Below are 57,671 nucleotides of genomic sequence, written 5' to 3'. Positions count from 1 at the left end.
GCCTGAAACTCGCCCCGGACTTTGTTGACATCGGTAGGAAGTGTAATGCCGGTACCATTGAGAATGAGCGAGTTACCCGACTGGCTGAAAACGCTGTAAACGTAACCGAGCAGACTTGGTTCGATGCGTACGCCATTCATAATGAATTCCGTGCCCACCCTGGCACCGATGCGTCCGCGAGTAGCGTCGCCATCATTGAGGGCAATGGTAGTCGGAGAGAACGCGGTCGTACCGCCGAACGTCGTGCGAACATATTCCAGCCCGGCCGTCGGCTCGATGTAGTACTTGTTAGGCAGATCGAACTTGTAGCCGATATTCGCGGTGACATCGTAGTTCGTGACGTTGGCATTCTGACTGATCCCGCCGCCATTGATGCTCAAGCCAAGGAAGTCAGTCTTGAACATCAGATCGGTGAACCAGTTCCCCCGAAGATACGTCGCATAAGCGCCGACGCTGCCGCCATCGTAATTCTGTGAGGCCGCGGAGGCCTTCAGATCGACATGCGAGTTCGTATAGCCGAGCAAGGCGCCCAGAAGGAAGGCGTCACCAGCAGAGGTGACGTTCTTTATGAGCGCATCGGCCCCCGCTAACACACCCCCGCTTCGTTGCCGATAGCCAAGATCTTGGGGCGACGTTACCCCGCCGAAGTTGATGGTGGTCGTACCGTTGCGATCTTCATAGTCTCCCCAGCCCTTGATCCAGACCGCCGGACGAACTGTCGTAACGGCAGCCGGAGGCGGCGGTGCTTTAAAAGCCGCGAACGCATCTGTTGGTTTGCGCGTTTGAGCATATCCTAGAGCCTCATCAGAATAGCCCTGTGCCTGCCCCTGAGAAGAGTTATTGAGCGAATTCCGCACATCCCAGATGTGGTCCGAGACCACACTCGAAGACTCAAACGCGATAGTCTGTGCCGCATTCAACGTAATGCCGCTTGAGAGCCCGCCTACGGACGGTATGGATCCGAGGGCGAGCGTAGCGCCCCCATTTTGCGGCAGAAGAACCAAACTCGTGGTCCCGAAGTTTTGTGCATTCGCAAGCGTAAACGTGCCGGGAGCAATCGATCCGGCTTGGATCAGCGTAGCTCCCGTCGTGAATGGCGCGGAAGGTGTCAAATTGAGCACAGAAACCGCTGTCGAACCGGAAGCATTTCCCGTGATGAAAACCTGGTCGCCTTTGGCAGTCTGCGAACTGAAGTCGAGCAGAATTCGACTACCGGGCGATCCCACATAGTTTCCGCCTATGGTGAGCCTATCGCCCGCCGCGTTGTTTTGCAGGTTGATCGTTCCTGCGTTGGCGAGGGTACCTGCACCGAGCCCTATCGTCGAATTTCCCGAAGCGTTGATGAAGCCTCCATTATTCAGCGCGGACAGGCCGGTGAACGATTGGCTCGGTACGCTTAATGTCGCTCCCGCGCTATTTGTGAAGTTGCCGTTGCCGGTCAGCGCGCCAGTAACAGTGAACGCGCCCTGATTCAGGATTGCACCATTGATTGTGCCCTGAGCATTCAAGGTCGCGGAATTCGTCAAACCGCCTGCGATGGTCCCGGTGGTTGTAAGCGTTCCGCCCGAGACGTTAACGCCGCCGTTGAGTTGACCTGCATTGCTTGCCGTGCCGGCTGTATTGGAAAACGCCCCAGCGACTACGCCGGTTGCATTGTTAACGAACGTGCCAGCATTCGCGATGCTGCCGTTCCATAGCAGATTGTTGGTGATCGTGCCGGTATTGGCCACCACGTTGCCAATCCAGGTCCCGTTGTTGGTGATAGCATTGGTGTTGTTGAGGATGTTGCCGGTCCAGGTCCCAGTGGCGCCGTTGGTGATCGTGCCCGTGTTGGTGGCAACGTTAGCAACGTAGCTGCCATTGTTGGTGATCGTGCCTGCATTGTTCAGGTCGTCCCTCACGGTGCCGCCAACGGCAACCATGATCGCACCGCCCGCGAGGTTGGTGATGCCGCCGATTGTTGCGATCAATTGCCCGTCGCTCAGGACCGTGACCACGCCGCTGTTTGTGAGCAACCCACCCAATGTCGCGGAGCCCGCAACACTAAACGTGCCGAGGTTATTCATCACGCCAGGCGAATTTAGAGTCCCAGCCACGGTCAATGTCCCGCCGTTGCTGACCAACGAGGTGCCCGTGACGCTGGCACCAGCAGCAATGGTTAGTCCACCGGCGGCAACCGTCGTTGCTCCAGTATAAGTATTGGCAGCCGTTAGCGTTGTGACCCCAGTACCGAGTTGTTGGAAGCCACCGCTGCCGGAGATGGCGCCATCGAAGGTGTAAGCATTGGAGCGGTTGATGGCGAGGATGCCGTTGTTCGCGACGTTTTTGACAATCGATCCTGTTGTGCCACCATTGCCGAGCTGAAGCGTGCCGGCGTTGATGTTAGTTCCGTTGGAATAGGTATTGGCGGCCGTAAGCACCAAGGTGCCGCTCCCAACTTTAGTGAGCGTTCCTGGAATTGGCGAACTACCAAATTCGCCGCTCGACGGTGTATCAGCTAGAACGCCCGAAAGTCTAAGCGTATTAGCCTGCGTGTCGATTGTGCTCGACGACGAAAGAAAAAATGAATTTGAGAACGTAAGGTTGTTCACGCCCGCCTGGAATGTACCACCATTCAACGTCACGGCACCAGAACCAACTGAGCTATTGTTGGTGACCTGCAGTGTGCCGGCATTGATAAGAGTACCTCCGGAATAAACATTAGCGTTTGTAAGAACCAGGGTACCGCTACCAAACTTGCTCAAGGATCCCGCGGATGAAGAAACAGCGTTGCTGATTACCCCCGTGAGCGTCAGCGTATTGGTTTGCGTGTCCACTGCATTTGTGACCCCGCCACCACTTAGATTGAAGGAATTTGAGAAACTGAGGTTATCCGCGACCGCTTGAAAGGTGCCGCCTAAGTTTGTATTCGCAACAAACGTATCATTAAACAGCTGGCCGCCCCCAAGGCCAAGCGTGACCGCCCCAGTTCCGACGGATTGATTGGTCGCAACTTGGATTGTTCCGCCGTTGATTTGGGTCCCTCCGGAATAAGTGTTTTGCCCAGAGAGAAGAGTCGTGCCGGCATTTTGCACGACCACACCTGTTCCGCTAATGGAGGGCGCAAACGTACTGAATCCGTTATAATTAAATATCAAGCCGGTATTGCTGCCCAGAAGTACGCTCGAAGCATTAAGGGTCCCAGCGGCGCCTGACTGACCGAATGCAACTCCGATTTGGAGGGATGACTGCATACCCAAGGATCCAGCCAAGGTTATCTGGCCGGCTCCGTTGGCGATTGCCAAACTGCCACCGTTATTTATCAGAATGCTCGAAATTCGGTTTGAATCAGATGCGTTTTGAATAATTACACTCTGAGCCACGGCAGACGACCCAGCTATCACAGCGAGACATCCGTTCCCGGGTATTGCTAAAGCTTCAGAAGCGCAGCCATTGGCGACGGTGACATTGTCGCTGGGGGTCGGTATGGCAAGCCCCGACCAGTTTCCAGCAGTGAACCAGCTGGTAGAGACGTTACCAGTGAAGCTTTCATCGGCGAGGGCGGGCGCAATAATCGAACCGAAAGAGGCAATCGCAGTACTGGCAAGGAGGATTCGCCGGGAACCGGGCATCCGTTTAAATTGAAAAATCATTGGACCCCCAAAAAACACTCCGCAATTCACACCAACAATTGTGTCACGTCCGAGTGCAACTGCCAGCAGGGTCAGCACAATTTAGCTCGGGTGTGTCCTCCATGCTACACTTAGGTTTGAACAATTTTCTCGCCGCGGCGGCGCTCCAAATCTCCCGCCCTTTTTGCCTACGGCTGCGGGCTCGTCGGCAGAGCACATTGCGGTCTGCCGGGAGGCAGGACTGGATCACAGCGCGGCACCGCGCGGACAACGACTGCAGCGCCGGCTCATATTGGTCGAAGGCCAAGCTATCAAGGGTGAACTGCCCTGCCCCCTCGAGCCAGTTCTGTTTGCTCGCTGGCGCCGTCTTCCCTTGCGCGTTGGTGTCCTGCCGAATGAGGAACCGAGGGGGACTCGCCTTCGCCGACGATCCGCCTCTTCTGGGCCAGGCTCAAGCGCACTTCCCTTTTGGGCCTAGCACGGCCACGATCCGTTGTGCGCCTCGATCCGGCCGGGAAGCCTGAGCCGTTGCGGCTTTGTAACCCATTGATCTGGAATGTGCTCTTGAGCTAGAATGCGAATGTTCTTTATTTTCTTGATATTTGCTTTGGGAGGCGAGCGTGGCGTCCCTCTTCCATTTTCTTCATACGCCGGCAATTCTGTTCCTAGGCTGCTTGTTTTGGATCTCTGCTTCCTCTGCTTCGGAGTGGTCCGATTGCAGCTCCGGCGACCCGGCAAAGGCCGTTCAAGGTTGCTCGGCCATCCTCAAGAATGGCAGCGCGACGCCGCCAAAGCAACGCGCGGTGGCGTTGGTCAACCGGGGCATCGCATTTTATGACCGCGGCGATCTCGACAAGGCCCGAGCCGATTACACCGCAGCTATTCAGCTCGATCCGACTAACGCCGACGCCTTTCACAATCGCGCGGATTTAATGCTGCGCAATGGAGCGCTCGAAGCCGCAATCGCCGATTATTCCCAAGCCGTTGGCCTCAACGGAAAATTTTCAAGCGCTTACAATGGCCGCGGCAATGCGCTGCGCGAAAGGGGGCAGGTGGACGAGGCGATTGCCGATTTCAACAAGGCGATCGAGCTCGATCCGAAATCGCCCTTTGCCTACAACGGTCGCGCCAATGCCTTGAGAGACAAGGGCGAATCCGAGAAAGCCATTAAGGACTACGCACAGGCCATCAGCATCGATCCGAAGTACGCGACAGCCTATATTGGCCGCGCCAACGCCTATAGCGACCAGAGCAATTGGGCAGCCGCTCTCGCCGATTACGACGCCGCCATCGCAATAGATTCGCGCGATCCAACCGGCTTCAACAACCGTGGTACGGCGTATCAGAACAAGGGCGAGCTAGACAAAGCCATTGCCGATTACAGCCAAGCCATTGCTCTCGATTCAAAGCGAGCAGCGTTTTATTTCAACCGCGCGCTTGCCTATCATTTGAAGGAGGACTTGGATCGCGCGGCAGCCGATTATTCGAGCGCGATTAGGATCGATTCAAACTACGCCTTTGCCTACCACAATCGTGGATTGATCTTGCAACGAAAGGGTGATCTCGATCGCGCCATCGCCGATTTCTCCAAGGCGATCGAAATCAATCCTCAGTACGCGCAGAACTACTCCTCGCGCGGAATTGCTTTGCTGAGAAAGGGCGATGCGCGAAAGGCGATTGTCGATCTCCAAAAAAGTGCCGGGCTGGATAACCGCCAGCCCGCCGTAATGGTTGGACTCGGAGAGGCGTACGCCAAATTGCAAATGTACCGAGAGGCCAGGGCATCGCTAGACAAGGCCCTCGAGCTTGATCCGCTTTCATCCGAAGCCTACCTGCAGCGTGGCCGGCTGATGGAAACGATGGGCGATAATGCCCAAGCCTCAAAGGATTACAGCACTGCGCTTTCCTTTGATCCCGAACTGAAAGGCGCTCAGGAGGCGCTCAAAAAGGCGAGCGAGCGGATCAAGGCTGCAAAGGTCGAACCCAGCGTCGTCCCCACCACCGGTCGCCTGAACCGGGTCGCGTTGGTGATCGGGAACGGCGATTATGTGCGGGTTCAAGGTCTGCCAAATGCCATCCACGATGCAAAGCTTGTCGCCGAAACTTTCCAAAAGATCGGCTTCCGACAGGTGATTACGGTTGAAAACCAAAACCGGGAAGGCCTGCTTGTTGCATTGCGAAAATTCCGCGATTTGGCCGATTCCGCGGAGTGGGCGGTCATTTATTACGCCGGCCACGGCATCGAGATTGACGGAACGAACTATGTAGTGCCGACGGACGCGCGCCTGCTGACCGACAGAGACGTTCCCGACGAAGCGATCTCTCTGGGCCGGTTCCTTGATGCGATTGACCGTGCAAAGGAAATGAAGCTCGTGATTCTTGATGCGTGTAGGGAAAATCCGTTCCTCAATACGATGAAGATGTCGAGCGCCTCCAGGACGATTGGACGAGGGCTTGCGAGAGTCGAGCCGGATGGTGGCACGCTCGTTGCGTACTCGGCGAAGCACGGACAAATCGCGATGGACGGCAAGGGCAGTAACAGCCCCTTTGCCAGCGCGCTAGTAAATCGCATGCTTACTCCCGAAATTGAGATCAGAAAGCTTTTTGGTCTCGTGCGAGACGATGTCTTGAGTGCGACGGACCGTAAGCAAGAACCATTTATCTATGGCACATTGGGCGGCGAAGACCACTTCCTGAACCCGCGCAATTAACTTTCGAAGGATCGAGGTCGAGCGGCAGGAACGAGTTTGAAGATGTTTGAGCCACGCGTCATAGCAATGTGCCTCATTGCGAGTTTAGTTCTGCCTGCGACTACTTGCTCGCGGTCCCATGCGCAGGACCTGGCGCGCGCCGCACTCCTGCTAGCCTCTCGCTATGAGGGGACCAAAACCGCTCTTGAAATCGCTCCTGTAGGAAAGCCCGTACTGGTGTCCAGGTTTGACACCGAGGCTTCAGTGACCCGAGTTCGCTCGGTGGAGATCCTGAAGGACTCCGGCGAACCGCCGCCGTCTACGCCAAACGCTGATCCTGCATTCAAGGCCGTCTTTCTGACGCCACGTGGCTCGACTGGCCGTCCGGTGCCAATTCAGATGGCCACGCTAGCGCAACCGGCAGAGGAGGCCGAAAGCGCAGACAAGGCCCATAAGCCGACCGCGCCTGCGCCGAGTTCGGCCGCGATCATTTCTCAGGAGAAGGTCGTAACAAAACCTACGCCAGGCCCGTCTTCGTCACGTTCCGCATCGGTCCCGAAATCGGATGGTCTTAGACCGAGCAGGACTCGTTCGGCGGAAGCAAAGGCTGCGCCGCCGCGCCCGCGGGTCGCAAGCCCGGAACGATCCAGCTACGGAGCGGCAGAAATCGGCGCATCCCGTGCCTTTACAAGATTTTGAGAAGGAATCTGTTCAAGCTACCGAGGCGCAAGTTGCGCCAGCGTACTCTCCTCTTCGTGTCATCCTAAGGTCGACAGGCGTGGATACGGTTCTTCGCGAAGGAACAGATTGATGAGCATTCCTATTATGATGATCACCTATCAATCTCACCCTAACATCTCGGATAACATATTCGACGCTCAGATGGACGGCGCGCCGAAAGTCCTGACTTATGACGGCACGAACCCGATGCTACGCAGGGCTGCCATGAGGTTCAATGATGGCGAGCATTTTGGGAAGGTGCCGATCGTCAAGCCGACCTCGGCATTTTTTGGAGGTGCCAAGACTGATCGCGACGAATACCCTTTCGCTTGCACCCTCGAAGGTGGCTCCGCAAGCAGAATTGCCCATGTCCCTTATAGCGAAAACCGTTCGGCTGGATCGTTGATGTTGGCGTTCTTCAAGAGGCACAACCTGCATAGAGGCTCCCATTTCCGAGTCCAGGTCGTCGGCCACAGACGAGGTGAAGTCACGCGGCCCTGTCGCGTGAAATGCAATGGATGCGCTTCCTTGTGCCGTTAGCTTCGAAGCTGTAACTGTTTGATATAGGCGCGCGACTGCGCTCTAGGTGGTGTGGACACTGATCGCATCCATAGGACTGAGGCCGCGAGGGTGATGACGGAGAGGTAGTTTCGTGCGGGCTTTTCGAAGCGGGTTGCGACGCGGCGGGATTGCTTGAGCTTTGAGAAGCAGCATTCGATGAGATGGCGCTGGGCATACACTCGGCCGTATCGGGAAGTGAAGCCGCAGTGGAAGCACCCGGACGCGACCGGGTATGTCCGCAGATTCAACACCGTGCCGCAGAACGATCCGCACATCGCAATTCTTCAGGATCACCGACAAAGGCGCTGCTGTCGTCGCGCAGGAATGGGGCGAATTGCGACCGTTCTCGTCCGTCGTTCTCCGATTGAGCGCCCATCGTAGATTCTACTTGTCATGAAAAGTTGCTGGAGCTGTCTTCTGTGCGTGAGGATTAACATCAATGCAAAGTTCGGGGAGCCGCAGTCAACAGCGACGTGCATCGCCGACCTCGGACACTAAGATCGATCAGATTCGTCATGCGATTACGCTACTGCGCCGTGAACCCCAGCAATGATTAACAAGGCGGCGACCGCAGATACTAGGCTGAGAGAGACGGCTCGTAGCATCCATCATTCCCGGTGAGGCGCGTTGGAGTTACACAATGCGCAACAACGAAGACACTTCAATGGGTGCGAAAATCGTGCAGATCAGCTGCGGCTATTTCGGCCCATGCGACCGCTGCTAGATCAAGCTGTGGCAAGCTTGGAGACCTGTGGCGAAACAGTACAATAAAATGCGAGCTGCTATGGGTGAGGTAAGTCCGGAGAATAACAGCGGTTGCGCAGCTTACACCGATCACTCGTTTTTCAGCAGTTTCCAAGGTTCAACGCCGAGCCCCTCAGCAATTCGGGCAATATTGTCGATCGAGACATTTCGCTCGGAACGCTCTACTCCGCTGAGATAAGTCCGGTTCAGTCCGCTCTCATACGCAAGCGCTTCCTGGCTCAACCCACGTGCAGCCCGAAGGCGGCGCATGTTCTTCGCCAGCGTGTCGCGCAGAGGGCCTTTGTGCGTCCGTTTCACAGAGACACATGGGCCAAACTGACGCCTTTAAGGCGACCGCTTTTAAGTTACAATCGGCAAGGGAAGTTGCTATAGTCACTGGAAGAAAATAGACGGCAGCGGCCAGGCATGGACTTTGAGACCGGTTCAGTAGAGGCGTTTTTGGATCTGGGATGTGGTGATGACACCCCGCTCGGCTCGCCGTCGTGCCGCGCCGGCTACCGGCTCATCGAATCCGGCGAAGTGATCTGCACTGTTAAGCTGCCCATTTCAATAGCCGAAGCGGCAATCCTCAGGCGGTCGGAGATCTCGATCATCCTGACCCCGGATGGGCGTGTCGAAGTGTCGTCATGCGGTTCGGCAGCAAACGAACAGATTGATGAGCTTGTCGCGCGGGCGGTCACCCAGGCAAATCTTCGCATGGAGGAAGCGACCGCCTCGGACTTGGAATCTCTTCTGCATCGGCTTGAACGTTCAATCGGCCTCGTGAAGGAGGCAATCGCGCGGGCACCAGCGGCCCCCTAAAGGCTTCTGCTTGGCCAGGTGGATCCATTCACCTATCGAGGCGAGGAGCATGTTCTGGTACGCTCTGTTGGGCAATGCCTACCTCAAAGCCCGGTATCTTGCGTGCTCGCTAACGACTCGGAGGCAGACCGTCGCTGCCCTGTGAGTTACGGGCAGAAAGCTCACAAGCCGACTCCAGCATCCAGCCTGCCCGTCCGGAACGAGCTTGATTGCCTATCCATCGTTCGCTGGGCACGAGTCCTATCGACCCGCGCAACCAGTGGTTCAGAACAGCGAGGTGCAGCATGCCTTGGAAGTCAAATACACTTCTCGAGGCCCGCAGCGAATTCGTGCAACTGGCGCTCGCCCCAAATGCCAACATTCAGAGCCTCTGTCGGCGCTTCCATATCAGCCGACAGACGGGCTATCGAACGCTGAAACGATATCGGATTGCCGGCGCGAAAGGTCTGGAGAGCCAGTCACGCCGACCGCACCACTCGCCTCACCGCTGTCCGGGCCCCACCGAAGCGACCGTTCTAACCGTGCGCGCCGACCACCCAACGTGGGGCGGACGAAAAATAGCGCTCCACCTTCGATCGATGGGCTGCGCCGGAGTGCCCGCGGCATCAACCATTACCGCGATTTTGACCCGCCACAACCAATTGAAAGGCCCTCCCGACGCGGGCAGGTTTTTGGGCCTGCTCGGACAGTTGCACAACCTGCGAAGTGAACAGGATCTGCCGGCTTCTCTTGAAAGTCATCCCGACCTCAAGATCCTACTCGAGAAGCTCGAAAACGGCCGGCCCGTTGAGCGGCGCCGCGCGCTCGCAATAGTCACGTCACACAGTGGGCTGCGGACAAGCGTGGCTTGCCGCATTCTCAAGCAGAGCCGATCAAGCTACGCACGTTCGGTTCGTCTGTTCCAGGTGTGTGGGGCCGAACGGCTGTTCGCCCCTCGCACTAACTCCCATCGCAAGTTCGACAGCGAGCAAGTCAAACAGGCTTTGTTCAGCATCCTGCACCAGCCGCCAGCCGATTTCGGTATCAATCGTACAACCTGGAAGATGGCTGATCTGGTGCGCGCGATGCACGAGAAAGGACAACCAGCCTGCGAAGATGTAATCCGCACGATCGTGAAAGGTGCCGGCTACCGCTGGCGCAAGGCAAGAATCGTTCTGACCTCCAACGATCGAGACTTCTCGCCAAAGCTCCAACGTATCCGTTCTATTCTCGCCGATCTCAAGGCCGAGGAAGCCTTCTTCTCGATCGACGAATTCGGACCCTTTGCGGTCAAGGCACAACCCGGACGCATGCTAATTGGCCCCGGCGAACAACATTTTGTAGCGCAATGGCAGCAATCGAAGGGCTCAATCATCGTCACCGCCGCCATTGAGTTGTCATCCAACCAAGTCACCCATTTCTACAGCCGGAAGAAGAACACCGACGAAATGATCCGCATGCTGGAGGCACTCGTTGCCGAGTACCGCGATCGCACGAAGCTTTATCTTTCTTGGGATGCCGCCTCCTGGCACGTTTCTAAGAGGCTGTTTGAATATATCGATGTCCATAACGCCAGTATTGGGAGCAGCGGCCCACAGATTGACACGGCACCGCTTCCAGCCCGCGCTCAGTTTCTCAATGTGATCGAGTCGGTCTTCAGCGGCATGGCTCGGGCCATCATTCATAACAGCAACTATGGATCGATTGACGAGGCTAAGGCGGCTATCGACCGATACTTTTGCGAACGCAACGCTCACTTCAAGGGCAATTCACGGCGCGCAGGCGGCAAGCTCTGGGGCAAGGAACGAGAGCCGGCCGAGTTCTCTCCTGCAAGCAACTGCAAAGACCCTCGGTTTGGATAAACGGTGGCGGTCTCCCTTGGCCAAGGCGCAACCGCAATTTACGAAAGTTCCACCTCGGTGAAACGGAGGGCAGCCTCTGTACCGACGACATGATCACGATTGGCCCTTAGCGTGGGCCTCCGTCATGGCCGTTCCACGATGCATACCCCACCGTGTCTTCGAAGGCTCGGGAGATTCATCCTGCACATCAACGCGCAACAACGACGCCGTGCGACTTCTCTCGGCCAAACGGAAGGTTCGGGGACGGGCGGAGCAACTTGGGTTTCCGGCCATCAACGTGTTCGATAGAAAACCATGGCCTGCTTTTGAACCGGCGGCGATGCCTGCGAGCAGCACGAAATTTCTCGGCAAGATCTCGCCGCTCCTTCCGACGCGCTCGCAACGCTTAGAACCTGCCGAGATCCGATGCAGACGTTATTCTTAAGCGGGACAAGGCGTTTAGCAATTTGTAGCGACAACATGCTTACCGCTAGCGATAAATCTTGGATGTGCAGACAACCACTTGGCCGCCCTTCGGCGCCAATGCTTTTATCTTGCCCTCCCAATCGCTCGCTATTGCGCTTCACCTCACCCCTTCTCCCTTCCTCTCTCTGCCATAGCGGGTTTCCAGGAGCGGCCTGAAATACAGCCCTTTCGCTCAACAAACGGACGGCAATTCGAACTCTGAGAGCACGCGCGGAGACATCATTCCTGCCTGCGAGACGAAGGAAATACCACGCCTCTAGATCGAAAATCAGAGCCCGATCCGCCGCGATTTTTCGTGAGATTCCCGGCAAAACGCGTCCCAAATTCCACCCCATCGATCGCGTTGTCATCGGCTGCGAAGCCCCATGTCTCAGCACAAAATGCCTCCCGCTTCCTCCCAAAGCGGCGCGAGAAACGCAAAAAGCCCCGCCTCCGAGGAGGCGGGGCGGAAGACTCCGAGGGATCAATCGCCGCTGCGCCGCGACCAGATCAGGCTGAAACCTTCCTCGCCTTCGACCTTGACCAGCGAGGCGTAGATCGGGGCCGGGAAGCTCGGATCGTCGAGCTTGACCGAGAGATATTCGCGCTCGCTGTCGCGGACGGTCTTCTTCCAGGCCGCGCCGAACTCGGTCGCGCCGGCGAAGATGCGGTAGTCGGGAGCCTTGTCGTTGTCCTTTTCGGCCGCGACGAGCTTGGCCTTGATGTTGAGCGTCAGCGTCTTGATCGAGCCGGTGTAGCCGGTGTCGGAAGCGGTGAAAGTGCCGATGGTCGCCATGATGATCTCCGTCTGGTTTGCTCGGGCCGCGCCCATCGCAGCCTCGATGGCGATCCCTTGCCCCGGGAGCGATCGGCCCGCAGCCTTAAGGCCCGCAGCGCCAGCGCAGGACGGCGAAAGCCTGCTTTTTTGTCTTCCAGCGAGGAATGCCGCCGCTTCGCGGCAGGGGAAAAAAAGCAGGCGCAGCCGTTGCGGGAAGGCGATCGAGGCCCTTGCCGCCCCCCGGGCTTGATCAGCCAATCGTGACTGCGTTGGACGCGAGCCCACCAAAGAACTGACGGAGATTTTCATGACGAGCGCCCTTGGCACCGCGCCTCAACGACGCCCAAACGGCCATAGGAATAGCCGATGACCGTGCATCAATTGCAATGAGGACGCGTCCGGATCACGCGAGGAAGCCGGGCCACATGTCTTCACAGGACACCGGTCGCACCGCCGGAATTAGCTGCCCGGATGCGCGCTGGATGCGCGCGTTTAAGACCAAGATCCGCACTTCCCGGCCGCGCTCTATACCTCGCTGGTGAAGGTCGAAGGAGGCGCGATACAGCCGCCTTGGCTGCGGCAATCGGCGTAGATCGGACGGTCGTCCGCCCCAATCGGAGGGAGCCTTTGCGTGGGAGTCGCCGCTTTACACTAATGAATCGGCCGCGCACCGTCAGGTGCGCGGCCAAAATTTTTGAGCCCACCGGGGCCGCCTAAGCGGCCGCGGCGCCGATTTCACTCCGCAGCTTCCGCTCCGAGTTCGTTGCCTTGCGCCTCGCCTTGGAGAGCGCCTTGCCCCTGCGGGACGGCCGTCCGTAGTAGCGACGGCAGCCAGCCGGTCGCCGCCAACAGCTGCTCCGCGGCTTGCGCCATGTCGGCCTTCTTCAGCGCCGTCAAGCGCTCGGCCGCCTCCCCGCCGACGCCTTCGCGGACAGCTTCCAGGATGTTTGCCTTGGTGACGCGGCCGAGATAACTGCGCACCGTTGGACGCCAGTAAGCGGTCATATCGAGGCCCACGGCCTCGGCCAAACGGCGGCCCGCCGCCAGCGCACGCGGCCTCCGGTCGAACGGCAATTTGACCGCATTGACCGTCAGGGAGACGCAATGAGCGAACAGCGCCATGCGGCTGTCGTGGTCGAGCTCGGCCACGAATTCCCACAGTCCGGCGACGTCCTTGGGCATCTGCCGTGCCCAGTTGGCATGCCGATCCGACCACATCTTGCCGGCTGGCGTGTCCTCGATCCCGTCCGCGTGCGCAGCCAGATCGGTCCTCACCGGCTGGATGCCGACCACGTGCGCGTTCGCTCCGAGATAGAAGATTTGCGCGGCGAGCGCATGGGTCACCGCCACGATGGCAACGTCAGGCTGCTCACTCAAATTGAGGCGCAGCCCCAAGGTTCGGTGCGCGGTGAGGTCGCGAACGAGGGCGTCAGACAGCTTCTGGTCCTCGTCCTCCTCGTCGCTCGTACCCTCGTCGTCCTCGCCATCCGGCGCGCCCTCCTCGCCTCCCCGGTCCTCCTCATCCCGCGCCTCGGCGTCACTTTCCGGGCCGGTTTCAGCCTCGGGTTTCTCGTCTTGGGGACGGATAAAACCGCGTTCGATCCTTAACGTGCCATCGTGATTGAGGATCACGAAAGCCCCGCCGCGTGCAACGTCCTCGGCATCATAGGCGGTCCGCATTGCTTCCAGCCGGTCGATCTCAGCCTCCAATTCGCCGAACCGCGCGTCCACGTCGTCGGGCAGTTCCTCGGCCGTCTGATGCTGCTCGGTCAGTCGGTCGAACTCCGCGTGAGCCCCCGCAAGGCTCGCCTCGTCTTCCAACGACAGCACCACCGCATGCGGGTAGACGCGGCGCATGCCGTGGGCATGCGGGAAGTCGAGATGGGGTTCCGTCCACTTCCATCCCTCGGCCGCAAGCAAGGAATCCGCCTCGCGGCCAAGCTTCGCCGTCACCAGCAAATCGAGCAGCGCCACGTCCTCCAGATAGCCGCCGCGATCCTCAGTGAAGAGGTCGCGCAGCACCGTGCCGCCCGCCTCCGTATAGGCCTCGAGCCCAACAAAACGCACGCGGCGATCCGTGGCGGGAACGTGGGTTTCTGTGAGCAGACGGCGGATGGTGCTGGCATCCCGGTCGAAGGGCAGGCGCTCATAGAGGGCTTCCTGCCGGGCATGATCATCGGTGATGGCAAAGGCCATCAGCTGCTCAAGGGTCAGATCGCCGTCGCGATAAAGCTGCACCAATCTGGGCGACACAGCGCCGAGCCGCAGGCGCTGCCGCACCACATGTGCGGTGACGCCGAAGCGCGCCGCGATCTCCTCCGCACCGAGACCGCGCTCGTCCGCAAGCTTCCGGAACGCCTCGAATTCGTCGGCCGGATGCATCTTCTCCCGGGTGACGTTCTCGTCCAGGCTGATCTCGTGCGGATCGTTCGCGGTGTCGACGATGCAGCGGATCGGCTCGTTTTTCCTGATCTCCTTGCGCTTGACCCGCAGCAGCTGGGCCAGCCGCCTGCCCTCGCCGATGGTCACGCAGAAGAACCCGGTGGCCGCCCCTTCGCCATCGACCTCCGGCTCAACCACCAGATTCTGCAGGATGCCCTTGGCCGCGATGCTCGCCGCCAACGCCTCGATCGCCGCCTCGCTGTGCGGCGTCTTGCGCGCATTCTTTGGCGACCTCTTGAGCTTGCTGAGGGGAATGCGAACCTCTGTTCCATCAGGTATTCCAACTGATTTGGCCGACATGATCATTCTTCCTTTTGCTTCCATGGGTGCAAGGCGCACTCCGCGCCTGCACCCCTGCCCGTCGGCGAGACCGGGGGTAGCAAGGGCCAGCGCGACCCGAGCGGAGGGGGATCTCCCGCCGGAAGGGCCGCTTCGCCAGAAGCGGGTCTGCACAAGCGTGCATGCCATGTCGTCCCAACTCGTCAGAGTGAGAACAGCGCGGAAGACCGGGGAGACCGCTCGGGTCGGCGCCGGCGAAAGCCGGCGCGCTACCCTGGCGCGCGCGAGGGGCAGCGCCCCTGAGCCTTCGACGATGAGAACGCTGGCGACCTGGAAGACGTGAAATCAAGCGACGAGTGACGAAATCAAAAAAGGGCAGCCGCCGACAGGGCAGTGATAGCGACGCGGGCATGCAATGCCCCGCGGGCACCGAGGCGACTGCAGTCGCGAGACCGGTTAACAAGGCACCCGAGCGCGGGACAGCGATAGCGACGCGGCATGCAATGACGGCGGGGCCCGCGGGCGAGTGCCTCCGGCGAGTGACACATTATTATCTTCTCTCTATTCTCGTCTCTTTGCGCGAGGGATCGCAGCCGGGATGGCCGAGACGCTACGTGGTTCGGTTCACAAGAGCCCAGTGCGGTCATTGCCGCACGCGCACCATCACACCTCAAGACAAAGTGAGCCGCCTGATCGAGCATGATCAGCCTAGCGCGGCGCTGTACCGGCAAGGCGGTAACTTGATCTCGAGGCCGCTGCTTGCAGCTACGCAGGCTGGCTCTTATTCAAACCTCATGATTGTATCGCCGATACATGGCGGGCAACTCACCTAAAACCCGTCGCATCCAAGTGCACACTCGTCCAACTCGTCATTCGGACTATGGTTGCATGGATTTGATGAAGTCCGATCGAAGAAGCAACGTCGAACACTTCACATCACGTCTGCAGCTGCAGATCAGCGCCTTAAGCGACACTGACGAGACGCGACGGATGCAACAGGTGGAGGCATGAGCAGCAACTGTGGAAAGCTTCGGATCGAAGCACCAGGGTCAACTAGCACTCGAGACGTGGCCGGTCCCACGAAGCGCCCCCGCAAGAGCCGTGGCATGCCGCCGCCTGCGACGTTTGATATAGATTCGCTGCCAGGTAGCTCCAACTTGACGGCATTGGAGACGGCCGCAGTCGTACGACGCACCCCCGGAGCGCTGGAGCAGTGGCGGCGCGATCCGAACCACCCGCTGAAATGGCGCTACGTCGATGGTCGCCCGCTCTATCGGGTAGATGCAGTGCGCGAATATCTGGCCTACAACATCGAGCGACACAACTAGCGGAAGGTCGGTAGAAAAGACAGCCCGCGCCCCACTGCGACGACGAATCTCGCAGCGGCGACACCAGTATCGCATGAGAGCGGCATGCCATCCCTACAATTTTTCGTTGAATAAGATCTCTATCCGAACGAGCCACGCGCGGACCTCGGCGCGTGTCGCGACGTTATCGATGGTCAGGCCGCCGCGTTCGCTGACGCGTTCCGAGCAGGTCCTCGGAGAGGCTCGATTGCTGCGGCCGACGCAGCGACTATTTGGCCAAGTCCTCAGTCCGCTCCAGCTGCATAATGTTCGCGGAGACGGCCGAGCAGCTCGGCCTTGATCGGGTCAAGCGGATTCGTCCGCTGCAGGCGCACGATTTTGCCGACCCGTTTCGCGCCGACCAACTCCGCAATGTAGTCGTGAGCCGCCTCGAACGCCATCTTGCGAATGATCCACTGCTCGTCGTGATTGTAGACCTGATCGATTCCGCTTGGCTTTTGGCCGACGCACAGCCGCTGGATTTCGTTGTCGTAGCCACAGCGTGACATGATGGTACGCAAGCTGCGCCTTAAGTCATGCATAGTGAACTTGGCGACGCTCGCTTCCTTGACCAGGCGGTTGACCATCTTGGTGAAGCCGGACATCTGGCCGCCGGTCTTTGGTGAGGGGAAGACGAAATCAGACGTGGCGCGCTGGAAATGTTTCGCGGCCGCGAGCACCTCATCAACGAGGGGGGTGCGCGGCACATCGTGGTGAAGGCCCATCTTGGTCCAGGCCGCATCGAAGGTGATGCGGTCATCCATGATGTGCTTTTGCCACTCGATCATGGTGGGCTCACTCCGGCGCGGGCCGCCGAGTAGGCACATCCTCGTCAGGAGCCCAAAGGTGCCGAGCTTGCCGGAAGCGTGCCAGACCTTGATGATTTCTTCATCGGTGAGTGCACGGCCCTTCGTTCGGCGTCCGACCCTTTGCGCCCGGGTTTCCTTGGGCTCGCGATAGCCAGCCAGCACATTGTGGTCGACATAGCCTTCGCCAACGCACCATTCGAGGAACGTGTGGGTGTGCTTGCGTAGATCCCTGGCCGCACCACGCTTGCCGGTTTTGGCGACCCGGTCGACCGCCGCCATGATTTGCCGTCGCGTCAGGTCCCCCACGCCGCTTTCGGCGTGCTCCTTGAGCCCGCGCCGCAACGCCGACATTGCCGGCTTCCAATTGACGACCTGACGTCCGGTCAAGGACGCCTGGTAGGGACCATCTTCGACGATGAGATCCGCCAGTGCGGTCCGCTGCTGTTCGGCGGCCTGTTGTCGTCTCGCCTCGCGTTTCGCATCGTTGGGGTCCATGCCCTTGACGACCTCGCCTGCGGCGATGGTGGCGGCCTTGCGCGCGGCCTTCTCATTATACTTGGGCCAGGGGCCGAGGGTCTTGCGTTGGGTTCCCCTCACCCCCGGCTTGGTGAAGAGGTAGACCCAGGTCCGGCCTCCGGTGTCGCGCATGCGTAGGGCGAGGCCGGGCAGCTTATCGTCGTGGAGATAATGCTGCGCCTTGCCGGGCGGCAACGTGGCGCTGCGGATCACCGCGTCGGTGAGTGTCAGTTGGTTGCTCGACTCCGGCATGGTCCCTCCGCTCCTTGTCGCAGTGTGCCCCGCAGTCGCCCGGATCATCCAAGCGACGGGAAAGTAGCATTGGCTTTCCATCGCTTTTCCCGCCTCGGGGCACACCAGCGTGGAAGGACGGCCCCTTCGAGAACAGAGGAGGCGCAGACCCTCCCCGATTTGTGTGCCCCAAGGGAAAGTCTGCAGCGGGCACAACGGGGGCACACAAAATGCAGTATGGCCACTTAGGGGCCTTGAGGCTAAAGAGACCATAAGCCGCTGTAGCAAAATGAATTATTTCGACAACACTATGGCTGCGCGTGGTCGGCTTGGATCTACGGATTGTGGTTCACACGGGAGAGGTCCAAGGTTCGATCCCTTGTGCGTCCACCATCTAACCTGCTGAAATCATTGCGTTGTTGGAGCCAATCGAGGTTAGTCCATTCGGCAATTATCGGCTGAAATGGGCAGAACCAAGTAGCAACGCCCGCGGAAAATCCGTGGAATATGTTCGCTTCCCGTTCGCTGAGCGCGCCACGCGCTGGCGCTGTATTTCGTTTGGTACAATTTCATTAAGCCGCACAAGTCACTTAAGGGGCCCCTACAAGAAGCGCCTAGAGGCCGCCAACTGAGGCGGCCTCCGTTTCCTACATCAATAGGGCGATAGCCATGATTGCGATGGGGCTCAGCCCGAGCGCCACGATGAGCGCGCTAAAAGGTAGGTCACCTCTCATGACACAACCCCTGCGTTTGGGGTTGGGACCCTATTCCTCATGCTGGGCGACCGCTAGTGCGATTTGTGCCACGGCACGGCCGGCCAAGCTCTTACAGGAACAAGGCCGCAGTCGCCACCATCGCGAGCGCGATCGAAATCAAGCAAGCAATGGAAATCCAGTCGTAGCGTTCGGTCATGTCGATACGCTCACCCGACGCGACCGCCTCGTCTTGATCAAGGTCAACCATATTCAGGTCATCTGATCTCTTAGGACCGGTATTCGCGATGCTTGCCCCGGCGGGGACCCCGCCTTGGCGGCCTTGTCGTAGTGCTCTAAAGCGAGAACCCGCAGGGCGGTGGCTTTGGCTGGGTCGGATTCAGTTAGAGCTAGCCGGGAGGCCAACTCTGCTTGGCGTAGATGATATTCAGCAGACCTCACGTCGTGTTCCCCGTACTCCTTTCGGTGACGGGATTCATGACGCTGAAAAAGGCAGACCGTTCCAAAGATTCTGTCCACAACAGCAGACAGGCTTTTTGTTCCACGGCTGACCCGGCCTCACAGCACGCGCTGGTATGCCTCAGTTTGAATTTGAACTACTTCCTCGGCTCTAACCGACCGACGCGCCTGCTACCGCACCAGACCTCGACGACGTGTTCATGGAGATACTTGCGCGCAGCCGACAAAGCCTCGTCGTCAGTGAGGCATCTGACGTTGATTGACGGCGCGTCTATGTGCCCGTCATCGTCAAGAATGTAGATGCGGTACTCTTTCACGGCAGTCCACCCAAGCGGCAAAAGCATGCGCCGGGAACTCGCCGGAGTCTATATACACAGGATAATCATAATCCCGCGTCACTTTGCGAACGAACGATTGCACGAGGCCGCCTCAGACTGGCGGCCTCGCATAGCTCCATTCCTGCAATGGGACAATTTCCCGTAGCATTCCGGTGCAAGCTTCGCGCAACGATTGCTATCTCTGGCGCATGCCGAGCACCTTCAACCATAGAGGCGTCACGTTCGCCGTGAAACGCGTATACGACGATCAATTCGAGATCATCATTGAGATCGATGGAGAAACGACCAGCCACACGGTGCGCACACGCCTTGCAGAACTTGCGAAGCGCCGCGCGGAGATACTGATCAATCGTAAGCTGCTGAAAAGGAAAATCAGACCCGTGTAAGGCCGCCTCAGTTGGTGGCCTCGTTCATTTGGACATCCCGCAGAAAAGAAACGGCCCCAGCGAGGGCACACGCTGAGGCCAAGGACGTCCGTCATGCAGAGAAAAGACGATCAATCGCCCAGAAAGGCAACGCAACCAAGAACGAGCACAATGAAGGTTGCCGCAACCAGCACGATGTAGCTGTACTCAACGTCATCGGCGTGATCGATCTCGGTCATGACGGCCACCTTAGCGCTCGGATCGCTAGTTTGCATTACTTATGCGCGTCAGAAATGATGCCCTAATTCAAAGAACGGCCCCGGCGCTCCACCGGGGCTGGCTGGCAACGCGCCAGAGCCGTCCCCACAAGGCGCTCCGGCGGGGGAGCGCCGACTTCATCGTACCGGGAGAATGCGTCAATCCAGGCTGCTCACCCGGATTACTCCTGCGCGATAGCCGATTTGGTACATGAACCTTGGCATACGGTGTGCAGACTTACTCTTGTCAGGATTTTGCACTCCTTCCTGGGGCTAGGGCCAACGCCGTCCGCGTGTATTCCGATCGGACGGCGTTGTGCTGTCTGCCCAATAAGAAGCCCCCCGGCGTGGAGGCCGGAGGCCTAAATCCGGCGTTCTCCGTGGGTGAACAGAATTCCTCGCCGCGCGCTTCGGAAGCTGGCTCTCCGGCTGAGCCTAGGAACGAACTCCGCGCCTCTGCTGTTGCCCGCCGTGACGGCCGATGGAGGCGTTAGTGGCGCGCTACTTCTTCGACATCAGGGACGTGACCGGGCTCTACCCCGACGAAGAGGGCATGGAGTTCCCAGATCAGAAGGCGGCGGAGGTTGAAGCCGCACGCACCTTGGCAGAGATAGCCAAAGACGCGGCTCCGATGGATGAGCGGACCGACGTGATAATCGAAGTGCGAACGGGGGCCGGCCCCATTTTCAAGGCCGCATTTATTTTTGAAACACGCGCCCCTAAACAGTAAGGCCGCTCAGTGGGCGGCCTCTTCCATTCAAATACGCCTTCCTTCAGCGCTTGACGTTAGGCGGTTCATCATCCTCCCACTCCAGCTCGCAGACAATCCGAGCTTCCACGCTCGTTTCAACGGTGAAATATTTCGCGTGCTCGGCGAGAAGTCGTTGTGCCGCCTCCTCAGCTCATTCAATCACTTACGGACTGAATAAAACGCGGCTGATCACCAGCCGCGGCCCTGATGTCATTCGGCTCCCGATCGCACCGGGCGCGAGAAGTGCAGCACGACTGAAGCAATCGCGGCAAACGACCCAAAGCGGCTGCGATCATCATCTGGTAGGATCTGTCGTGAGCTGGATGCAGCTCTGCGACACGCTCAAAGATCACCCGTGCGAGACCATTCCCTTCGGCTGCCGTCAGGGCTCGGTCGGATCTTGAGCTCGCCGCGCCGACTACGGCGTGATCCGTGCGCGCATACGCATAGCGCGCCGTACGCCGACGCCTGATCTACGGGTCCAAAAGAAGGAGCTTCGAGATGACTGAGGCGCTCGCACGACCGGTCGTTCCATCCGCCGAGGCGCGGGCCCGGCTCAAGGAGGGCGTACACATCGAACGCAGCCCTCGCCGGGTGCGGACGTATTTTGGCGGCAAGCTGATCGCCGACAGCGAGGACGTTCTCCTCGTCTATGAAACGAAGCGGCCGCCGGCCTACTGGTTTCCGATTGCGGATGTCCGGATGGAGCACCTGGAGCAGTCACAGCAAGGGGCGGACACCATTCGCTGGCGCCTGGTCGTGGGGGATCGCATCGCCCCCAACGCGGCCCGCGCTTACGTCAAGCCGACCGATGATCGAGCCGCACTCGAGGGCCACCTTACCTTTTTCTGGAATGAGATGGACGCGTGGTTCGAGGAGGATGAGCAGGTCTTCGTGCATCCCCGAGATCCGTACACACGGGTCGACACCGTCCACAGTTCGCGGCACGTCCGCGTGGAGATTGACGGCATGACGCTGGGTGAAACGCGCCGACCCATCCTGCTGTTCGAGACCGGGCTGCCGACCCGCTATTACATCCCGAAGCTCGACGTGCGAATGGATCTGCTCGAATCGACGGACTCGGTGACGCGATGCCCGTACAAGGGTGCCGCGCGCTACTGGTCCGCCCGGGTCGGCGACAAGCTCGTCAAGGACATCGTGTGGAGTTATCCGGCGCCAATTCCCGAGTGTCCGAAGATCGAAAATCTGCTCTGCTTCTACAATGAGCATGTCGACCTGTACGTCGACGGGGTGCTGCAGGATCGACCGATCACGCCGTTCTCTTGAACGTCGAGATCCCGCTCAAATCACCTTTCCGACCGGCCTCGCGCGTTGCTCACCGGCACGGCGCGCGGCCGGGGCGATGACGGCTGCTCCGGGCGGCGGTGGAGCTCGCCGAGCAGGTCGCGGACGGCGCCGTCGAACTCGTCGGTCCGCGGGTGGCGATCGGCCGGCTGCGCGGCGCTCGGCCGTTGCCGGCGGCGGCCGGAGACATCGTCATTGGCGGCAACGAGCAGGCCCTCGAGATTGATGGCCTCGTCCCGGCCGGCGGCGGCCGCCGCGGGCTTGCGCTGCTGCGGACGACCCTCACCGCGCGCAGCCCGGCGCCGGCGCCGGGCGACGATCCCGCGCACGACGAATCCGGCGCCGTAGCCGAGGCCGAAGGTGAGAAGAATGATCAGAAGTCCCATCATCATGGTGTCGTCCCTCGATCACCCTGCCGCAGCGCAATAAGCGCGACAATGCGGCAGGGGCTTGACCACCGCGGGGTTCCCCGGTGCGGCCAATGGTGCGATGGCCGATCCCGGCCAGGCGCACCCCACGGACTCCTACGGACTTTTTTTTACAGGCCTGCTCGGATAGCTTCCCGGAACTTCGCGGGGGCGGGGAAATCTTGATGCGTAAGAGCAATGACTACATTCTGAGCCTGCGGCAGTGGTCGTGGTCGACGTTCGTGGTGGCCCTGCTGGCCGTGGCCCTTGCCGCCGCGATGCAGAAGATCTTCGCAAGCTTCGGCTTGCAGCTCTATTTCGCCGGCTTCGTGCCGGCGATTTTGATTGCCGGTCTGCTCGGCGGCGCGCCCGCCGGGGCGTTTGCCACCATCATCACGGTTCCGATCGTCTGGTGGATGTTCATGCCGCCCTATTTCGATTTCAGCTGGCCCACCGCGGCCGACTATGACCGGCTTTCGACGTTCCTGCTGTCGAGCGCGCTGCTGGTCTGTTTCTCGCAGCTCTATCGCGAAGCGCTGGTCATCCTGCGGAAGTAAGCCCGGATCACGCCCGGCGACCCCCGTCCCGCACCGTCAGCGATGATGCCGACAACGGCTGCCGGCCGCCGCCGTTCACACACACTTCACGGACTGCTGATCCGTGTAGTGGAACCCTGCGACATTCCGTCTCGTTGACGCCTGCCGGAAACCAAACGGGAGACCTATCCGATGCGAACTCTGATCCTCGCCGCCACCGCGCTTGCCTTCGTCTCGTCCACCGCACTAGCGCAAGACAAGGCCGGCAGCCCCGCGCCAGCGGCGCAGAGCGGTGACACCATGTCCAAGGGCGAGGCGAGCAAGATGGCGCCGAAGAAGGCGAAGAAAACCGCCAAGAACACCGCCAAGAAATCCGGCGCCAAATCCGGCGAGGATGCCACCAAGCAATAACAATCGCGCGTCCGCACGCACAGAAAAGGCCGCCTTACGGGCGGCCTTTTCACTGTGCGGATTGCGATCGAGCGACGGCTCGGATCGGCGAATTGAAGTGCGGCAGGGGGAGCGAATGAAGTTACAGAACCGGCAATCCGCACCGCCATCGGATCGTACTGAAAAACGACCGCCAGCCCCAGAAATTGCTCCACCTGCCGCAACTCTGTTCTGACGCGACAGCACCAGCCGCGCATGATCCAAACGGGCTATCACAGCAAAACACCGTAATGATCCGGCAATACGCTTAATGCTGCGCGCCGTGGTCACGCCTCGCCGCAAGCGAGTTCGCACGCAGTTGCTCGGCAAACCACAGCGATACCACGCGCTCGTTCACGCCACCGACATAGACCTCGGAAGAGCTCACGCCGTCACGCGCGAGCGTCAGCAGCAGGCCGGTCGCATAGGCGAACCAGACATTTGGATCGGTCAAAGCCTGCAGCTTGTGCTGATCGTGCTCGATCGGCTGGTGATTGCTGTCCTTGCGCAGCTCGATCGCGAGCAGATTGTTGGGAATGTCGCGCTGATGCACGACAATGTCCGGATAAATCGACTTGCCGAGATGGTCGTCGGTCGAGACGATCGAGCCGCGCGGCAGCCGCAGCGTGCGTTCGCCGAGCCGATCGTAGTTGCAATCGACCTGCCAGCCGGAAAATTGCCGCTCGACGTAAACCGCAAGGCGGTGAGTGAGTGTCCGCTCGCCGAGATCGCGCTCCAGCAGGAAATGCTCCTGCGCGTAAAACTCGGCGAGCGCGGCGATCACCTTGTTCAGCTCGGTCTGCATGACGCCTCCGACCAAACCAGACCGCCGCCGCGGCCGATTTCATTGCGCATCCGTTCGAAAACCGGTCTCCATTCTTTCGGATCGTGCGCTGGATGAGAAGCCCTACATCTGCACTTCGATCAGCCGCGGCCCCGGTTCCGCGACGGCGTCCGCCAGCGCCTTGTTGAACTCGTCGGCGGTGGTGACCGCAACGCCCGGCACGCCCATGCCCCTGGCGAGATCGACGAAGCCGAGCGTCGGCCGGTCGATCTTGAGCATGTCCTGTGCCCGCTTGCCCGGCTCGCCGGCGCCGACGCCGTCGAACTCGCCGCGCAGGATTTGATAGATGCGGTTGGCGAACACGATGGTGACGACGTTGAGGCCCTCGCGCGCCTGCGTCCACAGCGACTGGATGGTGTACATCGCGCTGCCGTCGCCGACCATGCAGATCACCTTGCGGTCCGGACAGGCCACCGCCGCGCCGGTCGCGACCGGCGTCGAGAAGCCGATCGAGCCGCCCATGTTCTGCAGCCAGTCGTGCGGCCTGGCGGCCGCGGTCGGCGGGAAGAAGCCGCGTCCGGTGGTGACGGATTCATCGACCATGATGGCGTTGTCGGGGATCGCACAGGCGATCGCCTGGGCGATCGTGGTGTGATTGAGCGCGCCGGTCGGCTTGACCAGTTCCTGCAATGCCTGCGGCTTGACGTCGGCCGCGGTGGCATGCAGCGCCGTCGCGAGCGCCTCGAGCGCGGCGACCGAGTTCTCGCCCCACGACGTCATGCGATGCACCTCGCAGCCCTCGGGCTTCAACATGCTCGGCTTGTTCGGGTAGGCGAAGAACGCCACGGGATCGTTGGCCTCGACCAGCACGATGTGGCGAAACTTCTGCAGGATCGGCAGCGCCTGTTCGATCACATAGGGGATCCGATTGATCGAGAAGCGGCCGCGGCCGCGCGCCATGCGCGGATGATAGGTCTGGCCCATTACGGTGCAGCCGGTCTTGCCGGCGATGCGCTCGGCCAGCGCCAGCCCCTGCGCGGTCAACGCACTGCCGGTGACGAGCAGCAGCGTCTGCGCGGCATCGCCGTGCAGGACCCGCGCGGCGGTCTCGACCGCCTGCGGCGAATAGCTCGGGCGCTGGGTGTCGGCCGGTACCTCGGCGACGCTGTCGGCCTCGTTCCATGCGGTATCGGCGGGCAGGATCAGGGTTGCGATCTGCGGCGGCGCGCTCTTGGCGGCGGCGATCGCGGCGGCGCCGTCGGATGCCACCGACTTCGCATCCGGCGAGGTGCGCACCCAGGACGACATCGGCCGCGCCAGGCCCTCGATGTCCGAGGTCAGCGGCGCGTTGTAGCCGATGTGATAGGTCGCGTGCTGGCCGACGATGTTGACGATGCCGGAATGCGCCTTCTTGGCGTTGTGCAGATTGGCAAGGCCGTTGGCGAGCCCGGGCCCGAGATGCAGCAGTGTCGAGGCCGGCGTGCCCTTCATGCGGAAATAGCCGTCGGCAGCCCCCGTCACCACGCCCTCGAACAGGCCGAGCACGCAGCGCATGCCGGGCACCTTGTCGAGCGCGGCGACGAAATGCATCTCCGAGGTGCCCGGATTGGTGAAGCAGACGTCGACGCCGCCCGCAACCAATGTCCGCACCAGGCTTTCCGCACCGTTCATGGCCTCGCTCCCGCTTCGAGATGTTCTTCTGACCGGTCCAGATCAACCATTGTTCATTCGCTTCGTCAAAGGTTTGGCCGGGCAATGCAGCCATCGCTTCCGATGTGTTGCCTTTTTAAACCGTGTTGCCGGAAAGTAGTGCGGCTCACGGCTTCGTCGCTTGCGCGAGGCCGTCGATTATGGCCTTTCTGGCCTGATATTTGATTGTTCGCGAGGACGATGACGATGCGCCCGATTGCCCTGATGTTTGCCGCGCTCACGGTGCTGGCAGGCACCGGCCAGGCTCTGGCCGAGAGTACCGATTTCCGCGACTTCTTCGGTGGCGGTTCGACCTATTACGGCAGCGGGGCAAGTTCGATCCCGCGCACCACCGTCAACTATCCGACCAATTACGCGCCCGGCACCATCGTGGTGAATACCGCCGAGCGCCGGCTCTATCTGGTGCTGCCGGGCGGCGAGGCGCTGCGCTACGGCATCGGCGTCGGCCGCGACGGTTTCCGCTGGAGCGGAACCCACCGCATCAGCGCGAAGAAGGAATGGCCGTCGTGGACGCCGCCGTCGCAGATGCTGCGCCGCCGCCCCGATCTGCCGCGCCACATGAACGGCGGCGTCGAGAACCCGCTCGGCGCGCGGGCGATGTATCTCGGCTCGACGCTGTACCGTATCCACGGCTCGAACGAGCCGGAGACGATCGGCCAGGCGGTCTCCTCGGGCTGCTTCCGCATGACCAATGACGACGTCGTCGACCTCTACAATCGGGTCTCGGTCGGCACCACCGTGGTGGTGAAGAACTGATCGCGTCGAGTTCAAAGGAACCCGGCACGGCCATGCGGCATGACCGCTGATCGCGCCTTGCGCTGCCGCACGCGTTGCGGCAGCGTCGTCAGAATGCGCCAATCCCGCCCTTCGATCCTGCTCCTCGTCGCCGCTTCGCTCGCGGCACTGTGCACTGATGCCATCGTGCCGGCGGCCGCCGGCGAGGTGCCAGCCGTTGTCGCACGCCAGCGCAACGAGAAGAAGGTGTTCACCGACACCGAGATCGTCGAAGGATTCCTGAAGACCGCGTTCGGCGCCGAATATCACCTCGCCGGCCGGGTCGATCGCATCAGAAAATACGACAGCCCGGTGCGGGTGTTCGCCGACGGCAGCTTCGCCAACCGCAAGGCCCAACTCGCCAAGGTGGTCGCCGATATCCGCGCCAAGGTCCAGCATCTCGACATCGCGATGACCGAGGACAGCGAGGCCGCCAACGTCGTGGTCAAGCTGGTGCGCGACCGTGACCTCTACCGCACCATCACGACCTTCTACGGCCGCGAGCGCGCCAAGGAGATCCGCTCCTCGCTCGACCCGCAGTGCCTGTCCGGCTTCCGCAAGAACGAGAACTACGAGATCGAGCATTCCGACGTGATCCTCACCGTCGACAATGGCGACTTCGTCTTCCTCGACTGCGCCTATGAGGAGCTGCTGCAGTCGCTCGGCCCGATCAACGACACCGCGACGGTGCCGTGGACCATGTTCAACGACAGCGTCTCGATGGGCTATTTCGACGTCTACGACCAATACCTGCTCAACCTGCTCTACGACCCCCGCATCAAGCCCGGCATGACCGTGCAGGAGGTCCGCGCCCTGCTCCCCGACGTGCTCACCGACGTGCGTGCCTGGGTGAAGAAGGTGAACCATCTGGAGTGAGGAGTTTGTTGGACGTCGTCGCTTGCCAAACAACGCGGTGTCATCACCCGCGTAGGCGGGTGATCCAGTATTCCAGAGGCTGCGGTAATTGAGCCGATGGGCCGCGGCGTACTGGATCGCCCGGTCGAGCCGGGCGATGACAGCGTGGGTTGGAGACGCAGCTTCGCATTCATTCACCACCACGACCTACGCCCGCGGAGGTGCGGACACCAACCCCTGCCGCTCGGCCATGTAGCGGCCGGGCGAGGTGCCGAGCGCCTTCCTGAACATGGTGACAAAACTGCCGGCGTTTTCGTAGCCGAGGTCGATCGCGACCTGCTGCACGGTGGCGCCGTCGGCGAGCCAGCGCAGCGCGAGCATGATGTCGAGCTGCTGGCGCCAGCGACCGAAGGTCATGCCGGTTTGCTGCACGATCATGCGCGCCAGCGTCCGCTCGCTCATGCCGGCGCGGCGGGCCCAGATCTCCATCGTGCCGTGATCACGCGGATTGTCCATCATCATGCCGGCGATCTTGCGCAGGCGGCTATCGGCCGGCATCGGCAGATGCAACTCGCCGACGCTTGCGGCGGCGACCTCGTCGAGCAGCAGCGTGACGAGATGGCTTTCCGGGCCGCCCTCGGGATAGACGAGCGGAAAGCTCGCCGAGCGGATCATCAGCTCGCGCAGCAGCGGCGTCACCGAGATCGTGCAGCAGTTCGCCGGCAGGTTCGGCGCCACCGCCGGCTCGATGAAGGCATTGTATCCCTCCAGCGAGCCGGCCGCCCTGACGCTGTGCGTCACGCCGCCGGGGATCCAGATTGCGCATCGCGGCGGCACGATCCACAGCCCGCCTGCGAGCTCGCAGGTCAGGACGCCGCGCATCAGCAGAATGAGCTGCGCCTTGCGGTGCCGGTGAAAGTCGAGCTCGATCTCGCCCGTGACCACCGTCGCGCCGATCGTCACCACCGGCGCCGCCAGCGTGTCCGGATCGGTGAACGGCTTGTTGAAGTCCGTGATCATCGGCATGGCGGGCTCGGCCAAGTTTAGAGAGGTTCAATCGCGCTGGCAGGATATCGCAATATTCTGTCAGAACTTCCCAATGGCGCCAATGCCATCGCGGCTTACCTACCGGTGAGATCTCAAGCCGTCGCCCTCGCCCACGCGAAGAGGAGCCCTGCCTTGTCGCTCACCGAATCCACCGACCATCAGCCGCGCCCGCAACCGCAGGACGGCAAACTGACGCGTCTGTTGAAGCGCTGGTTTCTGCGCCCGGGACGCGTGTCCTTCATCCACACCTTCTCGCGGCACTTCCGCCTGATCGAGTTCGAGGGCGATGCGCTGAAAGCCGCCGCCTGGATACCGGGCCAGCAGATCCAGCTCGGCATCGGCGCCGGCATGACCAACCGCACCTACACGCCGATCTCGTGGAATGTGCAGGACGGCACGACACGGATCCTGGTCTATCTGCACGGCGATGCGCCGGGCAGCCGATGGATGCGCGCGCTGCGGCCGCAGCAGGCGTTCGATTTCCTCGGCCCGCGCCATTCGATCGACCTGTCCGACATCCCAGAACCCTGCGTGCTGTTCGGCGACGAAACCTGCTTCGGCCTTGCCAAGGCGTTGCAGGACACGCTCGGTGGTCGGCGCACGAGATTCATCTTTGAGGTGAGCGATCTTGCCGAGTCGCGCCTGGTGCTGCAGATCGTCGAACTGGGCGAGGCCGTGCTGATCGAACGCACCGCCGGCGATGCCCACCTCGCCGACATCGAATCCCACCTGCGGCCGCTCGCCTCCGATGGCGCGCAGTACATTCTGGCCGGCAAGGCGACATCGATCCAGCGCGCCCGGCAGGCGCTGAAGGCAAAAGGCGTCGCATCGTCACGCATCCGGGCCAAGGCCTACTGGGCGCCGGGCAAGAGCGGGCTGGATTAGGGCAGCCTCTCGGCATTCGTCATTCCGGGGCTCGCGAAGCGAGAGCCCAGAATGACGAGGGGAAAGTGAGGTGAGCACACTCTCAGCCTCCCCCTCCCCCGCTTGACCTTGCCCCTGCGGCCGCCTGCATAAGGGATGCGGTCACGAGGCGAGGTGATTCGAATGAAGACTGCAGTCCGTTTCCTGTCTCCGTCCGAAGCTGCGCGACAGCTCGGCATCTCGGCGAAGGCGCTGCGGCTCTATGAGGAGCGCGGCCTGATCGCGCCGCGGCGCACGCCGGCGGGGTGGCGCGCCTATGGTCCACCCGAAATTGCGCGCTGTGCCGAGATCGTCGCGCTGCGCAAGCTCGGCCTCAGCCTCAATGAGGTAGCGCGGATCCTCGACGGCGACGCCGCCGTGCTCGCGCGCGTGCTGGCGGCGCATGAGGCCGCGCTCGCGGCGCGTATCCGCCAGTCCGGCGACAGCATTTCAAAACTGCGGCGGCTGCGCGCCGAGCTCGGGAGCGGAAAGGTGCCGGCGGCGCGCGATGTCATCGGCGCGGTGCGGCCGCAACTCGGCGTCGCGTTCGATCTGCCCTGGCCCTGGGGCGGCGAGCGCTTCGAGCTGCGCGAGATCAGGGCGCTGACCTACATCGTCGGCCCGCTCGGCAGTGGCAAGACACGGTTCGCGCAGCGGCTCGCCGACGCGCTGCCGGACGCCGTCTTCATCGGGCTGGAGCGCGCGGCGGACGACGGGGCGGAGCTGCGCACGCGCCTCGATGCCGATCCGGCGCTGAAGGCAAGGGTCGACGCCGGCCTTGCCGCGCTCACCACCGACGGCGGCGCGGCGTCGCCCGCATTGACCGCGCTGCTCGCGGCGCTCGAGGCCGACAGCCCTGCGGTCGCCGTGATCGACATGCTGGAACAGGGGCTCGATGCGGCGACCCAGGAAGCCCTGATCGCGCATCTGCGCCGCCGCGCGCCGCCGGCACGGCCGCTGTTCTTCCTTACCCGCTCCAGCGCGATCCTGGACCTCGATGCCGTCGGCAGCGACGAGGCGATCATCCTTTGCCCGGCCAATCACAGCCCGCCGGTTGCCGTCACGTCGGTTCCCGGCGCGCCCGGCTATGAGGCGGTCGCGACCTGCCTGGCCTCGCCCGAGGTTCGCGCCCGCACCTCTGGCGTGATCGCGTGGCGGCCGGCCTGACAGCCCGAGGTTGCAGCCGCGCGGCGGCGTGACCTCTACGCACGGTTCCGGTCGGATATACCGGCGAAACTGTGCTATAAGCGCCGCAAATGAGCGAGCTCCCCCGCACCCAGGCCTTGCGCTGCTTCATCACCGTCGCCCGCGAAGGCACGGTGTCACGGGCGGCAACGGTGCTGGGGCTGACCCAGCCGGCGGTCAGCCTGCAACTGAAGGCGCTGGAGGAAAGCACCGGGCTGCAGCTGTTCAACCGCACGCCGAACGGCTTTGCGCTGACCGAAGCCGGCGCCGCGCTGCTGCCGCTGGCCCACAAGGCGGTGGCGGCGGCGTCCGATTTCAGGACCACCGCGGAGCAGCTGAAGGAAGCGCAGCGCGGCACGTTGCGCGTCGGCACTATCCTCGATCCCGAATTCACCAGGCTCGGACCGTTCGTGCGCAGCCTCGCCACCTCGCCGCAACGCACCGAGGTGTTCTTGCGCCACGGCGTCAGCGACGACGTGCTGGCGCAGATCGGCCGCGGCGAGCTCGATGTCGGCTACTATGTCGATGCCACGCCGGCGGACCAGCTTGCCCATCACAGCTTTGCCGAGCGCAGCATCGGCGATGGCCGCTACCAGCTGGCGCCGCTGCTCTGCTACGACTACCGCGTCATCGCGCCGATCGGCTGGAGCGACCGGGTGATGGGCAAGGGCTGGGCCGAGCTCGCCGACCTGCCCTGGATCGCGACCCCGACGCATTCCGGCCATCGGCGGCTGCTCGACGACATCTTCGCGCCGCTCGGGGCGTTGCCGAAACGCGTCGCCTATACCGATCAGGAAGAGTCGATGGTCGACTTCGTCGAGTCCGGCATCTGCCTCAGCTTGGCGCGCGACAACGTGCTGGCGCCGCGGCTGTCGCGGCCGCATCATTTCGTGGTCGCCGACAAGGTGAAGGTCACCTGCGACCTCTCCTTCGCCTGCCTCGTCGCGCGCCGCCACGAAACCGCGATCGCACAGGCCTTCGCGGCGGTGCGGGCGGCGTGGGGCTTCAAGCCCGCGGTGACCGGCGCCGGACCGACGCGCACACGGAAGGTAGCGAAGAACGTCTGATGCGCGTGCCCGGCGCCCCCGTAAGAACGGGGAGAGGGAGAATAACGGCGCCTTGCCGCAAGCAGCGCGGTTCGCCGGGACGACTTAGTGAGCCAAACATCGTCACATCCTGGACTGCGGGTCCGGCGCAGTCGTGAGGCTCAACCGCGGCCCAGATGGCCGGTGATATCGCGGTCCTGTCAAGTGACGGCTGCTGCCGTTCAGTCGAGGCTGTGCAGAAACGCGATGACCGCGCGGCTGACCTCGGCGGGACGTTCCTGCTGGGTCCAGTGGCCGCAGCCCGGCAGCATCTGGACGTCGCGCAGTTGCGGCACGAGCTGCTTCATGTTGGCAATCTGCTCGGCGGCGCCGGGAAATGCCACCACCATGTCGTGGTCGCCCGCGATGTACAGCGCCGGCACCGTGACCTTGACGCCGTCGAAGGCCGCCGTCAGCTCCCAATTGCGATCGATGTTGCGGTAGTAGTTGAGCGGACCGCGAAAGCCGCTGCGGGCGAATTCGCCGGCATAGACCTCGAGCTCGGCGTCGCTGAGCCATGACGGCAATGGCGGGGCGCTCGGCGGCAGCCAGCCGCCGCTGCGCGGCACCATGCCGACGCCGGCCGGTCGGCCACTGGCGGCCCCCATCGCACGGATCGCGGCGACGCCTTCGCCGGATCCTCCGTACAGCATCGCCCCCAGGGTCAATCGGGGGTCCTTCTCGAACTCAGCCTCGGCGACGCCGGGCTCCTGGAAATAGAGCTGATAGAACTGCGCGTCGGCGGTCTGCGGCATCAGGCTGGTCGGGCGCGCCGGGCTGCGCGGCCGGTACGGCACGCTGAGATTGACCATCGCGCGAAAACGATCCGGACGCAGGCGCGCGGCCTGCCAGACCACACCTGCGCCCCAGTCATGGCCGACCAGGACGGCGGTGGAAGCCTCGAGCCCATCCAATAGCCCGACGAGATCACCGACGAGATGGAGGATCGTGTACTGGTCGATCGCCTCTGGCTTGTCGCTCTTGCCGTAGCCGCGCATATCGGGGGCGACCGCATGGAAGCCGGCGGCGGCCAGCGCCTCGATCTGGTGACGCCAGGAGTAGCTGCTTTCCGGAAAGCCGTGACAGAGCACGACCAGCGGGCCCTCGCCCTGCTCGACGATATTGAGGTTGATGCCGTTGCTCTTGATGATCCGCTCGGCCGGTTTGCCCATGGTCGCCTCCGCAGGATTTTGCGCGTCGCGCGCGTGCGGAACGCGACATCGCCCGCAAGAGACTAGCGCGAACTGGCCGCGCTGTCAGGTCGCATGCGTGCACGGTGTCGCTTGGTAAGCCGATACTTGTCAAACCAGCGTCACATCGCCTCCCGATGTCCCCAATCCGTGGGACAGACGGCATCAGCCAAATCAATATAATGCGCAGCTGACGACCCGTCGGCTATCATCGGCCGCACACGACACAAAAGACTGCCGGGGAGGAATTGCAATGAAGCTGGCCATGGCCGGACTTATCTTCGCGAGCGCGGTGCTCGCCGCGTCCAGCGCGCATGCCGACATCAAGGTCGGCGTCGTGGTGTCCGGCTCCGGACCGGGCTCGGCGCTCGGCCAGCCGCAGATGCGCGCGATCGCCGCGCTGCCCAAGGAAATCGGCGGCGAGAAGGTCACCTACATTGCGCTCGACGACGAATCCGATCCGACCAAGGGCACGCAGAACGCGCGCCGCCTGGTGATCCAGGACGGCGTCGACATCCTGATCGGCTCCTCGCTGACGCCGGTGACGATGCCGATGCTCGACGTCGCCTATGAGGCCAAGACGCCGATCATCTCGCTCGCGGCGGCCACCGCGATCGTGCAGCCGATCGACGACAAGCGACGCTGGGCGTTCAAGGTGGTGCCGAACGACGACCTGATGGCGTCGGCGATCCTGAAATACATCGCCAAGTCCGGCATCAAGACGCTGGGCTATATCGGCGTCTCCGACGGCTATGGCGAGGGCTACTACAAGGAGGTCTCAAAACTCGCGCCCGGGCTCGGCATCACCGTGACCACCCACGAGGTCTATGCGCGCGCCGACACCAGCGCGATGGGCCAGGCGCTGAAGGTGATCGCCACCAATCCGGAGGCGGTGTTCATCGCCTCCGCCGGCACGCCGGCGGTGCTGCCGCAGGAGGCGCTGCGCGAGCGCGGCTACCAGGGCAAGATTTTCCAGACCCACGGCATCGCCTCCGAGGAATTCATCAAGCTCGGCGGCGCCAATGTCGAGGGCGCGATCTTCACCGGCGAGGCCTTCACCATCGCCGACGATCTGGCGGAGAACGATCCGTTCCGGCAGGCGCGCGATGAACTGGTGTCGGCCTATGAGAAGGTCAATGGCGCGAAGCCGAACATTTTTGCCGCGCATCTGTGGGACGCGGTGACCTTGTTCAGGCGGGCGGTGCCGAACGCGCTGAAGGTGGCAAAACCCGGCACGGCGGAATTCCGCGCCGCGCTGCGCGACGAACTGGAGCGCGGCAAGGACATCTATCTGAACAACGGCCTGTCGACGATGAGCCCGACCGACCACAACGGCTATGACGAGCGCTCCGCGTTCCTGATCAAGGTGGAGAAGGGCAAGTTCCGCCTGCTGAAATAGCGCGCGTCGCCAATATGGCGAAAACAACCCCATGCAAAGTAGCCGGCGGCTGCCGGCGCTTTGGCGAGGCCGCTGTGGCGAGGCCGCTTGACACGTCGGGCAAGTCAGGGTTACTCTTCCAATATTCCGAAATCGCGCCCCTCACCCACCCGATAGCGGGCTCTAATTAAGTTGAATCGGTTTGACCGCGGATTCGGTCCACCTCTCCCCGACGGGGAGAGGTCGATTTGCGCAGCAAATCGGGTGAGGGGCTGCGGCTCCAACGAGAGACCGTAACCCCTCACCCGGCGCTGCGCGCCGACCTCTCCCAAGGGAGAGGTAAATCCTCCGCCGCCGCTCCAACTCAGCCCAATCTCATCGCCCTAAATTAGTCGCCGCCCCAGCGCCAGCGCGGCGGCTCGCCCTTCCACCAGCAGATACCGGTGAACAGGACGGTCAGTAACACCGCATAGCCAATGAAGCCGGCCGGCGAATGCCGCAGCATCGTCGCGGCCCCGACGACGAGCAAAATCGAAAAGCCCGCGATGACGGCCCAGCCCTGCCAGCAGACCGGAGGCCCCCAGCCCCAGCCGTATCGCTTGGCCGGAAACCAGTAATTGCTGTCACGCGGCATCGGCGCGCTCCCGTGCGGCGACCTCGAACGCTTTGCCTCACCCCTTGCCGCAGATGCCCTTCAGCGCCTGCCATTCGGCCGCCGACAGCAGCGGCGGGCCATTCAGCGTGGCACCGGCGTCGGCCTTGCTCATGCGCGCGAGGCGGTCCTCGGTCAGCGGATGGCTGGAGACGATCGACAGCCCCTTGCCGGCTTCCTTGCCGGTGACGCGGAACATCAGTTCGCCCATCGGCTTGGCCGGACGGCCGAGCCTGTGCATGGTCTCGATCGCAAAACTGTCGGCATTGGTTTCGGCGTCGCGCGAATAGGACGACGTCACCAGCGAGCGCGAGGCGAAGATCAGCGCGCCGGAGCCGGTGATGTCGCCGAACAACAGCCCGATCAGGAACGAGGTGCCGCCATTGTGGATCAATTCACGCATGCTGTCGCGGTGGCGAAGATGGCCGAGCTCGTGCGCCAGAATGCCCGCGACCTCGTCGGGGCTTTCGGCCTTGGCCAGCAATCCATCGAACAGATAGACCTTGCCGCCGGGCAGCGCGAAGGCGTTTGCGACGGACGTTTCCAGCACGCCCGACTGCAGCGAATTGTCGAGCCCGGCGGACTGCCGCAGCGCGCCGACCAGTTTTTCGAACGCGGCCTGGCCGGCGGCATTGTCGCACGGCTTGCCGTCGAACACGACTTTGACCTGCGCCTCGGCGACGTCGCCGAGCCGCCGCTCAAAACTGTCGGGCACCAGCGGCGTCAGGCGGTCGGCGGCGAGCGGCACGCCGAACAGCACCACCAGCACGATCGACACCGCCGCCGCCAGCGACCAGCCGACGATCGCGGCGACGCCCTTGCGGTTCGGCAGATTGTCGTCGAGCTGCCGGCAAAGCGTGACCAGCTTGGCGGCGAGCGTCTCGTCGCGGATCTCGAGCCGCGCCAGCGCCGGCGCGGTCATGCAGCTCAGCCGCAGCAGGCCGGACGGGCTGTCGGCGCGTCGGATGTCGGCATAGGCCCAGCGCGCCACGACTTCGCCATCCTCCCGGATCTCCAGCGCATCGGACAGTTTTGGCGCGACCGCGCGCCGCCGGTTCGAGGTGCCGTCGAAATAGACCGACGTGGCGCCCGCGGGCGCGGCGTTGGCGGCATCGTCATCCGGCGTCATGGCGCTAGAAGCCTCCGACGTCGAGGCCGTCGGCAAAGCCTTCGCCGAGCGCATTGGCGAGCTCGCCGCGCGCGCTGACGCTCGCCGCGGCCTCGAGATTGTGCACGATGGTCGTCGACAGCACGCGGACCCAGAAGTCGCGCATCAGATAGATCCGCATCACCACGTTCATCGCGAGCGCAAAGGCGAGATAACCGATGCCGAGCAGCACCAGGAGCGGAATGCTCTTGGCGAACGCGTCGGTCTTGAAGAAGTCTTCGATCGACGAGCCGTCGATGCTCGCGACCAGCACGGTGCAGAGCGCAACGTAGGCCGCGAACACCGTGCCGAGCAGGACGGCCCAGCCGATCACCTTCCAGTAGAGCCCGATCAGCGCGCTGCGCCGCATGGTGGATTCCAGCCTGACCTCGCCGAAGCGGATGCCCGACAGCCACCAGCGCCACTCGATCGCCTTGAAGCCGGCATAGACGAACGGAATGAAGATCGTGCTGTACAGCGCGAGCGGCGTCAGCAGCCACAGCCACCAGCCGCGCTTGAAGAACTCCCAGCCGCGGCCCTCGAAGGAGCCTTGCAGATCGCCGTAATAGGAATGCCGCATCTTGTAGCGCTCGAGCGCCGCCTCGCGCCACGGCAGCGCCAAGCCGAGCGTGACGACGACGAGCAGGCCCCACAGCGAGGCCTTAAGCGAATAGATCCAGCCCGAGCCGCTCATCCAGAAGCGCACCCCGCGCCACACCGTGCGCGTCAGGCGGTAGCGCCGCGCGCGATAGATCGCGAACTGGCCGAACATGTAGAAGAACGCGACCAGCGGCAGCGAGGCGAACGCTTTGAGGTGCTCCGCCTCGATGCCGATCAGGAAGTAGCCGAGATAGATCGGCACCAGGATCGCGATCGCGACCAGAAACCCGATCAACAGCTCCTTGCCGCGGCCGGTATATTCCGGCGCGTCGCCGCCAATCTGGGTGTTCGACCACAGGTGCCGGCGGATGTCGGTGGTGAGCCAGAACCGGTAGAAGCCGAGCGTGATCAGCTCGAGCCCGGCGCCGCGGGCAACCAAATGGAAGAATTCCTTGCGCTTCCCGGAAAACGCCACCGGCATCGGCGGCGGAACCGGCGGCTGTGGCAGCTGTGGCGGCCAGCTCATCTCGTTCACGGGATCAACTCCGAACGTGGCGGCAATCTCTGCGGATCAAAATCACAGATTGGTCGCGGCGAGTGTGATCCAGGTTTCACACGAGGTCGAGAGCGCGGTCGGTTTTTGGCCGGATGCGGTGGCTTTTGCATTAATGGGGCGTTGTCGATCCGTGAGCCGTTGGACGTGTGGTTGATGCCGCGGCGCCTATCACTGGCGCCATCGCCCGCGGCCACCCCTCTCCCCAACCCTCCCCCGCAAGGGGGGAGGGAGCCGTTCAACCCTGCGTCCCTTACGAGCAAAGGCGAAAGTTAGATGCTGAGAGTCGGATTGCGATGTGAGGTGAGCACGCCGAAAGGGCTCCCTCCCCCCTTGCGGGGGAGGGTTGGGGAGAGGGGTGCCGCTTGCTCCGCTCTTCGTTGATCGGCTCCTCAAATCTTTTGCTGCCCTCACGAGCAGATCACGCCAAATCAAACGCTGTTTCAAACAGCTTCGCTCGCCGCTACCGCCGCATGGCGCCCGGAATTGGCCGCTTTGGACGGGTACCGATGCGGCCAAATGCGCGCCGAAGGCCTTGCGCAAACCCGCGAATGGGAATGTAATTCGATAAAACATCTGCGCCGGGCATTGCCTTCCCATTGCCCGGCTGCTGAAACGGTTGAGGAGCCGCTCATGCACGGGACCGTCGATCTCGTCGAAGACGCCAATCTGGATGCCGCGCGCGAGCGCGCCAATGCGCTGCCGTTGTCGGATTACGATCCCGGCGATCCCGAGCTGTTCAAATCGGATACGTTCTGGCCGTATTTCGACCGGCTGCGCCGCGAAGACCCGGTGCATTACTGCAAGGACTCGATGTTCGGGCCGTACTGGTCGGTGACCCGCTACAACGACATCATGGACATCGAGACCAACCATTCGGTGTTCTCCTCCGCCGCCGCGCTCGGCGGCATCACCATCCGCGACGTGCCGCCGGATCTGCGCCGCGAAAGCTTCATCGCGATGGACCAGCCGCGCCATTCGGCGCAGCGCAAGACCGTGGCGCCGATGTTCACGCCGACGCATCTCGACGAGCTCGCGATCAACATCCGCAAGCGCTCGACCGAATGCCTCGACAATCTGCCGCGCGGCGAGGTGTTCGACTGGGTCGACAAGGTCTCGATCGAATTGACCACGCAGATGCTCGCGGTGCTGTTCGACTTCCCCTGGGAGGACCGTCGCAAGCTGACGCGCTGGTCTGATGTCGCAACCACCCTGCCCGGCGCCGGCGGCCTTGTGGCGACGGAGGACGAGCGGCAGGCCGAGCTGATGGAATGCGCCGGCTATTTTGCGCGGCTGTGGAAGGAGCGTTCGAGTCAGCCGCCGAAGAGCGACCTGCTCTCGATGATGGCGCACTCCGACGCCACGCGGAACATGGACCCGAAGAATTTTCTCGGCAATCTGATCCTGCTCATCGTCGGCGGCAACGACACCACGCGCAACACACTGTCCGGCAGCATCTATGCGTTGAGCAAGCATCCGGAGCAGTACAGGAAGCTGAAGGCCAATCCGGCGCTGATCGACAGTTTCGTGCCGGAGGTAATCCGCTGGCAGACCCCGCTCGCGCATATGCGGCGCACTGCGCTCGCCGACTACGAATTCCGCGGCCGCCAGATCAAGAAGGGCGACAAGGTGGTGATGTGGTACGTCTCGGGCAACCGCGACGAGGAGGCGATCGAGCGGCCCTACGAGTTCGACATCGAGCGCGCCCGGCCGCGCACCCACATCTCGTTCGGCTTCGGCATCCACCGCTGCGTGGGCCTGCGGCTCGCCGAGCTGCAGCTGAAGATCATCTGGGAGGAAATCCTCAAGCGGTTCGACACCATCGAGGTGGTCGGGGAGCCGCAACGGGTGTATTCAAGCTTCATCAAGGGCTACGAGACGCTGCCGGTCCGCATCGCCGCGTGAGAGGCCCAGTAGCTATCGCGCTGAGACATTTGCATCGCTTGGCCTGAGTGAGGAAGGCACAATCGGATGGGTTCCCTCCCCCCTTGCGGGGGAGGGTTAGGGAGAGGGGTGAGCCCCACGAGCGGTGCGCGTGGCTTACCCCTCTCTCCAACTCTCCCCCGCAAGGGGGGAGAGAGCCCTCCCACTTCCCGTGAGGCTTTAGGAAAATTGTGGAGAGAGAGATCACGATGAACGTCCAGACCGCAATCCGTGCCGATCGCGCCGAGCTGCTGCGCCAGGCGCGCGAGGAAGCGTATGCGACGCCGCTGCAGGATTTTCATCCCGGCGCGCCAAGACTGTTCCAGAACGACACGCTGTGGCCGTGGTTCGAGCGGCTGCGCAAGGAAGAGCCGGTGCATTACTGCACCAACGCGCCGATCGAGCCGTACTGGTCGGTGGTGAAGTACAACGACATCATGCATGTCGACACCAGCCACGGCATCTTCTCCTCGGATTCCACCCTCGGCGGGATCTCGATCCGCGACGTGCCGCCGGGCTACGACTATCCGAGCTTCATCGCGATGGACCAGCCGAAGCACGCCCATCAGCGCAAGACCGTGTCGCCGATGTTCACCCCGACGCATCTTGACGAGCTCGCAAAACTTATCCGGCAGCGCTCGCAGAGCGTGCTCGACAATCTGCCGCGCAACGAGACCTTCAACTTCGTCGAGCGCGTCTCGATCGAACTGACCACCCAGATGCTGGCGACGCTGTTCGACTTCCCCTGGGAGGAGCGGCGCAAGCTGACGCGCTGGTCCGACGTCTCCACCGCGCTGCCGAAGAGCGGCGTCGTCGAATCGCCGGAGCAGCGCCGCCGCGAGATGGACGAGTGCTACGCCTATTTCTCAAAGCTGTGGAACGAGCGCGTCAACTCCGCCCCGCGCAACGACCTGCTTTCGATGATGGCGCATAGCGACGCCACGCGGCACATGGACCCCGACAATCTGATGGGCAACATCATCCTCCTGATCGTCGGCGGCAACGACACCACCCGCAACACCATGAGCGGCTCGGTGCTGGCGCTGCACGAGCATCCCGACCAGTTCCAGAAGCTGAAGGACAACCCGGCGCTGATCGACACCATGGTGCCCGAGGTGATCCGCTGGCAGACCCCGCTGGCGCATATGCGGCGCACTGCGCTTGTCGACACCGAGGTCGGCGGCAAGACGATCAAAAAGGGCGACCGCGTCGTGATGTGGTACGTCTCCGGCAACCGCGACGACGAGGTGATCGACCGGCCCGACGAGTTCATCATCGACCGCGCCCGGCCGCGCATCCATCTGTCGTTCGGCTTCGGCATCCACCGCTGCGTCGGCATGCGGCTCGCCGAGCTGCAGCTCAAAATCGTCTGGGAAGAGATGCTGAAGCGCTTCGACCGCATCGAGGTGGTCGGCGAACCGAAGCGGGTCTATTCCAGCTTCGTGCGCGGCATCGAGACCCTGCCGGTGCGGATCCCGGGCTGACGGCGCGTGCGCCGCGGCCACGCGGCGCGACTCAGAATTGAAAGGGCATAACCGAGACGGAGATCTTGCCGTCCGATGCTCGCTGGACGGTGAACTCGATCTCCTTCGAAGCTTTCACGTCGCCCACGCTCACCGAAATCCCGCCGCTGCATTGCAACGTTCGCTTCGATCCGGCGAAGCATCGTTTTTATGGGGGCCCGAGGGAGCAACGCCCCCTGCCGCCGTTCGCGGGACCACGTCATCAACATGAAGTTGCAAACCAACCTGACATGCATCTATAATTTCCGACGAGCGCTTCCGGCTTTTCTGCAAGCGCTGCCTACAAAGTCACCACGCTCTTCGCAAAAAAAGATCCTCAACTCCTTTCGCGACCTGATCGCAAAGCACGGCTGAACGCATCTGCGGCGCAATCAGGGATATAGCCGGCCGGTTTGGCTGTGCGGGCGGCAGGTAACAAGCCTGCGGCCCCGTGCCAATGCTTCCCAACGAAACCAGACTCGCCCAGGAAACCTGTCGATGACATCCCTTCACGCAACGCCGTCCGCACTCGATGTGTATTCGCAAGCAGCCCCGTGGACCAACGCCACGCCGAACCGCATTCTGAAAACCGCGGCGGTGCCGGTCTCATTGCCCTATATCGGCATGACCGCGTGGGACGCCAACACCGCAAGGTTCAGCGCGGTTTCTCCGCCGGATCCGACGACCGGCGTGCAATATTTTTGCATCGTCCTGGACGACGGCGGCACGCCGACCGGGATGCGGTACGACTTCAGCCTCAACCCGGTCGCGCTATCCGGGCATTCGGGCGCGGCAGGCGTCTTCGAGACTCTCGCCGACGACTGCCAGCTCTCCGCATTCAACGGATGGACCTACGTCATCGATCCGGCGAGCGGCAGCCATTACTTCGTCTGCGCCGCGTCTGCGACATCGCCAACTCCGAGCAACGGGCTGTACTGGCTCTGCTTGACCGAGAACTACAAATTCTTTCCGCCGATGATGCAGGTCTACCAACCGACCTCCGGCATCGAGCCGCAGGGAGTTTGGTCGATCGGCGAGACGGTCTGGTTCACCAAGCAGGACGGCTCGCTCTGGCAGGTATTGCTTGCCGACGTGCTGACGAACAAGACCACCTCGTTGCAGCAGATCAGCTCAACCGGAATCGTTCAGGGTATTGTTACCGATGCCACAGCGGCTCCCGCCTGCTATGTGCTGTCGGCGGTTGCGAGCGCTGGCGGCTACAGCCTGGTCGAGTTCCAGGCGGGCAACCCGGCAAGCGCGGTGACGATCGAGACGGGATTTGCCCTCGGCACGATCAAGACGACCCCTGACGGCGCGGTCTGGAAGGTGGTCTCCGATCTCAACCCGAACGATCTTCAGCAGCCGAAGTCAGAGGTCGCCCTGTTGGTCCCGAGCTATCCCGTCAACGGCCGCAACCCCGCCTGGATCGATCCGTTCGCCAGCGCCGACCCCTCACTTTATCCGGCCGGACTGACGCAGTCCATCATGGACGCGATCCCGCTCTCCGCCACCGACATCCTGCTGCTGACGACGCCGAACGCGAGTTCCTACGCGTTGAACGATACCGGCGGCAGCATGGTGTGGCAGATGACCCGCGTCGGCATCGGCGTGTTCGATCAGCCGGCCGTTCCGCTCCATTCATACAGCGGCGACGCGCTCGCCGCCTACTCCCAGATCAGCCAGGACCTGATCAAGGGCGGCCCGACCGCGAACGACATCCGGGCGCAATATAGCCAGATGTCCGCAGCACAGGCCGGTGATTATGTCACCGCGCTGGCAACGATGACGGTGCCGCCGACCTTTTCGAACAAGGCTGCGTGGAGCGGCGTTCAAAACGACCTGCAAAACGAGTTGAACGATCTGGTGTCGTCGGCCTCGTTCTGGTCTGCGATGTCGCAAGTCGTCGTCGTGCAAAGTCAGATCGAAAGTCTGGCGGCAAGTTACGTCGCAAACGCGCTCGTGATCCCGACGACCGCGACCTTGATCAGCAGCACCGCCCGTCAGGTCAACGCCCTGAATATTGCCTCCGTAACCGCCGGCGGCGCCGGCTCTGTGCTCACTTGCCTCGGCGGGATCCTCGCAGTCACTGCGCCGGAAGGCGCAGCGGTACTGGGCCTGTTTTCGGCAGCGGCGGCCGTCGTCGGCCTGCTGTGTGCGTTCTTCAGGTCTCGCAACACCGACTACTCCATCAGCGTGAGCGATCCGGCGTACTACATCAGCGCCAAGCTCGGAGAGGTCGACAATGATCTGGGCAAGGTGTTCGCCGCGACGCAGGACATGATCATATCCTACGCCGCAGCCGCGACCAGGGACGGCGGGATTTTGGCGACGGTCGGCGCCCTCTACCGAAACGGGACGTGGACCGCGAATCCGCCCGACTACAAAGCGGGTTCAAACGAGGTGCCGAGCTCCTTCCAGGCCTATCGCGACGGGTGCGTGCATTCCTATCTTCAGGCGTTCGTGCCGCTCGTCACCGCAATCAATCTCATTGTCGTCAACAACGATCAGCAATGGAACACGTACAAGGACAAACCGGTCTATGTCAGCCCGACACACACGTGGTGGAACACGATGGGCGATAATTACAAGGGAGCTTTGCTGCAATACGCGTCGGACAGCGATCAAAGCAAGCCGCTCGGCCAGGACCTCGACGCGCTGCTGTTCACGACCTTGGGCTATTCCTACGCGGAAGTGTTCCTGCAATGGAATATTCCGACGACGCCGTCATGGATATCGGACGAATAGGGAAGCGAGGTCGCCTCGCGCGTTTTCGCCAACTGTCGACATTGCGCTGGATCAGCCGCGGCGAGCGCGCCGCGGCCACGCGGCGTCAGAATTGAAACGGCACCACCGAAACGGAGATCTTGCCGTCCGATGCGCGCTGCACCGTGAACTCAATTTCCTTCGAGGCTTTCACGTCGCCCACGCTCACCGAAATGCCGCCGCTGCATTGCAACGTCCGCTTGTCCGGACTCGTCGAGGTCGTGACCATTCTCTCACTGAGAAGGTAAAGCGGCTTGCTGTTCTCCGGATTCGGTTTAGCCGTCGACTCCTTGGCGGCGTAGTTGACCAGCGGATTGCGATGGTCGTCCGCAACGCGCTGGAGCACGGCATTGCGCGTGTCGATGGAATCGCATTCGAGCTTGTTCTCGCCGCAAGCACTCAAAAGAAGCAAAAATGCAAAACACCAGACAGCAAGCGATCGATCGGGGACATTCGGCATCCAGGGGTGCCTTGCGCGGTTGATGACATCCAACAACCGGCCCGGCGATGCATCGTTCCTGTGAGGTTCCCTTGGCGGTCCATGATCTGCCGCCAACGGGAATGGATCGGCGTTAGCGCGCGCGCTTGCCCTTGCTGGTCGGCAGCGGGCAACGCGTACACACCCTGTCGTCGCACATCCGGCAGATCGTGAAGCGATCCATCTCGCTGGTATCCTGCCGCACCAGCAGGTCGCGGATCAGCGTGCCGAGCCGCTTGGTCTCCGTCGGCGACAGCACATTCAGCAGCGACGCAACCGCTGAAATCCGCGACGCCATCAGTTCCTTCCGGGTCGCGGCGCCCTTCGGCGTCAGATGCAGCGCGACCTCCCTGGCGTCATCGCCCGGCCGGCGCTCGACCAGTTGATCCGACACCAGACGGTCCACCAGGCGGACCGTTCCGGAATGCGACAGGCCGAGGATGCGGCGCAGCTTCTCGTTGGTCATGCCCTCGCCATAGCCGATGACGACGAGCGCCGCAGGCGTCTCGCCGCCACGGCCGATGACCTCGCGCGCGCCATGCTCGATCCGGTCCATCACGGCGAGCGACAGCGCCCCCAGCAAATTGGCGATTTCAGTGTCCATGCCACCGACAATATGTGCGCAGCACACAAAAAACAACTTGACCTGATGTATGCGCTACGCATATATGCGTTACGCACATAATTAGGTAGAGGAAAACGACGATGAGCGCATTAGCAGTTGCCAATGTCACCGGCAGCGAGCCGGTTCTGAAATACGTGACGGCCAACGGCGTGCGGTTCGCCTATCTCGAGCAGGGCAGCGGGCCCCTCGTGATGTTCATGCACGGCTTTCCCGACAATGCCTGGTCCTATCGCAAGCAATTGCAGGTGTTTGCCGATGCCGGATATCGCGCGGTCGCGCCGTTCCTGCGCGGCTATGCGCCGACCGAGATTCCGGCCAACGGGGTGTTCGATCCGATCGAGCTCGGCAAGGATCTGGAAGCGCTGATTGCGGCGCTGAGCGACGACGGACAGGCGCGCGTCGTCGGCATGGACTGGGGCGGCACGTCGACCTTTCAGGCGCTCGCCACGGCGCCTGCGGCGATCAAGGCCGCCGTGGTCATGAACACCGCGCACCCGATCACGATCGCGAGCCTCAGGAGCGATCCCGATGCCGTTCGATCGGTCTTCCATGTCTATTTCTTCACGGTGCCCGGCGCTCACGCGGCGGTCAACATCGAGGGACTTCCCTTCGTCGACTATCTCTGGAAGTTGTGGTCGCCAGCCCTGCAGAACGACGAGCATCTGCGCTCGGTCAAGCAGACGCTGAGCTCTCCCGGCACCATGAAGGCTGCGCTGAAATACTACAACGGCCTGGTCGATGCGGGAGTTGCGGGCCGGCTGCCGATCAACGACATGCACACGCCGACGCTGACGATCTATGGCGGCAACGATCCGACCGCGCGGTATTCAATCCAGGAAGAGCCGCTGTTCAAGGGGCCACATCGGCGCGTTGTGCTGCCCGGCGTCGGCCACTTCCCGCACCTCGAGCGCGAGGCCGAAGTCACCGGCCTGATCATGGACTGGTTCAGGACGCACGCGCCCGACTGAACACGTGTGCCGACCGCAGGATCGAAATTCACTGAACAGGAGTGCGTGCAATGGACGCCAGGACACAGCAGCAATACGCCGAGACGTTTCGCGGTCTTCACAGGGCGGGCGATCCGCTCGTCCTCTTCAACGCCTGGGACGTCGCCACCGCCAAGGCGATCGCAAAGACGTCGGCGGCGGTCGCGACCAGCAGCGGGGCGGTCGCGGCAGCGCTCGGCTACGCCGACGGCGAACATGTTCCGTTCGACATGGTGGCCGGCCTGGTGTCGCGGATGACGGCGGCGGTTTCGGTTCCGGTCTCGATCGATCTGGAGGCGGGCTATGGCGACACGCCGGAGGCGGCCGCGACGACGGCGGCCGGGATACTGAAAGCCGGCGCCATCGGCATCAATATCGAAGACGGGCTGTCCGGCGGACAGCGGCGGCTCGTCGATCCGAAGCAGCATGCCGCCAAGATCAGGGCGGTGCGCGACACGGCGCAGGCGCTCGGAATTGATCTGTTCATCAATGCGCGGACCGATCCGTTCCTGCTGAAATTCGGATCGCCGGAGCAGTGCCTGGAGGAAGCGGCACGGCGCGCGGCGGTTTACGCCGAGGCCGGCGCGGACGGAATCTTCGTCCCCGGCCTCACCGACCTCACGCTGATCGAGCAGCTGGTTCAGCGCACGCCGCTGCCGGTCAACATCATGGTGACGCAGGGTGTCCCCGCAATCACAGATCTCGCCCGCGCCGGCGTGCGGCGGATCAGCCTCGGACCGTGGCCGATGATGGCGGCGATGCGGGCGATCGGACAGGCCGCCGCCACGGTCGCCGCGAGCAAGCAATACGGCACGTTCCTGCAACCGAACGGCTGAGCGCGGACAATCGCCACGCTCAAACGGGTGAGCGTGGCGCGCGTCGATCGCGCCCCATCGTTCGGATCGAGGCAACCGCCATCGGCTAGATTATCCTTGGCTGCAATCCTGATCCGCCCTATGTCTGCCCGATGATTGCGCCGCCCGGATCGCCGCCGTTTTTCGGTGCGCGGTTCGGCGGCGCTGACACTTCGGGCCGGTTGACGGGACCATGAACCGAAAAGAACGACGTGCGGCCGAGAAGCAACGCGGCGCCTCCGCGGGAAGCGCGAACGCGCCGGCCTTCGCGGCCGGTATCGGCATTGCCGACCTCGCCGCCGAGGCGAGCCGGTTGCGCACGATCGGCCGCATCCATGAGGCGCAAGCGATTTGCCGCGACATTCTCGCGCGCGAGCCCGATCATGTGCAGAGCCTGAACCTGCTCGGCCTGATCGCGCAGGCCGCCGGCGATCACCGCGCCGCCGCAAAACTGTTCGCGAAGGCGATCGCGGCGGACGAGGTCAACGCCGCCTGCCATTACAATGCTGGCAATTCGTACCAGGCGCTCGGGCAACGCAGCAAGGCGGCCGCGCATTTCAGCAAGGCGCTGGCGCTCGGCATGGAAGACAAGGCGCTCGCCTTCATCCTGCAAAGTCCTGTCATCGCCGGATATGTCGGGCGGATTGCGAGCAAGTGGCCGCTGGCGATCACGGCCGCCGAATTGTTCGGCGGCGAAAGCATCGCCCCGCTGGCCAAGGATCTGTTCCTGCGCTGTGCGATGGAAGCGACGACGCTGCCGAGCATGCAGCTCGAACTGCTGCTGGGACATGCGCGCGCCGAGTTGCTGCGGCTGGCGGGCACGCCGGGCAAGGATCGCGCCGCACCCGACGACGACATCGTCGGCTTCGCCTGCGCGCTGGCGCGGCAGTGTTTTATCAGCGAATATGCCTATGCGCAGACCACGGCGGAAAGCGGCGATGCCGATGCGCTGCGCGATCGATTGCTGCAGAACCTGGCGTCGGGGGCCACCATCACGCCGCTCGCGCTGTCGGTCGTTGCCGCCTATGTCCCGCTTCATACCCTGCCGACGGCGGAAACACTGCTGCGCCGGGACTGGCCGGCGAGCGTGGCCGGCCTGCTGCGGGTGCAGCTTCGCGAGCCGCTCGAGGAAGCGAGCGATCGCGCGCACATTGCAGCGCTCACGCCCATCGAGGACAGCGTCTCGGTGCAGGTGATGCACCAGTACCAGGAAAACCCCTATCCGCGCTGGACCATCAATCCACTGACCGCATTTGCGGCAGATCAGGCGCGCGGCAAGATCGCGCCGACGGCGGAGCGGCAGGCCGAACTGGAGATCCTGATCGCGGGCTGCGGCACCGGCTCGCACGCGATCCAGATCGCGCAGGTCTATCCGAACGCCCGCCTGCTCGCGGTCGACATCAGCCTGACCAGCCTCGCCTATGCGCGGCGCAAGACCCGCGAGCTCGGCTTGCGCAATATCGACTATGCCCAGGCGGATATTCTGGAGCTGGGGACGATCGGCCGCAGCTTCGATCATATCGAGTCGGTCGGCGTGCTGCATCACCTTGCCGAGCCGACCGCCGGCTGGCGCGTGCTGGTCTCGCTGCTGCGGCCGGGCGGCAAAATGCGCATCGGGCTCTACAGCGAGCTGGCGCGCCGCGTCATCGTCGAGGCCCGCGCGCGCATCGCGGCGCGCGGCTATCGCGCCACCGCCGACGACATCAGGCGGTGCCGCCAGGACATCATCCGCGAGGCCGAGCACTGGCCGATGCTGATCGGCGCGCGCGACTTCTACAGCATCAGCGGCTGCCGCGACCTGCTGTTCAACGTCATGGAGCACCGCCTCACGATCCCCGAGATCGCGGCATTCCTGAACGACAATGGTCTATCCTTCCAGGGTTTCGAACCGTTCGACGACCCGACGGTGCACGAAAAATTCCGCAAGCAGTTTTCGGGCGCGGCCGACGAGGCCAATCTGGAGCAATGGCACCGCTTCGAGGTCGATCATCCCGAGACGTTCTGGGACATGTATGTGTTCATGGCGGGCAAGAGCGCGCGCTGACGTCGCGGGACGCCGGGAAGCAGAACCTATTCGATCACGTCATCCGCGCCGCTGACCACCGACTGCGAGAATGCGCGGCCGAGCAGTTTGGCGGTCTTCAGGTTGATCACGAGCTCGACCTTGGTCACCAGCTGCACCGGCAGATCGGCCGGCCTCTCGCCCTTGAGCACCCGGCCGGCATAGATCCCTGCGCGGCGATGCGACTGCACGAAATCGCCGCCATAGCTCATCAACCCGCCGGCCATCGGAAAATCCCGGGTCTGCGTGATGGCGGGAACGCCGTACTTGATCGCGAGCTCGGCCAATCGCCGGCTGCGAAAGGCAAAATAGGGATCGGAGCAGAACACCAGCGCGTTGGCCGACTCCCGGCCCACGGCAGCGAAGACCTCCTCGAATTCCTCTTCCTTGCTTGCGTTCAGCACCAGCAGCTTGACGCCGAGGGTTTCGGCGGCGGCGCGCAGCCGCTGCAATTGCGAGCCGGCAGTCGGGCTGGTCGGGTTGGCGACGACGCCCAAGGTGGTCGCCGCCGGCAACAGCTCGTGCATCAGCTCGAGCCGCTTCGGCGACACGTCGACGCTCAGGCTGGAAACGCCCGTGATGTTGCCGCCCGGCCGCGACAGGCTGTCGACCACACCGAGCGCAACGGGATCGCCGCCCATCTCGAACACGATGGTCTTGGTGACGCCGGCAGCCTTTGCGGCAAGCGCGACCGGCGCGCCGCCGGGCGCCACCACCAGATCGACATTGTGCGCGATCAGTTCGCCGGCCAAAGCAGGCAGGCGAGCATATTGCCCATGGGCCCATTGATAATCGATCGTGACATCGCGTCCCTCGACAAAGCCGGCTTCGCGAAGGCCCTGGTGAAAAGCCCGCAGCCGGCTGGCAAACAGCTCGGGCGATTCCGGGCAGAGATAGCCGATCACCGGCATCGACGGCTTCTGCGCATGCGAGGATGTGGTCGAGGTCGCGGCGGCCGCCATCATCAACAGGACGTCGCGCCGGCTGGCGCGCCGGTGCGACGTTGCTGCACTGGGATCAGCGCTTGTCATTGTTTTGCGAACCCGCTGCCGTCGATCGAAGCATATCCCGCGACCGGCCTGTCGCCAACGCAATGCACCGGGCATAAGCGGGGCGGCATCGGCTACAGCGCCCCAAACGAAATTCCAAACACCGGAATTGCCTCGTCGAAGCCCTTGATTTGTCGATTGCCGATATCGTGCAGCGGGCGCTGGCCGCCAACGTTGGTGGCGATCTCGACGTCGAGCAGGATTTCCCGGTCTGCGGCAGATGCGCACAGGCGGGCCGCGAGATTCACCACAGTGCCGATCGCGGTGTAATCGAGCCGGTCCTCGTAGCCGATCCGGCCGACGATCGCCGATCCGCCGGCGAGCCCGACGCCGAAGCCGATCTGGTAGCCGCGCGCTCGCCAGCCGGCGATCAGCTCCTGCACCCGCTTCTGCATTTCGATCGCAAGGTCGACCGCGCGCAGCGCCGGCTGCTCGACCGCGACGGGTGCGTTGACCAGCACCATCAGGCCGTCGCCGGAAAAGCTGATCAGCGTCGCCTCATATTGCGCAATCGCCCTGCCGAGCACCTCATAATAGGCCGACAGCACGCCCATGACTTCCTCGGGGGCGACGCCCGCGGAAAACGCGGTGAAGCCGCGCAGATCGCAGAACACCACGGCGACGTCGGTGCGGCGGCCGTCCAGCACGCTGTCGTCGCCGGTCCGGTCGACGAGGTCGGCGACCTGCGGCGCGAGGAAGCGCTTCAGCTTGGCGATGCGCTCCTGGTGCTGCTGCGCGAGCGCGAGGCCGCCGGCCATCTTGTTGAAACTGTCGGCGAGGCGCTGAAACTCGTCGCCGGTCTGCAGCGAGATGCGGTGATCGAAGGCGCCGGCGCCGATCCGCTCGGTGCCTTCCTCGAGCAGCTTGATCGGCACCGTCATCCGGTGCGCCAATGCATAGGCCAGCAGCCCGGCGAAGATGGTGCCCATCGCGAGCAGCGTCGCGGTGCGCCGCAAGGCGGCATAGATCGGCGCGTAGGCTTCGGAAAGCGGCTGCTCCACCACCACGGTCCAGTCCGGGCCCGCCACCGGCGCGGCGCTGACGGCGACGGTGCGTCCGTCTGCAGCCTGGCTGGTCGCAAAGTCCGCCCCCGGGCCGATCGCGTCGCGTACCGCGCGAAATGGCCGCGAGGTGGTCTCTTCCGCTCCGCGCAGCACGAGGCTGAGGTCGGGATGCGCGATCAGCCGGCCGGGCCGGTCGAGCACAAAGGCAAGGCCGGTCTCGCCCACCTTGATCGCCGAGATCACATCCCAGATCAGCTTGAGATTGACCTCGGCAATGACGGCGCCGGACGACGGCCGGTTGCCCACCACCGCGACCGTCAGATAGGGCTCCGAGCCGCGGTTGTAGCTGACGTCGCTGAACCAGACCTGGGTCGCTCGGGCGCCGACCAGCGCAGGGTCGGCGGACCGGTCGGTGCGGCTCTCGATGCGATTGAGGCTGACCCGCGAGACGTGGAGGCGCTCCAGCGCGTTGTGGTCGAGCAATGTCAGGCTAACGATGGCCGGCGCCTGCCGCAGCAGCCGCTGCGCATCGGTGCGCCGCCGCTCGTCGACCTCGTCGGTCCATGGCAGCTGCACCAGCCAGCCGAGTTGGGTGGAAATATCGTGGATGAAGTTATGGATTTCAGCGGCGGCGGACGACGCCTCGGCGTCGAGCAGCTGGTCGACCCGCGCGCGCTGATCGCGGTAACCGAACCAGGCCTCGACGACGCCATTGATGGCAAGCGGGACCGCGACGGCCATGAAGAGCACGAGGAAATACTTTGGAAACAGGCCGCGAAACCGATCTCGGACAATCATGCCCTGGTACCTGAAAAAGCGACGGGTCGATCAATATTCCGAAAAAATGTCGCCTTTGCTGTGCCGGCCGGCGCTGCCGCTACTCTGCATTGCAAAACATAGGGAACCGCGTTTTAGGCTGCAATGAGGCTGCCTGCCGAGCCCGCCAAATGACACAGCCTCGTGACCTCGCCGGGCTACCGTTTCGGCGGGGCTATAAAATCCCGGCATAGCTGCGCGAAACAGATGCGAAGAGAGTAACGCCCGCTCACGCGCTATCCCATCGGCGTGAGGCCGCGCCACTGCGCTGCCTTTCCGTCCCGATGGAATCGGGACGGATTCTTTGTTTGACGCGTTTTCTTCATGCGAACCGGTATCCACTTCGCTTGAAAACGCTCTAGCCGAGGCCAAGATGGACCAAATTGCCGTTCACCAGGACAACGCGACCGGCGCCGACTGGCCGGTTGCGATCTACCGCACGCTGAAGGAATTTGGCGTGGCGCAGCTGTCCTATGTGCCCGATGCGGGGCATTCCAAGCTGATCAAGCTGTCGCACGCCGATCGCGCCATCAAGACCACGGTGCTGACCACCGAGGAGGAAGGCGTGGCGCTGTCCGCCGGCGCCTGGCTCGGCGGCGAGCGCGCGGTGCTGCTGATGCAATCGAGCGGCGTCGGCAATTGCGTCAACATGCTGTCGCTGATGGCAAGCTGCCGCTTTCCGTTCCTGACGCTGGTGACGATGCGCGGCGAATGGGCCGAGTTCAATCCCTGGCAGATCCCGATGGGCCGGGCGACGCCGCAGGCGTTCGAGATCATGGGCGTCACCGTGCTGCGGCTGGAAAACCCGCAGGATACCGAGGAGGTGATCTCAGCCGCCGCCACGCTCGCCTATGACGGCGATCAGCAGGTCGCGGTGCTGATCTCGCAGCGGATGATCGGCCGCAAGAAGTGGACGAAGGAGACGCACTGATGTCAGAGCCAATTGGAACGCTCGATCGCCGCGCCGCGGTGAAGGCGCTGCTTGCCGACCGCGGCGATTTGCTCGTGATCTCCGGACTCGGCTCCTCGTCCTATGATCTGTTCGCCGCCGGCGAGCATCCCGGCAATTTCTATCTCTGGGGCGCGATGGGCGGCGCCGCGATGGTCGGGCTCGGGCTCGCGCTGGCGCAGCCGAAGCGCCCGGTGCTGGTCATCACCGGCGACGGCGAGCAGCTGATGGGAATCGGCAGCCTCTTGACCATCGCCGCCAAGCAGCCCGGCAATCTCTCGATCGCGGTGCTCGACAACGGCCAGTTCGGCGAGACCGGGATGCAGCCCAGCCATTCCGGCCTTGGTGCGAAGCTGGAAGTGATCGCGAGCGGCGCCGGCATCGGCTCGGTCAGCGACATCGCTGACATGGCCGGCGTCGAAGCATTTCGCGCGCGCCTGCGCGACGTCAACGGCGGCCCGCGGCTGGCGCGGATCCGGATCGCAGCCGGCGAGCTCGAACGCGCGCTGCCGCCGCGCGATGGCACGTATTTGAAAAACCGCTTCCGCGGCCATCTCGGCATCGCGGTGGCCTGAGACCATGTGAATGCATTCACCCCCGTCATTGCGAGCGAAGCGAAGCAATCCATCGCGCGGCATGCGCGGAGGCATGGATTGCTTCGCTTCGCTCGCAATGACGGGGATAAAGCGACGAAGCTGCCTTCAGGCGAGCTGGATGTCCCAGAGCCCCTCGGCGCGGCAGGCGGCGACCTCGTCGCGCAACAGTCTTGCGATCAGCGTGATCGCGTTGGAGCCGGGATGCTCGACCGGCGCGGCCAGCGCCAGCTCGCGGCGCGGTGCCGGCCGCGCCAGCGGCGCGGTCTCGAGCCGGCCGTCGGCGACCTCGGCGCGCACCGAGGACGGCGGCAGCAGCGTATATCCGAGCCCCTCCTCGACCAGGCTGGTCAGCACCCGGAACGAGTCCGCCTCGAGCTTGACGTCGATATCGAGCTTGCGCTTCGCGGCTGCGTGCTCGATCAGCGCACGGAGGCCGTGCGAATGACTGGGCAGCACCAGGCGCTGGCGCAGCAGCCAGCCGATATCGACCTGCTTCTTCTGCTTCAGCCCGCTGCCGCGCGGGCCGACCGCGACGATCGAGTCGCGGCCGAGGCTCTGCACCGCCAGATGCAGATCGACCGACGGGCCGTAGATCACGGCAAGATCCATCTCGCCGCGATGCAGCCACTCGATCAGATGGCCGCTGTAGCTTTCGACGATGCAGAGCGAGATGCCGGGATAGAGCTCCACAGTGCGGCGCGCAAGGCGCGCGGAGAGCACGCAGCTCACGGTCGGGATCAGTCCCAGCACCACGCGCCCCGACGGCGCGCCGCCGGCGGACTGGATGTCGTCGCGGATCTGGTCGATCTGCCGCACGATACCGCTGGTGCGTGCCAGCAGCAGGCGGCCCGCATCGGTCAGCACCATGCCGCGGCCATTGCGGGTGAACAGCTCGGTGCGCAGCTCGTGCTCCAGCAGCTTGATCTGCCGGCTCAGCGCCGGCTGCGCGACCCGCAGCGTATCGGAGGCCTTGCTCAGGCTGCCGAGTTCCGCGACACACGCAAAGGTCCTAAGCTGGCGGAAATCCATACTTGCCAATCCTGGAAGGCAGGTTCATACGCTATAACAAAACAGCATAGGGAGTTTACCGGGGCCCCACAACGGGCGCTTAGCCCGCTAGATTCTAGTGTTGACGCGTTTTCTTCACGCGAACCGGTACCCACTTCGCTCGAAAACGCTCTGGTACAACCTCTCGACAAGAAGAACCCATGACCGTACACGAACAGCAGCTCGACGATCATTCCGACATCCGCGACGCCGTCGCAAAACTCTGCGCGCAGTTTCCCGGCGAATACTGGCGCAAGCTCGATCGCCAGATGGCCTATCCGAAGGAATTCGTCGATGCGCTGACGGAGGCCGGCTATCTCTCGGTGCTGATCCCGGAGGAATATGGCGGCGCGGGCCTGAAGCTGTCGGCGGCGGCGGCGATCCTGGAAGAGATCCAGCGCGCCGGCTGCAACGGCGGCGGCTGCCACGCCCAGATGTACACGATGGGCACCGTGCTGCGGCACGGCAACGACGCGCAGAAGGCGAAGTATTTGCCGAAGGTCGCGACGGGCGAATTGCGGCTGCAGGCGTTCGGCGTCACCGAGCCGACCAGCGGCACTGATACCTCGTCGCTGAAGACCACAGCGCGCCGCGACGGCGACCACTACGTCGTCAACGGCCAGAAGATCTGGACCAGCCGCGCCGAACATTCCGACCTGATGATCCTGCTCGCACGCACCACGCCGAAGGAGCAGTCGCGCAAGCGCACCGACGGGCTCTCGGTGTTCATCGTCGACATGCGCGAGGTCAAGGGCAAGGGTCTGGAGATCCGCCCCATCAGAACCATGATGAACCACGCCACGACCGAGGTGTTCTTCACCGACATGAAGGTGCCGGCGGAGAACCTGATCGGCGACGAAGGCAAGGGTTTTCGCTACATCCTCTCCGGCATGAATGCCGAGCGCATCCTGATCGCCGCCGAATGCATCGGCGACGCAAAGTGGTTCATCGCCAAGGCGACCAACTACGCCAAGGAGCGCAGCGTGTTCGGCCGGCCGATCGGCCAGAACCAGGGCATTCAATTCCCGATTGCGAAGGCCTACGCCTCGATGCGCGCGGCCGAGCTGATGGTGAAGGAAGCCACCCGCAAATACGAGGCCGGGCTCGACTGCGGCGCCGAGGCCAACATGGCCAAGATGCTGGCGGCGGATGCCTCCTGGGAAGCGGCCAATGCCTGCGTGCAGACACATGGCGGCTTCGGTTTCGCCGAGGAGTACGACGTCGAGCGCAAATTCCGCGAAACCCGGCTCTATCAGGTGGCGCCGATCTCGACCAACCTGATCCTCTCCTTCGTCGCCGAGCATGTGCTCGGCATGCCCCGCTCCTACTGAGTTCGCATCATGCTGCCGCTTGAGGGATTGACCGTCATCGCCGTCGAACAGGCGGTTGCCGCGCCGTTCTGCTCGTCGCGCCTGGCCGACGCCGGCGCCCATGTCATCAAGATCGAACGGCCCGAGGGTGATTTCGCCCGCGGCTATGACGCCGCGGCGAAGGGCCAAAGCAGCTATTTCGTCTGGCTCAACCGCGGCAAGGATTCCGCGGTGGTCGATCTCGCCACCAAGGAAGGCCGCGCGCAGCTTGAAGACCTGATCGCAGGCGCCGACGTGCTGCTGCAGAACCTCAAGCCCGGCTCGATGGACAAACTGGGCTTTTCGCGCGAGCGGCTGCGCAAGGACTATCCGAAGCTGATCATGTGCACGATTACCGGTTATGGTGACAGCGGCCCCTATGCCGACCGCAAGGCCTATGACCTCCTGATCCAGGCCGAGAGCGGGCTTGCCTCGATCACCGGCGGCCCCGAGGGCGCCTCGCGCGTCGGCATGTCGATCGTCGACGTCGCGACCGGCGCCACCGCGCATGCCGCGATCCTCGAGGCGCTGATCGGACGCGGCCGCACCGGCGAGGGAGCCGATATCCGGATCTCGATGTTCGACGTGATGGCGGACTGGCTCACCGTGCCGCTGCTCAATGCCGAGGACGGCAAGGCGCCCAAACGTATCGGCCTCGCCCATCCCTCGATCGCGCCCTACGGCGTGTTCCGCTCCAGGGACGGCAAGGAGATCCTGATCTCGATCCAGAGCGAGCGCGAGTGGAAGACGCTGTGCGCCAAAGTGCTCGATCAGCCGGCCCTTCCCGACGATCCGCGCTTTGCCAACATGGTCGAGCGGGTGCGCAACCGCGCGCTGACCGACGGGATCGTCGGCGAGGCCTTCGGCCGGCTGACGCGCGAGCAGCTGCTGGCGAAGCTTGCGGAGGCGGACATCGCGTTCGCCGAAGTCAACAGCATGGACGACCTCGCGAAACATCCGCATCTGCGTCGCATCGAGGTCGACACGCCGAACGGCAAGGTCAGCTATCCGGCTCCGGCCGCGATCGTGGTCGGCGCGGACAGGCATTACGGCAAGGTGCCCGCGATCGGCGAGCGCATCAAACGGTCTTAAGATTTCTCCTGCTCGGGCAAAATCTCATGAGCGACAAAATCGACCTCGATCATCTCCGCCAGTGGATCGGCCGCAGCACGGAGGCCTCCGACGTCGTCACCAAATATCTGGTGATGGGGCTGCGCGCGACGCTGTTCCAGGAAATCGGCGAGCCGAAGGCCGGCGACGCCGCGCCGTGGACCACGCATTGGTGCCTGGCGCAGCCGGTGTTTCCGATGTCGCAGCTCAGCCCGGACGGCCATCCGACCCGCGGCGGCTTCCTGCCGCCGGTACCGCTGCCGCGCCGGATGTGGGCCGGCGGCGAACTGGAATTCCTCGACGCGTTGCGGATCGGCGACGAGGCGAAGCGGACTTCGCGCATTGCCGACGTCACGGTGAAGTCGGGCTCGACCGGCACGCTGTGCTTCGTCTCGGTCAATCACGAGGTGACGACCTCGCGCGGCGTTGCGATCCGCGAGCGGCAGGACATCGTGTATCGCGAGATGACCAGCACCCCGGCCGCCGCACCCGCCAAGGCGCCGCCGCCTCCGCCGGCCGCGCAGCATCGCGAGAGCCACGTCTCCGATCCGGTGCTGCTGTTTCGTTATTCCGCGCTGACCTTCAACGGCCACCGCATCCATTACGACCGCGACTACGTCACCAAGGTCGAGGGCTATCCGGGCCTGATCTTCCACGGCCCGCTGCAGGCCGCCTTCATCGTCGAGCTCGCCGCAAAGCTGCGCGGCGGCAAGCCGCCGAAGAAGTTTTCCTATCGCGGCGTGCAGCCGCTGTTCGAGGGCAGCGAGTTCTCGATCAACGCCAACGACAAGGACGGCGCCATGGAGCTGTGGACCGCCAATGCCGAGGGCCAGCCGACCATGAAGGGCACAGCGACCTGGTGAGAACCTGACGGCTCCCTCCCCGCAATTCGCCAGCGTAGCGCCGCCGTGCTACGCTCGGGGTAGCACCGGATTGCGGGACAGGAGCTGTCATGCGCTTTGCGATCGGCGACACGACGGTCGACGTCATCGTCGACGATGACGATTTTATCGCGCCGCTCTCGGAATTCTTCCCGGGCTACGTTCCGGAGTTGATCGCGGCGCATCGCGGCACGCTGGAGCCCGACTTCGTCGATCTCGCGCGGGGTCTCGCCAGGTTCGCGATCCAGAGCTTCGTGCTGCGAAGCGGCGGACGAACGCTGCTGATCGATTGCTGCATCGGCGACCACAAGGAGATTCCCGAGATCCCGGGGTGGCACCAGCGGCGCGGCAGCGGCTTCCTCGACCGCATGCGGCGGAGCGGCGTCGATCCTGCCGCGATCGATCTGGTGTTCTGCACCC

Annotated in this window: 46 protein-coding genes and 1 pseudogene (2 of these 47 cut by a window edge); 27 read left to right on the top strand and 20 right to left on the bottom strand. The window is 63.1% G+C overall.

Annotation, left to right across the window (positions count from 1 at the left end; all coding sequences use genetic code 11):
* Window positions 1-3,710, bottom strand: partial view of a beta strand repeat-containing protein gene (locus tag CI41S_RS38140; protein ID WP_139864170.1) — the 5' portion only. Its footprint begins 118 nt before the window's first position; only the first 3,710 of its 3,828 coding nucleotides appear in the window; it begins with the start codon at window positions 3,708-3,710; its stop codon lies beyond the left edge, outside the window.
* Window positions 3,711-4,231: 521 nt separating this feature from the next.
* On the opposite strand from CI41S_RS38140, the gene CI41S_RS38135 reads away from it, so the two are divergent.
* Both CI41S_RS38135 and CI41S_RS38130 read left to right on the top strand, forming a co-directional pair.
* Window positions 4,232-6,322 carry a tetratricopeptide repeat protein gene (locus CI41S_RS38135; RefSeq protein ID WP_172628358.1) on the top strand — a complete coding sequence of 697 codons (2,091 nt, stop codon included), beginning with the start codon at window positions 4,232-4,234 and terminating at the stop codon, window positions 6,320-6,322.
* Between the two features lie 789 nt (window positions 6,323-7,111).
* Window positions 7,112-7,561: a NucA/NucB deoxyribonuclease domain-containing protein gene (locus tag CI41S_RS38130; protein ID WP_139864168.1), complete on the top strand. Its 450-nt coding sequence runs from the start codon at window positions 7,112-7,114 to the stop codon at window positions 7,559-7,561.
* 62 nt (window positions 7,562-7,623) lie between these two features.
* Here CI41S_RS38130 and CI41S_RS38125 read toward each other — a convergent pair.
* Both CI41S_RS38125 and CI41S_RS38120 read right to left on the bottom strand, forming a co-directional pair.
* A pseudogene (locus tag CI41S_RS38125) lies at window positions 7,624-7,761 on the bottom strand (IS5/IS1182 family transposase); the annotation flags it as partial.
* Between the two features lie 655 nt (window positions 7,762-8,416).
* Complete coding sequence (locus CI41S_RS38120) at window positions 8,417-8,596, bottom strand: helix-turn-helix domain-containing protein (protein WP_210242733.1); 180 nt, start codon at window positions 8,594-8,596, stop codon at window positions 8,417-8,419.
* 156 nt (window positions 8,597-8,752) lie between these two features.
* On the opposite strand from CI41S_RS38120, the gene CI41S_RS38115 reads away from it, so the two are divergent.
* Both CI41S_RS38115 and CI41S_RS38110 read left to right on the top strand, forming a co-directional pair.
* Window positions 8,753-9,148, top strand: coding sequence for a hypothetical protein (locus tag CI41S_RS38115; protein WP_139864166.1), 396 nt, complete (start codon window positions 8,753-8,755; stop codon window positions 9,146-9,148).
* A gap of 284 nt (window positions 9,149-9,432) precedes the next feature.
* Window positions 9,433-10,989: an IS630 family transposase gene (locus tag CI41S_RS38110; protein WP_139864165.1), complete on the top strand. Its 1,557-nt coding sequence runs from the start codon at window positions 9,433-9,435 to the stop codon at window positions 10,987-10,989.
* A 928-nt stretch (window positions 10,990-11,917) separates the two neighbouring features.
* Here CI41S_RS38110 and CI41S_RS38105 read toward each other — a convergent pair.
* Together CI41S_RS38105 and CI41S_RS38100 are read right to left on the bottom strand one after the other, a co-directional pair.
* Entirely contained in the window at window positions 11,918-12,229 is a 312-nt protein-coding gene (locus CI41S_RS38105) for a DUF736 domain-containing protein (RefSeq protein ID WP_139864164.1), read from the bottom strand.
* Between the two features lie 717 nt (window positions 12,230-12,946).
* A complete protein-coding gene (locus CI41S_RS38100) occupies window positions 12,947-14,953 on the bottom strand; it encodes a ParB/RepB/Spo0J family partition protein (protein WP_139864163.1) in 2,007 nt (668 codons plus the stop codon).
* Window positions 14,954-16,038: 1,085 nt separating this feature from the next.
* Between CI41S_RS38100 and CI41S_RS38095 the strand changes: the two genes are divergently transcribed.
* Entirely contained in the window at window positions 16,039-16,260 is a 222-nt protein-coding gene (locus CI41S_RS38095; protein ID WP_244626820.1) for a hypothetical protein, read from the top strand.
* A 263-nt stretch (window positions 16,261-16,523) separates the two neighbouring features.
* On the opposite strand, the gene CI41S_RS38090 is transcribed toward CI41S_RS38095, so the two are convergent.
* Both CI41S_RS38090 and CI41S_RS43910 read right to left on the bottom strand, forming a co-directional pair.
* Window positions 16,524-17,855, bottom strand: a complete 1,332-nt coding sequence (locus CI41S_RS38090; RefSeq protein WP_139864161.1) for a tyrosine-type recombinase/integrase — start codon at window positions 17,853-17,855, stop codon at window positions 16,524-16,526.
* An 804-nt stretch (window positions 17,856-18,659) separates the two neighbouring features.
* The gene (locus CI41S_RS43910; RefSeq protein ID WP_172627081.1) at window positions 18,660-18,797 is read right to left on the bottom strand and encodes a hypothetical protein; all 138 of its coding nucleotides are present in this window, start codon (window positions 18,795-18,797) and stop codon (window positions 18,660-18,662) included.
* 1,662 nt (window positions 18,798-20,459) lie between these two features.
* Between CI41S_RS43910 and CI41S_RS38085 the strand changes: the two genes are divergently transcribed.
* A complete protein-coding gene (locus tag CI41S_RS38085) occupies window positions 20,460-20,696 on the top strand; it encodes a DUF6894 family protein (RefSeq protein ID WP_139864160.1) in 237 nt (78 codons plus the stop codon).
* A gap of 522 nt (window positions 20,697-21,218) precedes the next feature.
* On the top strand, window positions 21,219-22,004 hold the full coding sequence (locus tag CI41S_RS38080) for a DUF427 domain-containing protein (protein WP_139864159.1): 786 nt from the start codon (window positions 21,219-21,221) through the stop codon (window positions 22,002-22,004).
* A 20-nt stretch (window positions 22,005-22,024) separates the two neighbouring features.
* On the opposite strand, the gene CI41S_RS38075 is transcribed toward CI41S_RS38080, so the two are convergent.
* Window positions 22,025-22,414, bottom strand: a complete 390-nt coding sequence (locus tag CI41S_RS38075) for a hypothetical protein (protein ID WP_139485815.1) — start codon at window positions 22,412-22,414, stop codon at window positions 22,025-22,027.
* Between the two features lie 200 nt (window positions 22,415-22,614).
* Between CI41S_RS38075 and CI41S_RS38070 the strand changes: the two genes are divergently transcribed.
* On the top strand, window positions 22,615-22,986 hold the full coding sequence (locus CI41S_RS38070; RefSeq protein WP_139864158.1) for a DUF4118 domain-containing protein: 372 nt from the start codon (window positions 22,615-22,617) through the stop codon (window positions 22,984-22,986).
* 171 nt (window positions 22,987-23,157) lie between these two features.
* Complete coding sequence (locus tag CI41S_RS38065; protein WP_139485813.1) at window positions 23,158-23,376, top strand: hypothetical protein; 219 nt, start codon at window positions 23,158-23,160, stop codon at window positions 23,374-23,376.
* Window positions 23,377-23,662: 286 nt separating this feature from the next.
* On the opposite strand, the gene CI41S_RS38060 is transcribed toward CI41S_RS38065, so the two are convergent.
* Together CI41S_RS38060 and CI41S_RS38055 are read right to left on the bottom strand one after the other, a co-directional pair.
* Window positions 23,663-24,199: a hypothetical protein gene (locus CI41S_RS38060; RefSeq protein WP_139485812.1), complete on the bottom strand. Its 537-nt coding sequence runs from the start codon at window positions 24,197-24,199 to the stop codon at window positions 23,663-23,665.
* A gap of 102 nt (window positions 24,200-24,301) precedes the next feature.
* Entirely contained in the window at window positions 24,302-25,849 is a 1,548-nt protein-coding gene (locus tag CI41S_RS38055) for an acetolactate synthase large subunit (protein ID WP_139864157.1), read from the bottom strand.
* 225 nt (window positions 25,850-26,074) lie between these two features.
* Here CI41S_RS38055 and CI41S_RS38050 point away from each other — a divergent pair, with 225 nt between their 5' ends.
* Window positions 26,075-26,644, top strand: a complete 570-nt coding sequence (locus tag CI41S_RS38050) for a L,D-transpeptidase (RefSeq protein WP_371814834.1) — start codon at window positions 26,075-26,077, stop codon at window positions 26,642-26,644.
* A gap of 93 nt (window positions 26,645-26,737) precedes the next feature.
* Window positions 26,738-27,538, top strand: coding sequence for a DUF2927 domain-containing protein (locus tag CI41S_RS38045; protein ID WP_139864156.1), 801 nt, complete (start codon window positions 26,738-26,740; stop codon window positions 27,536-27,538).
* A gap of 186 nt (window positions 27,539-27,724) precedes the next feature.
* Here CI41S_RS38045 and CI41S_RS38035 read toward each other — a convergent pair whose 3' ends face one another.
* Window positions 27,725-28,543, bottom strand: coding sequence for an AraC family transcriptional regulator (locus CI41S_RS38035; protein ID WP_139864154.1), 819 nt, complete (start codon window positions 28,541-28,543; stop codon window positions 27,725-27,727).
* Window positions 28,544-28,696: 153 nt separating this feature from the next.
* Between CI41S_RS38035 and CI41S_RS38030 the strand changes: the two genes are divergently transcribed.
* The 3 genes from CI41S_RS38030 (at window position 28,697) to CI41S_RS38020 (ending at window position 31,719) form a co-directional block, all read left to right on the top strand.
* Window positions 28,697-29,449 carry a siderophore-interacting protein gene (locus tag CI41S_RS38030; protein ID WP_244626819.1) on the top strand — a complete coding sequence of 251 codons (753 nt, stop codon included), beginning with the start codon at window positions 28,697-28,699 and terminating at the stop codon, window positions 29,447-29,449.
* A gap of 162 nt (window positions 29,450-29,611) precedes the next feature.
* Window positions 29,612-30,634: a MerR family transcriptional regulator gene (locus tag CI41S_RS38025; protein ID WP_139864153.1), complete on the top strand. Its 1,023-nt coding sequence runs from the start codon at window positions 29,612-29,614 to the stop codon at window positions 30,632-30,634.
* 89 nt (window positions 30,635-30,723) lie between these two features.
* Entirely contained in the window at window positions 30,724-31,719 is a 996-nt protein-coding gene (locus tag CI41S_RS38020) for a LysR family transcriptional regulator (RefSeq protein ID WP_139864152.1), read from the top strand.
* 200 nt (window positions 31,720-31,919) lie between these two features.
* Here the strand turns inward: CI41S_RS38020 and CI41S_RS38015 are convergent, their stop codons facing one another.
* Window positions 31,920-32,909, bottom strand: a complete 990-nt coding sequence (locus CI41S_RS38015; protein ID WP_139864151.1) for an alpha/beta fold hydrolase — start codon at window positions 32,907-32,909, stop codon at window positions 31,920-31,922.
* Between the two features lie 271 nt (window positions 32,910-33,180).
* Between CI41S_RS38015 and CI41S_RS38010 the strand changes: the two genes are divergently transcribed.
* The gene (locus tag CI41S_RS38010; RefSeq protein ID WP_139864150.1) at window positions 33,181-34,326 is read left to right on the top strand and encodes an ABC transporter substrate-binding protein; all 1,146 of its coding nucleotides are present in this window, start codon (window positions 33,181-33,183) and stop codon (window positions 34,324-34,326) included.
* A gap of 367 nt (window positions 34,327-34,693) precedes the next feature.
* On the opposite strand, the gene CI41S_RS38005 is transcribed toward CI41S_RS38010, so the two are convergent.
* From CI41S_RS38005 to CI41S_RS37995, 3 genes are read right to left on the bottom strand one after another with little or no spacing between them, the layout of a single operon-like run.
* Complete coding sequence (locus CI41S_RS38005) at window positions 34,694-34,939, bottom strand: hypothetical protein (protein ID WP_139864149.1); 246 nt, start codon at window positions 34,937-34,939, stop codon at window positions 34,694-34,696.
* Window positions 34,940-34,976: 37 nt separating this feature from the next.
* Window positions 34,977-36,086 carry a M48 family metallopeptidase gene (locus CI41S_RS38000; protein ID WP_139864148.1) on the bottom strand — a complete coding sequence of 370 codons (1,110 nt, stop codon included), beginning with the start codon at window positions 36,084-36,086 and terminating at the stop codon, window positions 34,977-34,979.
* 4 nt (window positions 36,087-36,090) lie between these two features.
* The gene (locus CI41S_RS37995) at window positions 36,091-37,230 is read right to left on the bottom strand and encodes a DUF898 family protein (protein ID WP_139864234.1); all 1,140 of its coding nucleotides are present in this window, start codon (window positions 37,228-37,230) and stop codon (window positions 36,091-36,093) included.
* Window positions 37,231-37,890: 660 nt separating this feature from the next.
* Between CI41S_RS37995 and CI41S_RS37990 the strand changes: the two genes are divergently transcribed.
* The 3 genes from CI41S_RS37990 to CI41S_RS37980 all read left to right on the top strand — a co-directional run bounded on the left by CI41S_RS37990 (window position 37,891) and on the right by CI41S_RS37980 (window position 43,427).
* Window positions 37,891-39,162: a cytochrome P450 gene (locus CI41S_RS37990; RefSeq protein ID WP_139864147.1), complete on the top strand. Its 1,272-nt coding sequence runs from the start codon at window positions 37,891-37,893 to the stop codon at window positions 39,160-39,162.
* 227 nt (window positions 39,163-39,389) lie between these two features.
* Window positions 39,390-40,664, top strand: coding sequence for a cytochrome P450 (locus tag CI41S_RS37985; protein WP_139864146.1), 1,275 nt, complete (start codon window positions 39,390-39,392; stop codon window positions 40,662-40,664).
* Between the two features lie 516 nt (window positions 40,665-41,180).
* Window positions 41,181-43,427, top strand: coding sequence for a hypothetical protein (locus tag CI41S_RS37980; RefSeq protein ID WP_139864145.1), 2,247 nt, complete (start codon window positions 41,181-41,183; stop codon window positions 43,425-43,427).
* Between the two features lie 85 nt (window positions 43,428-43,512).
* Here CI41S_RS37980 and CI41S_RS37975 read toward each other — a convergent pair whose 3' ends face one another.
* Together CI41S_RS37975 and CI41S_RS37970 are read right to left on the bottom strand one after the other, a co-directional pair.
* Window positions 43,513-43,938, bottom strand: coding sequence for a hypothetical protein (locus CI41S_RS37975; RefSeq protein WP_139864144.1), 426 nt, complete (start codon window positions 43,936-43,938; stop codon window positions 43,513-43,515).
* Window positions 43,939-44,017: 79 nt separating this feature from the next.
* Window positions 44,018-44,527: a MarR family winged helix-turn-helix transcriptional regulator gene (locus CI41S_RS37970; protein WP_139864143.1), complete on the bottom strand. Its 510-nt coding sequence runs from the start codon at window positions 44,525-44,527 to the stop codon at window positions 44,018-44,020.
* Between the two features lie 101 nt (window positions 44,528-44,628).
* Here CI41S_RS37970 and CI41S_RS37965 point away from each other — a divergent pair, with 101 nt between their 5' ends.
* From CI41S_RS37965 to CI41S_RS37955, 3 genes are all read left to right on the top strand, one after another.
* Window positions 44,629-45,516 (top strand): alpha/beta fold hydrolase, encoded by an 888-nt coding sequence (locus CI41S_RS37965; protein ID WP_139864142.1) that lies wholly within the window; start codon window positions 44,629-44,631, stop codon window positions 45,514-45,516.
* 50 nt (window positions 45,517-45,566) lie between these two features.
* The gene (locus CI41S_RS37960; protein WP_139864141.1) at window positions 45,567-46,370 is read left to right on the top strand and encodes an isocitrate lyase/PEP mutase family protein; all 804 of its coding nucleotides are present in this window, start codon (window positions 45,567-45,569) and stop codon (window positions 46,368-46,370) included.
* Window positions 46,371-46,581: 211 nt separating this feature from the next.
* Window positions 46,582-48,432 carry a class I SAM-dependent methyltransferase gene (locus CI41S_RS37955; protein WP_139864140.1) on the top strand — a complete coding sequence of 617 codons (1,851 nt, stop codon included), beginning with the start codon at window positions 46,582-46,584 and terminating at the stop codon, window positions 48,430-48,432.
* Between the two features lie 26 nt (window positions 48,433-48,458).
* Here CI41S_RS37955 and CI41S_RS37950 read toward each other — a convergent pair whose 3' ends face one another.
* Window positions 48,459-49,412: an ABC transporter substrate-binding protein gene (locus CI41S_RS37950; protein WP_139864233.1), complete on the bottom strand. Its 954-nt coding sequence runs from the start codon at window positions 49,410-49,412 to the stop codon at window positions 48,459-48,461.
* A 161-nt stretch (window positions 49,413-49,573) separates the two neighbouring features.
* Complete coding sequence (locus CI41S_RS37945) at window positions 49,574-51,301, bottom strand: adenylate/guanylate cyclase domain-containing protein (protein ID WP_139864139.1); 1,728 nt, start codon at window positions 51,299-51,301, stop codon at window positions 49,574-49,576.
* Window positions 51,302-51,692: 391 nt separating this feature from the next.
* Here CI41S_RS37945 and CI41S_RS37940 point away from each other — a divergent pair, with 391 nt between their 5' ends.
* Window positions 51,693-52,250: a thiamine pyrophosphate-binding protein gene (locus CI41S_RS37940; RefSeq protein ID WP_139864138.1), complete on the top strand. Its 558-nt coding sequence runs from the start codon at window positions 51,693-51,695 to the stop codon at window positions 52,248-52,250.
* Window positions 52,250-52,843 (top strand): thiamine pyrophosphate-dependent enzyme, encoded by a 594-nt coding sequence (locus CI41S_RS37935; RefSeq protein ID WP_139864137.1) that lies wholly within the window; start codon window positions 52,250-52,252, stop codon window positions 52,841-52,843. The genes CI41S_RS37940 and CI41S_RS37935 overlap by 1 nt, the downstream gene beginning before the upstream one ends.
* A 126-nt stretch (window positions 52,844-52,969) precedes the next feature.
* Here CI41S_RS37935 and CI41S_RS37930 read toward each other — a convergent pair whose 3' ends face one another.
* Window positions 52,970-53,893 (bottom strand): LysR substrate-binding domain-containing protein, encoded by a 924-nt coding sequence (locus tag CI41S_RS37930; RefSeq protein ID WP_139864136.1) that lies wholly within the window; start codon window positions 53,891-53,893, stop codon window positions 52,970-52,972.
* 179 nt (window positions 53,894-54,072) lie between these two features.
* Here CI41S_RS37930 and CI41S_RS37925 point away from each other — a divergent pair, with 179 nt between their 5' ends.
* The 4 genes from CI41S_RS37925 to CI41S_RS37910 all read left to right on the top strand — a co-directional run.
* Window positions 54,073-55,242 carry an acyl-CoA dehydrogenase family protein gene (locus CI41S_RS37925; protein WP_139864135.1) on the top strand — a complete coding sequence of 390 codons (1,170 nt, stop codon included), beginning with the start codon at window positions 54,073-54,075 and terminating at the stop codon, window positions 55,240-55,242.
* A gap of 9 nt (window positions 55,243-55,251) precedes the next feature.
* Entirely contained in the window at window positions 55,252-56,352 is a 1,101-nt protein-coding gene (locus CI41S_RS37920) for a CaiB/BaiF CoA transferase family protein (RefSeq protein ID WP_139864134.1), read from the top strand.
* 26 nt (window positions 56,353-56,378) lie between these two features.
* Window positions 56,379-57,233 (top strand): HTD2 family dehydratase, encoded by an 855-nt coding sequence (locus CI41S_RS37915; RefSeq protein WP_139864133.1) that lies wholly within the window; start codon window positions 56,379-56,381, stop codon window positions 57,231-57,233.
* Between the two features lie 89 nt (window positions 57,234-57,322).
* A protein-coding gene (locus CI41S_RS37910) for an MBL fold metallo-hydrolase (RefSeq protein ID WP_139864132.1) crosses the window boundary here: on the top strand, window positions 57,323-57,671 show its 5' end (the start). It continues 539 nt past the right edge of the window; the window shows 349 of its 888 coding nt (coding positions 1-349); the start codon lies at window positions 57,323-57,325; its stop codon lies beyond the right edge, outside the window.

This window comes from Bradyrhizobium ivorense, assembly GCF_900696085.1.
Classification (GTDB): Bacteria; Pseudomonadota; Alphaproteobacteria; order Rhizobiales; family Xanthobacteraceae; genus Bradyrhizobium; species Bradyrhizobium ivorense.
This window is presented reverse-complemented; position numbering and strand designations above follow the sequence as displayed.

What these genes read in the sequence shown, in the direction of transcription:
- CI41S_RS38090 (WP_139864161.1), bottom strand. Translation starts at nt 17,855, where the DNA reads ATGCCGGAGTCGAGCAACCAACTGACACTCACCGACGCGGTGATCCGC.
- CI41S_RS37940 (WP_139864138.1), top strand. Translation starts at nt 51,693, where the DNA reads ATGGACCAAATTGCCGTTCACCAGGACAACGCGACCGGCGCCGACTGG.
- CI41S_RS38015 (WP_139864151.1), bottom strand. Translation starts at nt 32,909, where the DNA reads ATGGGCAAACCGGCCGAGCGGATCATCAAGAGCAACGGCATCAACCTC.
- CI41S_RS37930 (WP_139864136.1), bottom strand. Translation starts at nt 53,893, where the DNA reads ATGGATTTCCGCCAGCTTAGGACCTTTGCGTGTGTCGCGGAACTCGGC.
- CI41S_RS37955 (WP_139864140.1), top strand. Translation starts at nt 46,582, where the DNA reads ATGAACCGAAAAGAACGACGTGCGGCCGAGAAGCAACGCGGCGCCTCC.
- CI41S_RS38060 (WP_139485812.1), bottom strand. Translation starts at nt 24,199, where the DNA reads ATGCAGACCGAGCTGAACAAGGTGATCGCCGCGCTCGCCGAGTTTTAC.
- CI41S_RS38115 (WP_139864166.1), top strand. Translation starts at nt 8,753, where the DNA reads ATGGACTTTGAGACCGGTTCAGTAGAGGCGTTTTTGGATCTGGGATGT.
- CI41S_RS38095 (WP_244626820.1), top strand. Translation starts at nt 16,039, where the DNA reads ATGCCGCCGCCTGCGACGTTTGATATAGATTCGCTGCCAGGTAGCTCC.
- CI41S_RS38055 (WP_139864157.1), bottom strand. Translation starts at nt 25,849, where the DNA reads ATGAACGGTGCGGAAAGCCTGGTGCGGACATTGGTTGCGGGCGGCGTC.
- CI41S_RS38100 (WP_139864163.1), bottom strand. Translation starts at nt 14,953, where the DNA reads ATGTCGGCCAAATCAGTTGGAATACCTGATGGAACAGAGGTTCGCATT.
- CI41S_RS37935 (WP_139864137.1), top strand. Translation starts at nt 52,250, where the DNA reads ATGTCAGAGCCAATTGGAACGCTCGATCGCCGCGCCGCGGTGAAGGCG.
- CI41S_RS38065 (WP_139485813.1), top strand. Translation starts at nt 23,158, where the DNA reads ATGCGAACTCTGATCCTCGCCGCCACCGCGCTTGCCTTCGTCTCGTCC.
- CI41S_RS37970 (WP_139864143.1), bottom strand. Translation starts at nt 44,527, where the DNA reads ATGGACACTGAAATCGCCAATTTGCTGGGGGCGCTGTCGCTCGCCGTG.
- CI41S_RS37995 (WP_139864234.1), bottom strand. Translation starts at nt 37,230, where the DNA reads ATGAGCTGGCCGCCACAGCTGCCACAGCCGCCGGTTCCGCCGCCGATG.
- CI41S_RS37925 (WP_139864135.1), top strand. Translation starts at nt 54,073, where the DNA reads ATGACCGTACACGAACAGCAGCTCGACGATCATTCCGACATCCGCGAC.
- CI41S_RS38105 (WP_139864164.1), bottom strand. Translation starts at nt 12,229, where the DNA reads ATGGCGACCATCGGCACTTTCACCGCTTCCGACACCGGCTACACCGGC.
- CI41S_RS37965 (WP_139864142.1), top strand. Translation starts at nt 44,629, where the DNA reads ATGAGCGCATTAGCAGTTGCCAATGTCACCGGCAGCGAGCCGGTTCTG.
- CI41S_RS38120 (WP_210242733.1), bottom strand. Translation starts at nt 8,596, where the DNA reads ATGCGCCGCCTTCGGGCTGCACGTGGGTTGAGCCAGGAAGCGCTTGCG.
- CI41S_RS37990 (WP_139864147.1), top strand. Translation starts at nt 37,891, where the DNA reads ATGCACGGGACCGTCGATCTCGTCGAAGACGCCAATCTGGATGCCGCG.
- CI41S_RS37985 (WP_139864146.1), top strand. Translation starts at nt 39,390, where the DNA reads ATGAACGTCCAGACCGCAATCCGTGCCGATCGCGCCGAGCTGCTGCGC.
- CI41S_RS38020 (WP_139864152.1), top strand. Translation starts at nt 30,724, where the DNA reads ATGAGCGAGCTCCCCCGCACCCAGGCCTTGCGCTGCTTCATCACCGTC.
- CI41S_RS38050 (WP_371814834.1), top strand. Translation starts at nt 26,075, where the DNA reads ATGCGCCCGATTGCCCTGATGTTTGCCGCGCTCACGGTGCTGGCAGGC.
- CI41S_RS38110 (WP_139864165.1), top strand. Translation starts at nt 9,433, where the DNA reads ATGCCTTGGAAGTCAAATACACTTCTCGAGGCCCGCAGCGAATTCGTG.
- CI41S_RS37960 (WP_139864141.1), top strand. Translation starts at nt 45,567, where the DNA reads ATGGACGCCAGGACACAGCAGCAATACGCCGAGACGTTTCGCGGTCTT.
- CI41S_RS38005 (WP_139864149.1), bottom strand. Translation starts at nt 34,939, where the DNA reads ATGCCGCGTGACAGCAATTACTGGTTTCCGGCCAAGCGATACGGCTGG.
- CI41S_RS38000 (WP_139864148.1), bottom strand. Translation starts at nt 36,086, where the DNA reads ATGACGCCGGATGACGATGCCGCCAACGCCGCGCCCGCGGGCGCCACG.
- CI41S_RS37950 (WP_139864233.1), bottom strand. Translation starts at nt 49,412, where the DNA reads ATGGCGGCCGCCGCGACCTCGACCACATCCTCGCATGCGCAGAAGCCG.
- CI41S_RS38130 (WP_139864168.1), top strand. Translation starts at nt 7,112, where the DNA reads ATGAGCATTCCTATTATGATGATCACCTATCAATCTCACCCTAACATC.
- CI41S_RS38035 (WP_139864154.1), bottom strand. Translation starts at nt 28,543, where the DNA reads ATGCCGATGATCACGGACTTCAACAAGCCGTTCACCGATCCGGACACG.
- CI41S_RS38045 (WP_139864156.1), top strand. Translation starts at nt 26,738, where the DNA reads ATGCGCCAATCCCGCCCTTCGATCCTGCTCCTCGTCGCCGCTTCGCTC.
- CI41S_RS38080 (WP_139864159.1), top strand. Translation starts at nt 21,219, where the DNA reads ATGACTGAGGCGCTCGCACGACCGGTCGTTCCATCCGCCGAGGCGCGG.
- CI41S_RS38010 (WP_139864150.1), top strand. Translation starts at nt 33,181, where the DNA reads ATGAAGCTGGCCATGGCCGGACTTATCTTCGCGAGCGCGGTGCTCGCC.
- CI41S_RS37980 (WP_139864145.1), top strand. Translation starts at nt 41,181, where the DNA reads ATGACATCCCTTCACGCAACGCCGTCCGCACTCGATGTGTATTCGCAA.
- CI41S_RS38075 (WP_139485815.1), bottom strand. Translation starts at nt 22,414, where the DNA reads ATGATGATGGGACTTCTGATCATTCTTCTCACCTTCGGCCTCGGCTAC.
- CI41S_RS38025 (WP_139864153.1), top strand. Translation starts at nt 29,612, where the DNA reads ATGAAGACTGCAGTCCGTTTCCTGTCTCCGTCCGAAGCTGCGCGACAG.
- CI41S_RS37920 (WP_139864134.1), top strand. Translation starts at nt 55,252, where the DNA reads ATGCTGCCGCTTGAGGGATTGACCGTCATCGCCGTCGAACAGGCGGTT.
- CI41S_RS37945 (WP_139864139.1), bottom strand. Translation starts at nt 51,301, where the DNA reads ATGATTGTCCGAGATCGGTTTCGCGGCCTGTTTCCAAAGTATTTCCTC.
- CI41S_RS37915 (WP_139864133.1), top strand. Translation starts at nt 56,379, where the DNA reads ATGAGCGACAAAATCGACCTCGATCATCTCCGCCAGTGGATCGGCCGC.
- CI41S_RS43910 (WP_172627081.1), bottom strand. Translation starts at nt 18,797, where the DNA reads ATGGTTGACCTTGATCAAGACGAGGCGGTCGCGTCGGGTGAGCGTATC.
- CI41S_RS38070 (WP_139864158.1), top strand. Translation starts at nt 22,615, where the DNA reads ATGCGTAAGAGCAATGACTACATTCTGAGCCTGCGGCAGTGGTCGTGG.